Origin of the sequence: Sphingomonas sp. 179-I 2A4 NHS (assembly GCF_045369135.1) — a bacterium.
Classification (GTDB): domain Bacteria; phylum Pseudomonadota; class Alphaproteobacteria; order Sphingomonadales; family Sphingomonadaceae; genus Sphingomonas.
Genome location: NZ_JBIQFL010000015.1, coordinates 1 through 52,407 on the forward strand (window position 1 = coordinate 1; position 52,407 = coordinate 52,407).

At 65.0% G+C, this 52,407-nt stretch carries 52 protein-coding genes and 1 pseudogene; 24 read left to right on the top strand and 29 right to left on the bottom strand.

The annotated features are described in order from the left end of the window. Positions 1-339 precede the first annotated feature (339 nt). From ACH0CP_RS16945 to ACH0CP_RS16965, 5 genes are all read left to right on the top strand, one after another. Complete coding sequence (locus tag ACH0CP_RS16945; RefSeq protein ID WP_182926576.1) at positions 340-813, top strand: Dps family protein; 474 nt, start codon at positions 340-342, stop codon at positions 811-813. 149 nt (positions 814-962) lie between these two features. Then, positions 963-1,775 (top strand): universal stress protein, encoded by an 813-nt coding sequence (locus tag ACH0CP_RS16950; protein WP_182926578.1) that lies wholly within the window; start codon positions 963-965, stop codon positions 1,773-1,775. 17 nt (positions 1,776-1,792) lie between these two features. Next, the gene (locus tag ACH0CP_RS16955) at positions 1,793-2,125 is read left to right on the top strand and encodes a hypothetical protein (protein ID WP_406889292.1); all 333 of its coding nucleotides are present in this window, start codon (positions 1,793-1,795) and stop codon (positions 2,123-2,125) included. A 46-nt stretch (positions 2,126-2,171) separates the two neighbouring features. Next, positions 2,172-2,918, top strand: a complete 747-nt coding sequence (locus ACH0CP_RS16960; protein WP_406889291.1) for an HAD-IIB family hydrolase — start codon at positions 2,172-2,174, stop codon at positions 2,916-2,918. 153 nt (positions 2,919-3,071) lie between these two features. After that, positions 3,072-4,016 (top strand): DnaJ C-terminal domain-containing protein, encoded by a 945-nt coding sequence (locus tag ACH0CP_RS16965; protein WP_099230972.1) that lies wholly within the window; start codon positions 3,072-3,074, stop codon positions 4,014-4,016. 59 nt (positions 4,017-4,075) lie between these two features. On the opposite strand, the gene ACH0CP_RS16970 is transcribed toward ACH0CP_RS16965, so the two are convergent. Next, positions 4,076-4,459, bottom strand: a complete 384-nt coding sequence (locus tag ACH0CP_RS16970; RefSeq protein WP_272695384.1) for a helix-turn-helix domain-containing protein — start codon at positions 4,457-4,459, stop codon at positions 4,076-4,078. Positions 4,460-4,575: 116 nt separating this feature from the next. Here ACH0CP_RS16970 and ACH0CP_RS16975 point away from each other — a divergent pair, with 116 nt between their 5' ends. The 4 genes from ACH0CP_RS16975 (at position 4,576) to ACH0CP_RS16990 (ending at position 9,241) form a co-directional block, all read left to right on the top strand. Then, complete coding sequence (locus tag ACH0CP_RS16975) at positions 4,576-5,625, top strand: MBL fold metallo-hydrolase (protein ID WP_406889287.1); 1,050 nt, start codon at positions 4,576-4,578, stop codon at positions 5,623-5,625. Between the two features lie 168 nt (positions 5,626-5,793). Beyond that, the gene (gene dnaK, locus ACH0CP_RS16980; RefSeq protein ID WP_406889284.1) at positions 5,794-7,668 is read left to right on the top strand and encodes a molecular chaperone DnaK; all 1,875 of its coding nucleotides are present in this window, start codon (positions 5,794-5,796) and stop codon (positions 7,666-7,668) included. 72 nt (positions 7,669-7,740) lie between these two features. Further along, positions 7,741-8,280, top strand: a complete 540-nt coding sequence (locus ACH0CP_RS16985; RefSeq protein ID WP_406889282.1) for a nucleotide exchange factor GrpE — start codon at positions 7,741-7,743, stop codon at positions 8,278-8,280. Positions 8,281-9,001: 721 nt separating this feature from the next. Next, entirely contained in the window at positions 9,002-9,241 is a 240-nt protein-coding gene (locus ACH0CP_RS16990; RefSeq protein ID WP_406889279.1) for a hypothetical protein, read from the top strand. 221 nt (positions 9,242-9,462) lie between these two features. Here ACH0CP_RS16990 and ACH0CP_RS16995 read toward each other — a convergent pair whose 3' ends face one another. The 15 genes from ACH0CP_RS16995 to ACH0CP_RS17065 all read right to left on the bottom strand — a co-directional run bounded on the left by ACH0CP_RS16995 (position 9,463) and on the right by ACH0CP_RS17065 (position 23,951). After that, a complete protein-coding gene (locus ACH0CP_RS16995) occupies positions 9,463-10,806 on the bottom strand; it encodes a glycoside hydrolase family 130 protein (RefSeq protein ID WP_406889277.1) in 1,344 nt (447 codons plus the stop codon). Continuing rightward, positions 10,797-13,103 carry a glycosyltransferase family 4 protein gene (locus ACH0CP_RS17000; protein WP_406889274.1) on the bottom strand — a complete coding sequence of 769 codons (2,307 nt, stop codon included), beginning with the start codon at positions 13,101-13,103 and terminating at the stop codon, positions 10,797-10,799. The genes ACH0CP_RS16995 and ACH0CP_RS17000 overlap by 10 nt, the downstream gene beginning before the upstream one ends. Positions 13,104-13,158: 55 nt before the next feature. Beyond that, on the bottom strand, positions 13,159-13,848 hold the full coding sequence (locus ACH0CP_RS17005) for a mannose-1-phosphate guanylyltransferase (protein ID WP_406889272.1): 690 nt from the start codon (positions 13,846-13,848) through the stop codon (positions 13,159-13,161). After that, complete coding sequence (locus tag ACH0CP_RS17010; protein WP_406889271.1) at positions 13,848-14,261, bottom strand: sugar phosphate nucleotidyltransferase; 414 nt, start codon at positions 14,259-14,261, stop codon at positions 13,848-13,850. The genes ACH0CP_RS17005 and ACH0CP_RS17010 overlap by 1 nt, the downstream gene beginning before the upstream one ends. 207 nt (positions 14,262-14,468) lie before the next feature. Beyond that, complete coding sequence (locus ACH0CP_RS17015; RefSeq protein ID WP_406889270.1) at positions 14,469-15,245, bottom strand: hypothetical protein; 777 nt, start codon at positions 15,243-15,245, stop codon at positions 14,469-14,471. A 63-nt stretch (positions 15,246-15,308) separates the two neighbouring features. Further along, the gene (locus tag ACH0CP_RS17020; protein ID WP_406889268.1) at positions 15,309-15,794 is read right to left on the bottom strand and encodes an RES family NAD+ phosphorylase; all 486 of its coding nucleotides are present in this window, start codon (positions 15,792-15,794) and stop codon (positions 15,309-15,311) included. Beyond that, positions 15,791-16,183: an antitoxin Xre/MbcA/ParS toxin-binding domain-containing protein gene (locus tag ACH0CP_RS17025; protein ID WP_406893931.1), complete on the bottom strand. Its 393-nt coding sequence runs from the start codon at positions 16,181-16,183 to the stop codon at positions 15,791-15,793. Before ACH0CP_RS17025 ends, ACH0CP_RS17020 begins: the two co-directional genes overlap by 4 nt. Positions 16,184-16,416: 233 nt before the next feature. Further along, positions 16,417-17,394: a hypothetical protein gene (locus tag ACH0CP_RS17030; RefSeq protein ID WP_406889266.1), complete on the bottom strand. Its 978-nt coding sequence runs from the start codon at positions 17,392-17,394 to the stop codon at positions 16,417-16,419. Then, on the bottom strand, positions 17,391-18,212 hold the full coding sequence (locus ACH0CP_RS17035) for a hypothetical protein (RefSeq protein ID WP_406889265.1): 822 nt from the start codon (positions 18,210-18,212) through the stop codon (positions 17,391-17,393). The genes ACH0CP_RS17030 and ACH0CP_RS17035 overlap by 4 nt, the downstream gene beginning before the upstream one ends. Before the next feature lie 64 nt (positions 18,213-18,276). Continuing rightward, positions 18,277-19,674 carry a hypothetical protein gene (locus ACH0CP_RS17040; RefSeq protein ID WP_406889264.1) on the bottom strand — a complete coding sequence of 466 codons (1,398 nt, stop codon included), beginning with the start codon at positions 19,672-19,674 and terminating at the stop codon, positions 18,277-18,279. 151 nt (positions 19,675-19,825) lie between these two features. Further along, complete coding sequence (locus tag ACH0CP_RS17045; RefSeq protein ID WP_406889262.1) at positions 19,826-20,884, bottom strand: site-specific integrase; 1,059 nt, start codon at positions 20,882-20,884, stop codon at positions 19,826-19,828. 141 nt (positions 20,885-21,025) lie between these two features. Beyond that, positions 21,026-22,303: a three-Cys-motif partner protein TcmP gene (locus ACH0CP_RS17050; protein ID WP_406889260.1), complete on the bottom strand. Its 1,278-nt coding sequence runs from the start codon at positions 22,301-22,303 to the stop codon at positions 21,026-21,028. Next, positions 22,300-23,082 carry a DUF5131 family protein gene (locus tag ACH0CP_RS17055; RefSeq protein ID WP_085811331.1) on the bottom strand — a complete coding sequence of 261 codons (783 nt, stop codon included), beginning with the start codon at positions 23,080-23,082 and terminating at the stop codon, positions 22,300-22,302. Before ACH0CP_RS17055 ends, ACH0CP_RS17050 begins: the two co-directional genes overlap by 4 nt. Positions 23,083-23,311: 229 nt before the next feature. Next, positions 23,312-23,710 (bottom strand): type II toxin-antitoxin system VapC family toxin, encoded by a 399-nt coding sequence (locus tag ACH0CP_RS17060; protein WP_144037345.1) that lies wholly within the window; start codon positions 23,708-23,710, stop codon positions 23,312-23,314. Further along, the gene (locus ACH0CP_RS17065) at positions 23,703-23,951 is read right to left on the bottom strand and encodes an AbrB/MazE/SpoVT family DNA-binding domain-containing protein (protein WP_085811332.1); all 249 of its coding nucleotides are present in this window, start codon (positions 23,949-23,951) and stop codon (positions 23,703-23,705) included. The genes ACH0CP_RS17060 and ACH0CP_RS17065 overlap by 8 nt, the downstream gene beginning before the upstream one ends. A 233-nt stretch (positions 23,952-24,184) precedes the next feature. On the opposite strand from ACH0CP_RS17065, the gene ACH0CP_RS17070 reads away from it, so the two are divergent. Then, positions 24,185-24,841 carry a recombinase family protein gene (locus ACH0CP_RS17070; protein WP_046408804.1) on the top strand — a complete coding sequence of 219 codons (657 nt, stop codon included), beginning with the start codon at positions 24,185-24,187 and terminating at the stop codon, positions 24,839-24,841. Positions 24,842-24,952: 111 nt separating this feature from the next. On the opposite strand, the gene ACH0CP_RS17075 is transcribed toward ACH0CP_RS17070, so the two are convergent. Beyond that, complete coding sequence (locus tag ACH0CP_RS17075; RefSeq protein ID WP_052742496.1) at positions 24,953-26,443, bottom strand: DUF4403 family protein; 1,491 nt, start codon at positions 26,441-26,443, stop codon at positions 24,953-24,955. 226 nt (positions 26,444-26,669) lie between these two features. On the opposite strand from ACH0CP_RS17075, the gene ACH0CP_RS17080 reads away from it, so the two are divergent. Then, on the top strand, positions 26,670-27,239 hold the full coding sequence (locus ACH0CP_RS17080; RefSeq protein ID WP_046408753.1) for a DUF4142 domain-containing protein: 570 nt from the start codon (positions 26,670-26,672) through the stop codon (positions 27,237-27,239). 66 nt (positions 27,240-27,305) lie between these two features. Here ACH0CP_RS17080 and ACH0CP_RS17085 read toward each other — a convergent pair whose 3' ends face one another. The 7 genes from ACH0CP_RS17085 to ACH0CP_RS17115 all read right to left on the bottom strand — a co-directional run bounded on the left by ACH0CP_RS17085 (position 27,306) and on the right by ACH0CP_RS17115 (position 34,455). Continuing rightward, a complete protein-coding gene (locus ACH0CP_RS17085) occupies positions 27,306-27,800 on the bottom strand; it encodes a MarR family transcriptional regulator (RefSeq protein WP_046408752.1) in 495 nt (164 codons plus the stop codon). Between the two features lie 36 nt (positions 27,801-27,836). Then, the gene (locus ACH0CP_RS17090; protein WP_406889256.1) at positions 27,837-29,264 is read right to left on the bottom strand and encodes an efflux transporter outer membrane subunit; all 1,428 of its coding nucleotides are present in this window, start codon (positions 29,262-29,264) and stop codon (positions 27,837-27,839) included. Then, positions 29,264-30,790: a DHA2 family efflux MFS transporter permease subunit gene (locus ACH0CP_RS17095; protein WP_046408750.1), complete on the bottom strand. Its 1,527-nt coding sequence runs from the start codon at positions 30,788-30,790 to the stop codon at positions 29,264-29,266. The genes ACH0CP_RS17090 and ACH0CP_RS17095 overlap by 1 nt, the downstream gene beginning before the upstream one ends. Continuing rightward, entirely contained in the window at positions 30,790-31,926 is a 1,137-nt protein-coding gene (locus ACH0CP_RS17100) for an HlyD family secretion protein (protein WP_046408749.1), read from the bottom strand. Before ACH0CP_RS17100 ends, ACH0CP_RS17095 begins: the two co-directional genes overlap by 1 nt. A gap of 438 nt (positions 31,927-32,364) precedes the next feature. Next, positions 32,365-33,198: an NUDIX hydrolase gene (locus tag ACH0CP_RS17105; protein WP_406889254.1), complete on the bottom strand. Its 834-nt coding sequence runs from the start codon at positions 33,196-33,198 to the stop codon at positions 32,365-32,367. After that, on the bottom strand, positions 33,195-33,644 hold the full coding sequence (locus ACH0CP_RS17110; RefSeq protein ID WP_046408747.1) for a PaaI family thioesterase: 450 nt from the start codon (positions 33,642-33,644) through the stop codon (positions 33,195-33,197). The genes ACH0CP_RS17105 and ACH0CP_RS17110 overlap by 4 nt, the downstream gene beginning before the upstream one ends. A 1-nt stretch (position 33,645) precedes the next feature. Next, positions 33,646-34,455, bottom strand: coding sequence for an enoyl-CoA hydratase-related protein (locus ACH0CP_RS17115; protein WP_046408802.1), 810 nt, complete (start codon positions 34,453-34,455; stop codon positions 33,646-33,648). Positions 34,456-34,581: 126 nt separating this feature from the next. On the opposite strand from ACH0CP_RS17115, the gene ACH0CP_RS17120 reads away from it, so the two are divergent. The 9 genes from ACH0CP_RS17120 to ACH0CP_RS17160 are packed head-to-tail and all read left to right on the top strand — an operon-like array spanning position 34,582 to position 44,706. Next, positions 34,582-35,346 carry a FadR/GntR family transcriptional regulator gene (locus ACH0CP_RS17120; protein WP_046408746.1) on the top strand — a complete coding sequence of 255 codons (765 nt, stop codon included), beginning with the start codon at positions 34,582-34,584 and terminating at the stop codon, positions 35,344-35,346. Positions 35,347-35,392: 46 nt separating this feature from the next. Continuing rightward, on the top strand, positions 35,393-36,529 hold the full coding sequence (locus ACH0CP_RS17125) for a nitronate monooxygenase family protein (RefSeq protein ID WP_046408745.1): 1,137 nt from the start codon (positions 35,393-35,395) through the stop codon (positions 36,527-36,529). A gap of 29 nt (positions 36,530-36,558) precedes the next feature. Next, on the top strand, positions 36,559-37,731 hold the full coding sequence (locus ACH0CP_RS17130) for a thiolase C-terminal domain-containing protein (protein ID WP_046408744.1): 1,173 nt from the start codon (positions 36,559-36,561) through the stop codon (positions 37,729-37,731). Then, the gene (locus ACH0CP_RS17135) at positions 37,728-38,186 is read left to right on the top strand and encodes a Zn-ribbon domain-containing OB-fold protein (protein ID WP_046408743.1); all 459 of its coding nucleotides are present in this window, start codon (positions 37,728-37,730) and stop codon (positions 38,184-38,186) included. The genes ACH0CP_RS17130 and ACH0CP_RS17135 overlap by 4 nt, the downstream gene beginning before the upstream one ends. 4 nt (positions 38,187-38,190) lie before the next feature. After that, entirely contained in the window at positions 38,191-39,411 is a 1,221-nt protein-coding gene (locus ACH0CP_RS17140; RefSeq protein ID WP_066781967.1) for an acyl-CoA dehydrogenase family protein, read from the top strand. Then, positions 39,412-40,506 (top strand): acyl-CoA dehydrogenase family protein, encoded by a 1,095-nt coding sequence (locus tag ACH0CP_RS17145; protein WP_066781966.1) that lies wholly within the window; start codon positions 39,412-39,414, stop codon positions 40,504-40,506. A gap of 17 nt (positions 40,507-40,523) precedes the next feature. Continuing rightward, positions 40,524-42,137, top strand: coding sequence for an acyl-CoA synthetase (locus ACH0CP_RS17150; protein ID WP_046408739.1), 1,614 nt, complete (start codon positions 40,524-40,526; stop codon positions 42,135-42,137). Continuing rightward, on the top strand, positions 42,134-43,738 hold the full coding sequence (locus ACH0CP_RS17155; protein WP_046408738.1) for an NAD(P)/FAD-dependent oxidoreductase: 1,605 nt from the start codon (positions 42,134-42,136) through the stop codon (positions 43,736-43,738). The genes ACH0CP_RS17150 and ACH0CP_RS17155 overlap by 4 nt, the downstream gene beginning before the upstream one ends. After that, complete coding sequence (locus ACH0CP_RS17160) at positions 43,735-44,706, top strand: alpha/beta fold hydrolase (RefSeq protein WP_046408737.1); 972 nt, start codon at positions 43,735-43,737, stop codon at positions 44,704-44,706. The genes ACH0CP_RS17155 and ACH0CP_RS17160 overlap by 4 nt, the downstream gene beginning before the upstream one ends. Before the next feature lie 5 nt (positions 44,707-44,711). Here the strand turns inward: ACH0CP_RS17160 and ACH0CP_RS17165 are convergent, their stop codons facing one another. Both ACH0CP_RS17165 and ACH0CP_RS17170 read right to left on the bottom strand, forming a co-directional pair. Further along, complete coding sequence (locus ACH0CP_RS17165) at positions 44,712-45,143, bottom strand: PaaI family thioesterase (protein WP_052742494.1); 432 nt, start codon at positions 45,141-45,143, stop codon at positions 44,712-44,714. Then, on the bottom strand, positions 45,140-45,541 hold the full coding sequence (locus tag ACH0CP_RS17170) for a PaaI family thioesterase (RefSeq protein ID WP_210358935.1): 402 nt from the start codon (positions 45,539-45,541) through the stop codon (positions 45,140-45,142). Before ACH0CP_RS17170 ends, ACH0CP_RS17165 begins: the two co-directional genes overlap by 4 nt. A 125-nt stretch (positions 45,542-45,666) precedes the next feature. Between ACH0CP_RS17170 and ACH0CP_RS17175 the strand changes: the two genes are divergently transcribed. The 4 genes from ACH0CP_RS17175 to ACH0CP_RS17190 all read left to right on the top strand — a co-directional run bounded on the left by ACH0CP_RS17175 (position 45,667) and on the right by ACH0CP_RS17190 (position 49,863). Further along, the gene (locus ACH0CP_RS17175; protein WP_046408735.1) at positions 45,667-46,611 is read left to right on the top strand and encodes an MlaD family protein; all 945 of its coding nucleotides are present in this window, start codon (positions 45,667-45,669) and stop codon (positions 46,609-46,611) included. A gap of 124 nt (positions 46,612-46,735) precedes the next feature. Next, positions 46,736-47,413: a TetR/AcrR family transcriptional regulator gene (locus ACH0CP_RS17180; RefSeq protein ID WP_231023661.1), complete on the top strand. Its 678-nt coding sequence runs from the start codon at positions 46,736-46,738 to the stop codon at positions 47,411-47,413. Continuing rightward, a complete protein-coding gene (locus ACH0CP_RS17185; protein ID WP_085811333.1) occupies positions 47,413-49,008 on the top strand; it encodes an AarF/ABC1/UbiB kinase family protein in 1,596 nt (531 codons plus the stop codon). The genes ACH0CP_RS17180 and ACH0CP_RS17185 overlap by 1 nt, the downstream gene beginning before the upstream one ends. Positions 49,009-49,188: 180 nt before the next feature. Continuing rightward, on the top strand, positions 49,189-49,863 hold the full coding sequence (locus ACH0CP_RS17190) for a sigma-70 family RNA polymerase sigma factor (protein ID WP_231023664.1): 675 nt from the start codon (positions 49,189-49,191) through the stop codon (positions 49,861-49,863). Between the two features lie 371 nt (positions 49,864-50,234). Here the strand turns inward: ACH0CP_RS17190 and ACH0CP_RS17195 are convergent, their stop codons facing one another. From ACH0CP_RS17195 to ACH0CP_RS17205, 3 genes and pseudogenes are all read right to left on the bottom strand, one after another. Next, entirely contained in the window at positions 50,235-50,603 is a 369-nt protein-coding gene (locus tag ACH0CP_RS17195) for a response regulator (protein ID WP_066780660.1), read from the bottom strand. Next, positions 50,600-51,153: pseudogene (locus ACH0CP_RS17200) on the bottom strand (HWE histidine kinase domain-containing protein). Before ACH0CP_RS17200 ends, ACH0CP_RS17195 begins: the two are co-directional and overlap by 4 nt. Before the next feature lie 273 nt (positions 51,154-51,426). Then, the gene (locus ACH0CP_RS17205; RefSeq protein WP_286880781.1) at positions 51,427-52,047 is read right to left on the bottom strand and encodes a PAS domain-containing protein; all 621 of its coding nucleotides are present in this window, start codon (positions 52,045-52,047) and stop codon (positions 51,427-51,429) included. Between the last annotated feature and the right edge of the window lie 360 nt (positions 52,048-52,407).

Here is a 52,407-nt window from a genome sequence, read left to right on the forward strand (position 1 = left end):
TTCGTCACTACGACGAAGCCCCAACCCTCCTTAATTCACAACCTCAAATCTGTGCCATAGGTGCTGACGGCGGACACCCAGTTGGTACTCCGCCGCAGCTTCCCTATTCAGCGAGTCGCGCGTGCGTGCTGACTCATGTCAGCCGGCGATCGATTCTGCCCGAGCAGGGTTGGTCGTGATTTGCGGCCGTCCACATGATCATCTGATCTGGGTCAGTTTCACTCCGCAGTGCGGCGCTATCCTCCCGGGGACCTCAGCAAGCGCGCATGCGGCCGAGGCAGGCACGAACCGCGGCGGCATCGGCACCGCCGCCCGCGGCGCATTGGCAGGATGACGATAATGGCCATCGAAATCGGGATCGACGAGACCAAGAGGAAAGAGGTGGCGGGGGGATTGGCACGCCTCTTGGCCGACACCTACACACTTTATTTGACGACCCACAACTTCCACTGGAACGTCACAGGCCCAATGTTCAACAGCCTGCACGCGATGTTCATGGTGCAATATACCGAGCTGTGGAACGCGGTTGATCCGATCGCCGAAAGAATTCGCTCTCTTGGTGAGCCGGCGCCTGGGTCCTATGGGCAGTTCGCGAGCCTGAGCTCGCTCGCCGACGCCCCTGAAACTCCGCCCAAGGCCGAGGCCATGATCAAGATCCTGGTCGAGGGACACGAGGTCACCGCCAGAACGGCACGCAGCCTTTTTCCCGTAGCCGACGCCGCCGGCGATCAGGCAACCGCTGACCTGGTGACGCAGCGCGTCGCGGTTCATGAAAAGACAGCATGGATGCTTCGCGCGCTCCTCGACGCGTGAGCCGGCGCTGCTGGTTGCCGACGCAGGCGTGAGGAAGGCAGGGGATCTCCTCTGACCTATGTCAGCGTCCGCCTTGCTCAGGCTGCTTACCGTTTTCTTGCTGCGACCAGCGGCTGTCGGTCGCTTTATCAATCGAAAGGAGCAGGTTGATGAAAACAGGGTTGCTTCATGTGGCCGAGGACCGCGGCGGGGAAGCGCGGCTCGACGCCGCGATCCAGCTGGCCAAGGCGTTCGGCCTTCATCTGACCGGCACGCAGGCTGCGCCGCTCTCGGCCTATGCGATGGCGGATCCCTTTGGCGGGGTTTATCCGTCGCTGAAGCTCTTCACCGAGCATGAGAAGCGCCAGGATGCCACGCGGGCGTCGATCGAAGAGAGACTGCGTGACGACGGCGTTTCGTTCGGCTGGGTGCGCGGAGCAGGCTCTCCGGCGGTCGTATTGCTGGACCAGTCCAGGCTGAATGATCTGATCATCCTCAGCCATCTCGAGAGCGACGAAGGCGGCTGGGACGCCGAACTGGATCTTGTCGGCGACGTCGCAGTGCATTCCCGAGCTCCGATCCTGTCCGTGCCCTATGACAACGGGACGCTGAGCCTCGATGGCACCGCACTTGTGGCGTGGAATGCGTCATTCGAGGCAGCGCAGGCGCTGCGCTTCTCGGTCCCCTTCCTGAGCCGGGCAAGTCGTGTTCAGATCGTCACGATTGGAGACGACGCGCCTGAGTTCCCTGCCTCTGGCGCCGCTGCGTACCTGTCGCATCATGGCATCCAGTCCGAACTGCTTCCGGTGGCGCTAGGTGATCTCAGTGTCGGAGAGGAACTGCTGAACGTGGCGATCGACACGCAGTCGAACTTCGTTGTTCTTGGCGCTTACGGCCATTCGCGCATCCGCGAACGAATCCTGGGTGGCGTGACGCGCGAGATGCTTCTGCGGTGCCCGAAGCCGCTGTTACTTGCTCATTGAGAAGGGGAGAACGATCGATGCGAGGCATCATCGTGGCGGCGCTGTGCGTTGCTCTCGCTGGATGCGGAACGCAGAAGGCAGATCAGCCGGACGGTGGTCAGACTGCTCAGAGCGACTCAATCAACAACTACCAGCAGGCGGTGATCAATCTGAACGACGCGTCGAGGAGGGCCGTGCTCTTCCGCGCGATCCGAGATGCAGGTCTGGCGTGCCAGAACGTCATCCAGGCAGAGCGGCTGCCGGACGAGAAGGAGGGGCCGGTTTGGCGCGCGCAGTGCGAGGACAAGTCGTACCACCTCGTCATCGTTCGAGCCGACGGGACGGCCTATGTGGTCAGCCGAACTCGGTGACCCCATCTGATAACCCCTGTGTCGAACCAATTCCGACGGTGGCGGTGTGAAGCAGCTGATCGCGTTCGATCTCGACGGCACCCTGGCCGAAAGCAAAGCCCCGCTCGACGACGAGGTAGCCGGGCTTCTGGCCACGCTCCTCTCCTTTGCCCAGGTGGCGGTGATATCCGGGGGCGACTGGCCTCAGTTCAAGAAGCAGGTGGTCGATCGTCTGCCTGCCCAGTCCGATTTGAGTCGGCTCTGGATAGTGCCCACTGCCGGCGCGAAGCTGTTCCGCTTCACCCGAGACTGGGAGCAGGTCTATTCCGAGGCAATCACGCCTAGCGAAAAGGCCGATATCCTGGACGCTCTGGAACGGGCGATACAGGTGGCCGGGCTCAATCGCGAGCCGGCGTGGGGACCCCGGATCGAGGATCGCGGAACCCAGATCACCTATTCGGGTATCGGGCAGAAGGCGCCGCTGGAGGCGAAGGAGGCCTGGGATCCGGATCGCCGCAAGCGCCTGCAGCTGCAGGACATGCTCCGACAATCATTGCCTGACTGGTCGATCAATATCGGAGGGACCACCTCGATCGATATCACCCGGGCAGGGATCGACAAGGCGTTCGGGCTGCGCAAACTCGCGGAGGTTAGCGGCGTCGCGTTCAAGGACATGATCTTCCTCGGCGACTCGATATTTCCGGGAGGTAATGACTATCCCGCCGTCACAGTCGGCGTCGACACAGTTGCCGTTCGCGACGTCCAGGAGACGAAGAGCATCCTTCATGCTCTCACCCTGTGGCTTGAGGCATGATCTCGCCATTGGACCTGCCGCGAAGTTGCTTGCCGATGGCGGAAGCTTCGGATCGAGAACCAGGCGGGGTGTTTATGACAACAAGATTGGTCATCTCATCTTCAACCATACGCAACGGCAGTCGATGAGGGACCGACACAGGGACTGAACAGAATGGCCGATCCGTACCAGACCTTGAACGTGCCGCGCGATGCGGACGAGGCGGCGATCAAGAAGGCTTATCGAAAGCTCGCCAAGGAATATCACCCGGACCGCAACGCGGATAAGCCGGGAGCGGCGGAGCGCTTCTCCGCGATTACGGCCGCCTATGACCTGCTCACCGACAAGGAGAAGCGCGCGCGCTACGATCGCGGCGAGATCGATGAGGATGGCAATCCGAAGGCGCCCTACGGCTTCTCCGATTTCAACGGCGCCGGTCCTTTTGCGCGCCGCGGCGGCTTCCGCGCCGGGGCCGATGGAGGCACGACGACCTTCGAGTTCACCGGGGACGAAGCCGATTTCGCCAGCATCTTCGGCGACATGTTTGGCCGAGCAGAGGCCGCTGGAGGCGGCCGTCGACGGTCTTACCGTCCCCGGGGAGCGGACGTCGCCTACCGCCTGAACATTAGCTTCGAAGATGCAGCGGCGCTGCGTCCGCAGCACATCGAGCTCGGAAGGGGAAAGGCAGTCGACCTGAAGCTGCCCGCCGGCTTTGAGTCCGGGACTCAGGTGCGCCTGCGCGGTCAGGGGGAGGAGGGCCCCGGCGGAGCCGGTGACGCAATCGTGATACTCGAGATCGAGCCACACCGCTTCTTCACAAGGGAAGGAGACGATGTGCGAGTGGAGTTGCCGGTGCGCTGGGATGAAGCCGTGCTCGGCGCCAAGGTGCGGGTACCGACCGTTGATGGCCCAGTGCTGCTGACCGTCCCCAAAGGCTCGAGTTCGGGGCGCACGCTACGGATCAAGGGCAAGGGCTTTCATCGCGCGGACGGCAGCCGTGGCAACCAGCTGGTACGCCTGATGGTCCACTTGCCGTCCGGCGACGCCGAGCTCGAGGAGCTCGCACGCACCTGGGCAAAGCACCACGACGAGAACCCGCGCGCTTCGATGGGAGTGTAAGGGCTCGCGGTGCCGGGAGCTCCTGCGAGTGGCGACCCTGAAGCGGTGGCGCGGAAGGGTCAGTCAGTTGACGGCGGCGGCGCGGTCCAGTCCGCGATCTCCATAGCGTGGGCCTCAACCCAGCGATCAAGCTCACGCACGACACTGCTGAGCGAGAAGCCCAGCGGTGTGAGCGAATATTCCACGCGCGGCGGGACTTCCGGATAGCTCCGGCGCGCTACCAGGCCATGGGCCTCAAGCCGTCGAAGCGCCTGGATCAGCATCTTTTCTGAGACGCCGCCAATACGTCGGCGCAACTCGGCCGTGCGGTACGTGCGCTCGCTGAGCGCGTGGATGACGAGCAGCGTCCACTTCTCCGCAAGGATGCCCAGTACCTTCCTCGCCGGACAGTCGGCCAGGAAGACGTCACATTGCAGGTCTCGAAACGGATCAACTTTCTCCATTACTTACCCATGGGTGTGTACTTCCTATCGGGTAGTTAGAGCTGCATCTCAGGCCGCGCAAGGCGCCGGGCCGGGGAATCATGGCTCGGCGCAGCAAGATCAGAAAGGAGGTTGAGGTGAAGTCGGTATTATTGATCGGTGCCGTTCTTTTCGCGGCGCTCGCACCCGTGCAAGCCCCGGCACAGCAGGCGGCTGCAACCGCAATAAAGCCCCCGGCGGTGCAGGCGCCCGGTTACTATCGAGTAGCGCTCGGTGACTATAAGATCACCGTCCTTACCGACGGTACCACACCGGTTCCGTTCGGAGACCTGCTCCATGGCGCCTCCAGGGAAAGTCTGGCGGACGCCTTCCGCAAAGCGGGCGAGTCGCTTGATCGAGAGACGTCGATCAACAGCTTCCTGATTGACACCGGTGAGCGTCGCATCCTGATCGAGGCAGGGGCGGGGCGCCTCTTTGGTGACTGCTGCGGTCGTCTTCCGGCAACGCTAATGGCGGCCGGATATGCGCCAGAAACAATCGATGCCGTGCTGCTGACCCACGTGCATGGCGACCACTCGGGCGGTCTGACCGTGGACGGCCGCCGCGTCTTCCCGAATGCATACATCTATCTGGCGAAGCGGGAGCTTGATTACTGGCTGAACGATGAGGCCAGAGCACGCGCTAAACCCAGCCACCAGAAGATGTTCGAGGAGGGCCGGGCGGCACTTGCACCCTATCGCGCGGCGGGTCGCATCCGCACCTTCACCGCGCCATCGACGCTATTGCCAGGGATCCGTGTCATCGCCGCTCCGGGCCACACGCCCGGCCACAGCTTCTACGAGATCGAGAGCCGGGGACATCGGATGCGGGTAATCGGCGACATCATCCATGCAGCCGAGGTACAGCTACCCAGGCCCGACATTACGGTCGACTACGATGCCGACGAGGCTTTGGCGGCGAAGACGAGAGCGTCCGCGCTTGCGGAGCTCGCCAGGACGCATGAGCTGGTCGCCGCGCCCCACATCTCCTTCCCTGGGCTGGGGCATGTCGTTCGGAGCGGCACCGGCTATTTCTGGATGGCGATCCCATACTCCGCTGAAGTTCGACAGGTTGGACAATGGGGGAGCCTAAGCGTTCCTGCCGTGACCCCCTGGCTTTTCGACACCAAGGTCGGGGCGGGGGTTTGAACGTCGTTCAGCCCGCTCGATTGCTCGGGTAAGCTCGCCTCCGATCGCAATTGGTACACCGCTCTGTCGAGGGCAGGCCGCACTGCTGGTAGCACGACTGATCCAGGTCAGGACTCACCGGCCCGATACTCTCCATCGTCGGCGTTCGATTTTCTCATGGAGGCTGGCATGGCGAAAGCAATCGGCATCGATCTCGGCACCACCAATTCCTGCGTCGCCGTGATGGAGGGCAAGGAGCCCAAGGTTATCGAAAATGCCGAGGGGGCGCGGACAACCCCCTCGATGGTGGCCTTTCGCCCTGACGGAGAGGTGCTGGTCGGGGCCGCGGCGAAGCGCCAGGCCGTCACCAATCCGGAGCAGACGCTGTTCGCGATCAAGCGTTTGATCGGCCGCAGATACGACGATCCCATCGTCCAGAAGGACAAGGGCATGGTGCCCTACAAGATCGTCCCCGGCGCTAACGGTGACGCATGGGTCGAAGTGAACGGCAAGAAGTCCAGCCCTAGCGAGATTTCCGCCCACATCCTGCGCAAGATGAAGGAGACGGCCGAAAAATACCTGGGTGAGCCGGTCACCGAGGCCGTCATCACGGTGCCCGCCTATTTCAACGATGCGCAGCGCCAGGCGACCAAGGATGCAGGCACCATTGCCGGTCTCGAGGTTCTGCGCATCATCAACGAGCCGACCGCTGCGGCGCTGGCCTACGGCCTCGAGAAGAAGAAGACCGGCACGATCGCCGTCTATGATCTCGGCGGCGGCACCTTCGACGTCTCCGTTCTGGAGCTCGGCGACGGTGTTTTCGAGGTCAAGTCGACGAACGGAGACACGTTCCTCGGCGGCGAGGACTTCGACAAGAGGATAATCGACTTCCTCGCCGATGAGTTCAAGAAGGAGCAGGGGATCGACCTGCGTCAGGACCGGCTTGCCCTGCAGCGACTGAAGGAAGCCGCTGAGAAGGCGAAGATCGAACTCAGCTCGGCATCGCAGACGAGCGTGAACCTGCCGTTCATCACCGCCGACCAATCCGGCCCGAAGCATCTCGACATCCGTCTCACCCGCGCGAAGCTCGAAGCGCTGGTCGATGATCTCATCTCCCGGACTGTCGGCCCCTGCAAGGCTGCACTCGAGGATGCCGGCCTGAAGGCCGATCAGCTCGACGAAGTCGTGCTGGTCGGCGGCATGACGCGGATGCCGAAGGTCGTCGAGGCGGTGAAGTCCATCTTCGGACGGGAGCCACACCAAGGCGTCAATCCTGACGAGGTCGTGGCGCTGGGCGCAGCGATCCAGGCGGGCGTGCTGAAGGGGCAAGTCGAGGACGTGCTTTTGCTCGACGTCACGCCGCTGTCGTTAGGCATCGAGACGCTTGGCGGCGTGATGACCAAGCTGATCGATCGCAACACGACCATCCCCACCAAGAAGAGCCAGACCTTCTCGACAGCCGAGGACAACCAGCCCGCCGTGACCATCCGCGTCTTCCAGGGAGAGCGGGAGATGGCCGAGGACAACAAGCTGCTCGGCCAGTTTAACCTCGAGAACATCGCGCCGGCGCCGCGTGGCGAGCCGCAGATCGAGGTGACATTCGACATCGACGCGAATGGTATCGTGAACGTCTCTGCCACAGACAAGGGCACCGGGCGCGAACAGAAGATCACCATTCAGTCGTCGGGCGGCCTGAGCGACGAGGACATCAAGCGGGCGGTCAGAGACGCCGAGGAGCACGCCAGCGAGGACAGGAAGCGCCGCGAGCTGGCGGAGACGCGGAACCAGTCCGATGCGCTGATTTTCCTATCCGAGAAAACCCTGTCGGATGCCGGTGACCGGGTAGCCGCTGCCGATCGGGAGGCAGTGGAACAAGCCGTCTCGAAGCTGAAGACGGCCATGGAGGGTGAGCAGATCGAGGAGATCCGCAAGAGAAGTGAGGACCTGCAGGCCGCCACCCAGCAGGTCGTCAGTGCTCAGCGTGCTGAGAGCGGCAGCGCATCCGCTGCGGACGATGGAATCGTGGACGCCGAGTTCGAGGAGGCGGACGACACGAAGAAATGAGGGCCGCTGCGCGCTGGCCCCCATTGGTCAGAGGGGCGCCTGCCCCCCCCGGAAGCATGAAGGCTGGGCAAGATGAACCAAGACGACACTGCTGATGAAAGGGAGGCGGCGCCTTCCCAAGGCGCGAGCGGCGAGGACGCCGGGCCGGACCGCGCAGTTCCTGCATCGGAGGTCGAGGAACTGCGGGAGCGGCTCCTACGCGCACTGGCTGATGCCGAAAACGCCAGAAAGCGGGCCGATCGCGCACGCGCCGAGGGTCGAGAAACCGGCATCTCGGATCTAGCCGAGATGATCGTTCCAGCGCTCGATAGCCTTGATCTGGCGATCGAGGCGGCATCTCGAACGGAGGGGGCGCAACCAAGCCTCGATTCCCTGCTCGACGGGCTCAGGGCGACGAGCAGGGCGTTCGTGGATGGTTTGGCAAAGGCGGGGGTGGAACGGATCTCCCCACAGAAGGGGGAGGCGTTCGACCCGAACAGACATGATGCGATCGCCTCGCGATCCGAGACCGAGACCGCTGAGGGGCTGGTGCTTGAGACCCTGCAGCGGGGATATAAAGTCGGAAGCAGGCTCATCCGCCCCGCACGCGTCGTGATATCTTCAGCAGGCTGAGCGGGAGGGCGGATCCGATGCATCGGGACGCCATCGCCCCTCATTCTTCCGGTGCAGCGGAACCGGCCTGATATGCAGCGAGGGCAGGTATGGCCGGTCGGGTTGCTCTGGTGGCTTGCCGCGCTAGCGAGCGTGGCCGGCATCTCGGCCGGGCAGGCAAGGCCCTCGCCCGCGACAACCGACGCTCGGCTCCCGGTCTACGACGTTCGCGAGGTCGTGAGCGGAGATCAAACCGCCTTTGAAGTCGCGATCCTTGCCCCTCCTCGTTGGGGCGATCGCTCGGTGAGAAGCCGCCTGCTGCGGAAAGCCGCCCAGGTCGCAGCCGGCCGCGGAGCACACTGCTTTGCCATCGAACGTGCACAACTGAACCGCAATGTATCGTACGTGCCGCTTCGATCCGGTCACATGACGATCTCGACGAGTGGGAGCGCAGCGGAGTGGCGGCGCTACTGGCGGCTCTACAGGAATGTGCTCGCCTCGCCGGGTATCCATTTCGGCCTCGGCACAGTTTCGCGCATCGGGAACCGTGTCGTCGAGGGGCGCCTGTTGATCCGCCTCTGTCAACCGGGCGCCGAGACACCGCGACATGCTTTCGAAGTCCAGAAAATACTGTCGAGCATTCGAGCTTCCGAGCCGGCTGGAAGCCCTTGATGGCCTGATCCTCTCCTTGCGACCTGGCCAAGCGACGGGTCCCGCAGATCACGTCGGCGGAGGTAGACGAATGGCCGTAGTCGTTCTCATGATTGAGCATCTCGGCGAGGTGTTCTGGTCGACGCATCACAGCCACGCGACTGCCTGGTCCTTTCTCCTGTCTTACGTCAACGATGCCTGGACGCAGCAATTCCCCGACAAGCCTCCGCCACAGGATGAGGAGGAGCGGGTCGAGATGTTCTTTGCCGGGGATGGGAACGAGTATGTTATTGCTGAAGCTGGCGTCGAGCTGAAGCCCACTGTGCATTAGGTCGTAAGGTTATGAGCGGGGCCAACCCTTAAGCCCACCTGTCCGCCTTCGATCCTCGGCTGCCGCGTTGAGGCGGTGCCCCAAGCCGATGCCCACTCTCGGAAGAGGTCGACTTGATGAGATTGTGGCTTGGCCAGAGTTCGCTCTTGCCAGGTCCGAGCGGTGATACCGACCGATTGCGCGTCGAAGCCAGATCCGGCGCTTATGCTCGTTGCCGACGATCACGCATCCGTTCGATCCCGCACCTGCCCGAAATCACGGATCAGCGAGGAACGGGAAACGGCTGGCGGGCAAAGCATCGCCAGTAGTTCGGCCAGGTCGATCGATGCGAAGCTCACCGAACTGTCCGCGACCCCGTAGGGCATGATCAGCCGGCCGGCGTGCGCCAGTGCCCCGCAGGTATAGACGACGTTGGGAACATAGCCCTCCCGAGCTTCATCGGAAGGCGACAGTAGCGGCACCGCCGTTCGTCCGATGATGCAGGATGGGTCCTCTCGATCGAGCAACAGTGCGCCGATTGAATATTTGCGCATTGCGCCGACGCCGTGGGTAAGTACGAGCCAGCCCTCCTCGAGCTCGATGGGCGCCCCGCAGTTGCCGATTTGGATGAGTTCCCAGGCATATTCAGGACGGGCGAGAAGTTCACCGCGCTCCCATCGATACAGGTCTGGCGAACGCAGCAGGTAGAGGCTCTCGCCATCTTGCCGGCCGACCATCAGATAATCGCCATCGAACTTGCGTGGGAATAGGGCCATGCCCTTGTTGCGCGCGGCACTCCCTTGCAAAACCCGCAACTCGAAAGTCTCGAAGTCGCGGGTCAGCAGTATCTCCGAAGCGATCGCAGCGCCGCTGTAGGCGGTGTAGGTGCCGTAATAGGCGCGCTTCCCATCGTCATCCTCGAACCTGACGAGACGCAGATCCTCCAGGCCGTTGCGTTGGGCCGGCGTGAACGGGAACAGGACCATTTCGTCGAGACGGTTGCTGCAGTCATGCCGGCGAAAGACAACACTGCCGTCCGGCTGGCTCTCAGCCTTGGCGGCGACCGCAAGATCGGGCTCCGGATCAAGCTCGATAGTGCCGTCGGCACGAACGATCCCTTGTCGAAAGGTCACAGAGGAAATGTGCCCCTCGCCCACGGCCCGCAGCGACAGGATGAATCGAAGCGCCCCCTCGGTCAGCCCCATCTGGTCGGGGTGCGGAACGATGCTCGGGTTCATGACCGCCGCGGCGCCGAAGGAGTATTCGTGGCAAAAATAGGCGCCGATGAGTTGGCGCTGAGCGCGGTCCAATGGATCAGCCAGGCCGATCTCGGACGCCACCTGATCGTACCGCTCCTCGAACACCCGGCGTATCTCGCGATGGCGGCTTTCGAAATCCGCGAGCACAAGGGCGAGCTCGGCTTGGGTCGTGCGGCCGTCCATGGCGCGCACCGCGGCAATGATCCGCCGCACTCGATCATTATTGACCGGGTTGATGTCCCGCGGCTCCGGAGCGAGATGAAGGGGCCGTACGACGACCCGATCTGGGTTCGGCAGCAGCCGCAGGCTGGATTGGATCAGCGGCATGCAACGCCTCCGGAAGCAGCGGCTCGCGCCTTGCCTCTCTCTGAACCCTCGGCAGCGCTGCCGATACGCGCAATCGCTAGAGCCGCGAACTGATAGGCAAGGATGGACTCCGCACCCTGGTTCAGGTTCACGCGGTCTACCTGCAATCCGTCGTAGCAACCGCCATCGGGGCTGGCGATGCGCGCTCCCAGGTCATTGGTGCTCAGGTACCAGGCGAAAGCCGCTTCGGCATGCGCTCGCCAACGCTGGTCGCCGTCTTGCTCAAATGCGAGGGCGCACGCGTCGATTGTTGCCCAGGCTTCAAGTGGCTGCTGGTCGAAGGCGCGGGGGGCCTGGTACTCCGCCCCGAAGCTTTGGGTCCCTACGGGTCGGAAGTGACCTTCGGATGCGGTCTGCAGCCGTCGTAGCCAGTCGAGCGCCTCCAGCGCCTCGCGGCGCATGTCACCATCATCAAGAACATCGCTCGCCAGCAGCAACGCCTCGGGGAGGCGGGCATTGTCATAGGCGAGCACCGGTTCGAACCACGTCCAACCGCTTCTCCTTTCTGCGCGGAGCAGGCTGAGCAGCTCTCCCGCGAATGTCTCCAGCTGGAGCCTTGCGGGCCGAAGTCCGGGATAGACGCGAAGATGAGCGGCAAGGCCGAGTATGGCGAACGCTCGGGCTCGCGGGCTCGTGAGATAACCAGTGGCCGGGATCACCTTGTCGGCAAGCGCCGTAGCCCAAAGCTTGAGACCGTGATTGCGGGTTAGCTCCGCCGTGCGCCCGATCGCCCACAGCGCCCGGCCAAAGCTGTCCTGCGAGCCCTCGCGCTCGAGCCATTGCCGATCGAAGCCCATGAAGTTGCGGAACCGCTTGGAGTGCTCGTCCCAGGCGAGATCGACGAAGGAGGCGTAGGTAGATGCGAGCATGATAGCGCGTTTGCTGTCTATCCCCTCCGCCTCGAACATTGCGGCAAGCATCAGGGCTCGAGCGTTGTCGTCGAGGCAATAGCCATGTCGCCGGTCGGGCACCGTGGACCGGCTGTGCTGGAGCATGCCACAGCCATCGCTCATTCGGGCGACGGCATTGAGAGTGGACTTGGGCGACATTGCCTTGGAGGGGTTGAGCTGTACCAGATCCTGCTTGGAACTGGCTTCGACACGTGCCCGTTGGAAGAGGGTCGTGTAACGCTCCGCGACCACCGGCCAGATCATCTCCCGGCCGGCTTGGTAGGCGTTTCGACGCAGCTCGTCGCAGAGGCTCCGGTCGGAAAGGACGGCGCCGACCGCCTCGGCGAGCGGCTCGGGTGACGCGAACGGCACGAGCTGCCCGCGGCGGTCGGCGAGCAGCTCCTTCGCATGCCAGTAGGGCGTCGAAATTACCGCCTTGCCGAGGCCCACGGCGTAGGCCAGCGTGCCACTCGTAATCTGCGCCTCGGAAAGATAGGGCGTCACATAGATATCGCAGGCTGACAGCCACGCTTGTAGGGTTGGTGCGTCGACATACTCGTTCACGAACCGGACGTGGCTCGAAAGACCGAGACTCTGAACGCGAGCTTCCAACCGCTCGCGATAGCGTTCTCCTTCGCGGGCCACCAGATGAGGGTGCGTTGCCCCCAGGACGACGTAGACGAGATCGGGGTGGTCCTTAACGAGACGAGAGAGCCCATCGATCATGACCTCGATGCCCTTGTTCGGCGAGAGCAGGCCGAAGGTCAGGATGACCCGGTGGCCATCGAGGCCGAAGCGGTGCTTGTGGAACGCGGGGTCAAGGAATGGCACGTCAGGGATTCCGTGCGGGATCACGGAGATCTTGCTGTCCGCTACCCCCATGTCGCGCTCGAGGATGGTTCTTCCCATTTCTGTCATAGCGACAAGGCGCGACGACCGCTCGACGAGCGCTTGCATAACCCGTTGCTGAGCACGGTCTGGCCGCGTCAGGATCGTGTGGAGCGTTGTCACGATCGGCGCCCGAAGCTTCTCGAGCATCGGCAGGAGATAGCCGCCGGCATCCCCGCCGAAGATGCCAAACTCGTGTTGGACGCACACCACGTCGGGATTGAGCGCGTTGAGATGATCCGCCGCGGCCAGGTACGCAGCGGGATCGTCCTGCGCGATCTCGTAGCCGACCTCCGAGGGATAGAGGTGCCGCATGCCCGGATCGTTCATGGCGACCGTCAACAGACTGGCGTCAGGCGCGATTTGAACCAGCGCGCTGCGCAGGTCGGCCGTGAAGGTCGCGATGCCGCAGCGGCGCGGTGGGAAGTTGCCGATCAGGGCGATGTGGCGGACCGGCGGGGTCAGGGCATAGCCACTCATCAAGCTCTCCTTCTAAGACGTCTTCAGGGTCAGGGGGTGCCGCGTCGTCTCCAGGTCAGGAGGCGGGCGCTGCCGCCGACAGCGCCGCAGCCGGTGAGGGCGCTGGCGGCTCGGTCGCCTCAGCTGCCAAGCGTACTAGCCGGCGCACTTCCTGAGCACGCTCGCGGGGTATCACCAGGATCACGTCCTCCGTCGCAACGATGACAAGATCCGATATGCCCAAGGCCGCGACGCGGGGGCCATCGCTCCGGATCAGGCAGCCCTGGCTGTCGAGGGCGAGCACATCGCCGTGGAAGGCATTGTCGCTATCGTCCCGAGTTTCGACCTCGTGGAGCGCGTCCCAGCTCCCGATGTCGGACCAGCCCACATCGACAGGCACGACCGCCATGCGCGATGCGCGCTCCATGACCAGGTAATCGATCGATTGCGCTTCGATGGCGGCAAAGGTCGCACGATCGGGGATCACCCGACCTGCCTCGCGATGGCCAGTGGACAGCGCCTTGCGGACCGAACCCAAGAGCGTGGGGGCTTGGATCGAGAGCTCCTCGAGGAGGCGGTCGGAGCGCAGGAGAAATATTCCAGCGTTCCACAAATAACTGCCTTCGGCGAGCATGCGCTCGGCGCGGGCGGCTTCGGGCTTTTCGACGAACCGGTTCACCCGGCATATCGGGCCGGAGAGCGAGTCTCCCATGTGAATGTAGCCGTAGCCGATTGCCGGGCGGTCGGGCGTGATACCGAACGTCACTACCAGCCGTCTTCGGCTAATGAAAGCGCACGATGAACGGCCTTGCCGAACGCTTCAACGTTCCTGATCACATGATCGCTTGGCATGACCAGCAGCAGGGTGTCCTCCTCCACACTCTCGAGCGCAGCCATCGCAAGGGCGGGGGCGGTGTTGCGCCCAATGGGCTCGAGGAGCAGTCGCGAGGGAGCGCAGCCCACCGCACTCAACTCGGCGATAACGCGCCTCTCATGCTCCTGGCTTGCGACAATGATCGGAGCGGCTGCATGCCGGATGCTCCTGGCCCGAAGAACTGTTTGTTGCAGAAGGCTCTTTTCGCCGGCCAAGGGCAGAAACTGCTTAGGCGTCTGTTCGGTCGAAAGTGGCCACAGCCTTGTCCCAGAGCCACCGGACAGGATGACGGGGATCAACTGCATGGGATCTCGCCCCTCTTTCGCTAAGTCCCTGGGGAGAGCAGCGCTTTCCCAAGAGGGACATCGGTCCGAATCCTTTCGGCGGCGGGCGATCGAGATGGCCGCATCCGCTGCCAAGGCGACGTTACGATTAGAATCGGGGTGGTTGCCTCGCCCTGCGCTAGATCAGTCGGGGGAGGAGAGTGCGAGAAGCCAAAGCCTGGGGCCGGATCAGCCGTTTCTTACTTCGCCCGTTACGTGGCTCAGCCTTGTCGGCGCCCGCTGCCCCGCTCGATGCGCGGCGATCAGCTCCTGCTCTCGCTCCTGGATCCAGGGTGGAAGAACTGCTCCGCGGTCGAGGAACAAGCTCGCGCGTTCGAGCCACGGATGACCGGTATTGTGAAGCTCGTTCATCGAGTCCGCGCCGTGAAGCATGGGACCGAACCGCACAGCTTCGACACTTCCGCTCGCAAGCCTCTCGTCGAACGATTGATCGACGCGCTGCAGAAAACGAGCGAGATCCTCCATGTCGGCAGGATCCGGGAAAGCCGGCTCCACGGCGCGATCGGGCAAGTAGCGCAGTACCGGCGGCCACTGAGAGATGTCGTCCCACCAAAGCGGCGGCATCGGAATGCCATCCGATCGGGCGGAGCGGGGGTGCTTGGTCATTTCGCCAACCGGGAGGTCCACGAGCTCGTAGAACTCCGTCGTCGTCCAGGCATGATGGTCGTCACCCCAGAAGCCGCCCCATCCCGCAACGTTTGGGTTTTCGAAGACCTCCGCGGCGCAGAATGCTCCCAGCCACACCCGGGACGCGATCCCCAGGCGGCCGAGCAGCCGCTGAACCGCGATACTGGTCTGCACGCACTTGGTGGGGTAAGTCTCGGCGTAGTGGATCCGCGCAACTTCGTCGACGGTCCCGGCAACGAGCCGGCGCAGGAAGGGCGTCGTGCGTTTTCCCGCACGGGACTTGGCGACCTGCAATTCTATGAAGCGTTGCTTGATCATCTCAAGCTGGAGTGGTCGCGGAAACGCGAGCGTCATTCACGAGGACGTTTGGGGCGATCGGACTCAAGCTCTTTTGTCCATCCTCGGATCGTAGATCCATTTGCGCACCTTTCGGGCCGCAATCCTTCCGGCATCGCGATGCCCCGGATTGATCAGGACGTTCAGCTCTTCCGGGATGACCACCGAAGGGACCATCAGAAGCGCAGATCGGCCACTATTGGCCCAGTCGGTCCCGAAGGTCGTGCTCACCAGGCCCGCCGGCTCCGCATCCCAGCCTACGGGCAGCGACGAAGCCGCCGTGCTCTCTGCGGCCGCCCATAGATCGTCCGGAACCTCGATTTCGACAAGATACCGATTGAGCGGCAAACCGCCAGCATTCAGATGGACGAGAGTTTCGAGGCAGGCGAGGGCACGCGTGGGGGAGGAATAGACGACAGCGACCCCCACATCATTCCAGCGGCCGCCGGTAAGCTTGGCGCCCGTGCCCGTCATGTCGTCGGCCGTGTAGGTCTTGGTATCCGTGGCAATCCGAAACAGCCGCTGGCTCACGCATAGGCTCCGCTCTGGATCTGAGCGAGCGCACGCGACACGAGAGCTTGGCCCTCCATCGTATCCAGAAAATCGATCGGCTTGGCGCCTTTGAGCGCAGGCAGCGGCTCGCGCAGCCAGCGGGATAGCCAGGTGGGCGCATCGAAATCCTCACCCGCTCCGGACTCTTCGACCATTGCTTCCAGCTGGCCGACGAGCTTCGCGAGACCCACGACGCGCTCGCTCTCCTCGACGGACAGAACCTCGTCTCGAGCGGCCTTTCGGTTGACGGTCGCGGTCTTGAGGCTGAGCGCATCGAACATGACGTTCTGGTCCAGGTGGAGCTCGGTGATGAGAATCTTGACCTTGCGCGCAGAAACGCCGGCCTTGATGAACTCGATGCGCTCCACGGGTGCGGCCCGAAAGAGGTCGACATAGGGAAATGAGGGCGGGAACGCCGGGTCGGCTTTCCTCTGAGCGGCGGATGCGTGGGCCACGGAAATGCTCCTTTGAGCAGTTATATGGCTCATCTGAGCAGAGCTTGCAAGGTGGGTTGGTCGATCGCACCCAACCTTATTTACGCTGCTGGACACGCTTGATCGGCAGCGAGGCGGTGCTTGCGCGGCCGCAGGCGTGGGCCGAGTTATCCCGAGGCGAGCATCGCCCGCAGTTTGAACAGGCGCTCCTCCAGCTCGAGCCACGATCGCCCCGGGACACGCGCTCCGCTCAGGAACTCCTCCAGCAGCGCGATCTCGCGGTCACGATCATGATGCGTGCGACAAAGCCGTGCGGCCACCAGCCAGTCCCAGGGCGCGCGGTCGCGCCGCGCTTTCGCCAGTAGCGGCGCCAGTTCGTCCTCCGGAACGGTGCCGGTCTTTTGGGCGCGAGGTTTGCCGACCGGGATCTTCGGCGCCTTCCGTTCGCCTGCCAGGATAGCGCCAGCCTCCGCGCGCCGCCTGAGCACGGGATGGTTCGGCGTTACGCTATCGGGGTAGCGGCCGAAATACTCGTCGACACTCTCTACGATCTCTCCGAAGCGGCCAAGCTTGCGCAGGACCAGCGTCAAACGATCCAGAGCTGCGATGTCACCTTGAGCAGAGACACCAATCTCACGTCTCAAGTCAGCGACAAGGCCTGTCTCGTAGGTGATCGCGCTGTATTCGTGCATCTGCGCGATTGCCTCGCGATACCGCGCGACCGCCCGTTCCGGATCGCTGATCTCCAGCGGCCGCGTTGCCGAGATGAAGCTGGTTGTCGCATCCCGCAGCTTGTGAAAGCGGTCGAGCGCCGCATAGTCGAATTGACGTCCCGGGTTGACCCAATTGATAAGGGTCTTGCCGTGGCGTACGATCAGTTCGCCTTCGAGTTCGAGGGCGTACCCCTCGTCCATATCCTCGGCGACGATCACGACTTCGTACGCACAGCCACACCGGCTCCGGACGAAGTGGTGCCATTGCGCATCGCGGTCCGTCGACCAGGCCCGAGAGCCTGATCCCTTGCCGATATAGAAGGGGATCCGGTCGGGCCCGAGATGCGCATAGACGTAGCAGCGCTTCGGTGTGCGGCGGTCGCCGAGCACGCGGAATGGTTGCAGTTCAACCTGTTCGAAGCGCTCGCTCATGGTCGGCCGCCGGCAAGTAGATGCTTCGCCAGGTGCAGCAAGATGTCGGCGGTGGCCGCGGCGGCTCCTGCCGCCTGAGCCCAGGTCACGGCGCGAATGGAATTCTTGATGACCTCGTCGACGGCGAGGTCCGCCTTCTTGCCGAGCCACACCATGATCTTGGCTCCCCATCGCTCGAAGCGGCGGCCGAGCGTCGCAAGCTCGAGTGCATCGGGCGCAGGATCAGCAAGCGCCGCCCGTGCCTCGACGATCGTCGCCCTGACGGTCTCCCGATCCTCATCGGAGTAGGGTGGAATGCCCACCTCGTCGGGGGGAGCATTGTGCCCGAGCTGTGCTGGAACCCTGGGAAGTTCGGCGATGATGGCTTCCAGTGCGTCCAGCCGTTCGAGCGCGGACGCCGTGAGCTGCGCCGCGTTGGCGTCGCTAAGCCCGCCATCCTCATCCTCGGGATGCTCGTAATAGTCGCCCGAGGAGGAGGGGGCCCACTCCGTGGTGCCATCGCTTTCGATCGCCTTGACGGCGGACAGGATCAGCTCCTCATCGTGCTCCTCTTGGAAGGCGCCGTACAGCACGTCACTTGCCTCGAACGGTCCGCCCCACGGATAGATGTAGCTGTCGGTCTCGTTGTCGCGCGGGGTTTGCACCTGCGGGTCTTCGAACTGCTCGTGGAACCAGGCGACCATCGTTTCGACGGCTGCTTCCCGGGCCGCCTTTCGCTCCTCTTCCTCGCGGCGTTTCTCCTCGACGGTGGCCCAATAATGAGCCTCCTCCTCCTCGTCAGCGCGTCGCCGCTCCTCGTCTGTCCACTCGCGAGCCATGGCAAATGGATAGCGGGCCCGCCTGCGTCCGTCCAAGCTTCTAAGCTCTCGCGTCGGGACGGCGCTACGCATCACCCATTTGCTGGCGGTCCTGCTTGGCGATGGCGATCAAGCGGATCCCTTCCGAGACGAGCCACTCGAACCGCTCGCGCGCAGTGCCCGGAGCGAGATCGAAACGCTCCTCGTGCCGGGCAAGAGCGAGCTCTTTGGCCCTTGGCATAGGAAATTGGCGGGCGAAGATCGTCACCGAAGCCTGCGCGTCCGAGGCCTCGTTGAAGTGCGCCCAATAATCTTTGGCCGCACTCCGCCACGTAGCGCTCGCCGCCACTGCTTCAGCGAGCGCCGCACGGTCGACCTGGTGGCGGGCGTGGGGCGTGGGTTCGCCGATCAGGGCTCGCAAGTCGGCGGGGCGCAACGCGTCTTCGCCAATCCCCGGCACGACCTTGCCCGCTTCCACGACGACCGATCGGCAGTCCTGGCACACTGAATAGGACCGATGTGCGTCGAAGATCAGGGGTATGTCATGGGCTCGCCGGCGCCACGCCAGGTTATCGGGGTTCGCCTCGACGCAGAAGTCCCGCAGCTGCTGGATCCGGGCACCGAACTTGCCGGTGTTGCCCCGCCTGGTGACCTCGAACTTGCTCCGCTCGCAGATGCCACAGATCCAATCCTCCCCGGCGCCCAGCCACGGGCGAGAGGTCGCATTGGCGGCGCAAACGGCGGCGAAGTCGGCGGCACTCGGCGCCACCACCCGCCGGTTCTGCCCCTTGCTCTTGGCCACGGAATGCCCGTCACTGGCGCGCGATCGGGCCCAGAGCGCTTCCTCCATCTCGGAGAGCCCGGAGCGGGGACTGCTCCTTTCCGAGGCCATGCGATATAGCATGGTGGCATTTGTGGAGGAATCCACCTGACCGGTGCCGTGGGCCTCACGATCGTGCCGACCGGCGTTCACGCGCTCGGCGAACATCCGCGCGAAGGAAGCCCGGTCGCGAAAAACGGGTTCGGCTGCTTGCCAGGCACTGCTTGCGGCGTTGGCGTCGAGTTCGTGCCGCTCGTTGGCGCGCACTCGGATGAAGCGGCTGATCTCGTCGGGCGAGAAGCTGAACCATCTGTCGATATCCGGCGCGAGCGCCGCCTTCATGTCCGCGTCGGCGTTGTTGCAATCCTCGCAGACCAGCGTGGCCGCAAACCGCTCGACCAACGGAAAGACGAGGGTATGCGCCACCTGTCGCCTAGCCCGCTCGTCGTCGCTGCCGTCCAGTTCCTTGACCGGGCGCAGCAGCGTCTTGGCGAAATCTCCGAGGTGATCATGATGCCACACGAGCTTGCACAGGAGGACCCCATCGGCGGTCACCCGCGCGATAGACGCTTTCGCACGCTGACAGCACGGACATTCCCACCCCTGCCATGTCGACGCCCAGTGGCTGTTCAGATCGAGCTTTGACGCCTGCAGCTTCTGCATCAAAGACCGCGTGAGGTGGCTCCAACGCCCGTCCACCACACGCGTAAGGATGTGTCCAGCGACCTGATCGTCATCCATGGCGGCGAAGTTCGGGATGTCGATCGTGATACGCTCTTGCACGGCCCAGCAGCTCCTTCTTCCTCAGCCGTTCCTAGAGGAACCGGTCGCCAGCGTGGTCGCGAAACCGATCGGCCGAGCGGACATATTCGGAGAGGATCTGGACCGTCTTGTGCCGGCTCACTTCCTGCATCTTGAAGATGGTCGCGCCCTGGCTGGCTGCCTCGGTCAGGAACCCCGCGCGCAGTGAATGACCCGAAAACTTACTTGCGTCATAGCCGGCGGCGGCGGCGCAGTGCTTGACGAGCCGGGCGACCGCCTTGTCAGACATCGGGAACGTGGTGAGCTGGTCGCCGCGGGTCAGCCGCCGAAACAGCGGCATGGCGGCTCCCTCAGTCGGGGTCCTCTGGACGTCGACCTCAAGGGCACGCACCGCAGCGATCCAGTCGAGCAACAAGGCTTTCGGGCGGATCCGCGAGCCTTCCGGGACCGCGATCGTCGCGCCTTCTCCTGCCTGGTCGGTCTTCGTCGCGCCTAGATACAGCTCCAGGCCGCGTTCGAGGACGCCGACGCTGTCCATCGTCAGCGCTACCAGCTCGGAGCGTCGCAGCGCCGCGGCCATGCCGAGCGCGAGGAGCGCGCGGTCGCGGGTGGCGCGCAGGCCATCGCCCTTGATCTCGGCTAGCATGTTGCGCAGCGCGGAGGCGTCGGCGGCGTCCTTCCTGGTCTTCCTGACCTTCTTGTCATTGCGAATGCCGGCGAGCGCCTCGCGCAAGCCCCCGGCTTCGGGGTGCGCGCCGGGCGCCGGATAGTTGCTTGCGCGGTGATAGTGGCCGATGGCTGCAACCCGCCGCTCGACGGTGCTCGCCTTGGCGCCGGCATGGGCCTGGTTGGCGACGAACGCGGCGATCTGCTCGGGGTGGGCCGGCATCGGCTGGAGCCCGCGCGAGCTGCACCATGCTTGGTAGATCTTCCAGTCGGACGCATAGGCGCGGTGCGTCGCCGCGGCGCGCGCCGCTTTCTTATAGGCAGCCGCGCGCTCTAGGTCCTCATGCAGGACCGCGAGCATGCCGCTGGCGGCGACGAGCGCGGGAAGCGCGGGGGTCGACCCGGCTTCATCGCTCATTTCGCCGTTCTCCTCGTCCGCCACCATGCCCTCAACCACGCTGCGGAGTCGTTCTGCCACTGTAGGTTTTCCTGAAACGGTGGACGGAACTGCCTGTGCATGGCGCGCCCTAAAGCAGTAGACGTTTGCCTGAAACAGTGGACGATCAGCTTCCCGGTTAGGCCGATCCTAGTTTCCCCCCGCGTTGAGAAACATCGGAAAGAAGCTTTTCTGGCGTTTGAGCTTCAGCACGTCTCCGACACCGATAGCGTTCGCGCTGCGGCGCTCGCCGCCCCCAGGCGTAATGACCTGGACATCAGGGTTCTCGATTATCGCCTGATGCACATCATCGGTGTGGGCTGGCGTCGCGTGGTATATGCCCTCGTAGAAATCCCCCACTTCGATGACATCGCCGGACTCTGAGATCAGGCGCGGAATATCGACGAGCAGCTGGTTGCGGGCCTCTTCGCGACCGGAGAGATCGAAGAGGTACAGCGCGCCACCATCGTGGCTCGGATCGTAGGACAGCATGTTGAGCCCAGACCGACCGAAGTGCGCTTGGGTGGTGCTGTTCTGATGGAGCACATTGTTATATACTTTTCGGGCGCGGTAGATGTTCGCGAAGTGGATCAGCCAATAGCGCCATCCACCCGGATTATTGATGGAGAATGGACTTACGAACGGCGCGCAGGTCCGGAACGTCTCAAACACAAGCCGCTCCGCGGCGCCAAGCCACAGGTTCTTGCTCATCGCCCCTTCGAGCTGCTCGAGATCGGTAGCTTCGATCCCGAACGGACGAAGTTGGGCGGCAAGCTGCACCGGGTCCGATTTCTGCAGGAAGGAGAGCAGCGCTTCGATAGCGAACGTGTAGAAGATCTCGACAGAAGGATTCGACCGCATGATGTCGAGAAGGGTGGTACGCTCGACGTGGCTATGGCCGCATTGGTCGAGGTTGAAGATAAGGTTGCGATAGCGTCCCTGTGCGAGCAGCTTCTTGATCGTGGGGTATGCCGTCTCGAAGCTCTCGGTCAGATATTCGACGCGGAGATGAAGCCGGGGCACGTTGTCTGCGATCTCGGCCTGAAGCGGCGCAACGTTGGCGCGCAGGCTGTCGATCGCTGCCGGGCTCTGGTCGTTGAGCACGAGCAAGCACTCCATTGACACAAGGCCGAAGCCCTGTGCCGCGCGCATCGTGTTGATGGTGTCGATTGCACGCTGCGACTCCTCAATGAAGATGAGCGGCGAACCTGGCGTGCCGCAGGTGTACCGGCCACCGCCCGCGAAACCATCGACGATCGCCAGCCGGAATTGGGTCTGCTGAGGGAGCTGACAGCGAACGCCAAGATACTGCGCGAAATACTCGCGGAGGATCTTATGCTTGCGTCGGGAGTGTTCCTCGAGCGCTGCCCCGCTCGCCCAACTATAGGTTTCTCGGCCATGCAATCCTGTCGCTTTCGGGCTGATCATAAAGCGGTTATGAAACCGCTGGGCATTTCATCCCAAGTCTGACCACGGTACTCGCGCCCGTTCGCCTTCTTTGACCGCTTCTTGTTGTCCTTGCCCCAAGTACCCCATTGTTTGAAGAAGAAGGCTGTCTCGTAGGCGATGCACTGATCATGGATCTCATCCACCCAAGCCTCGCGGATCGGTCGCGCTGAACGGCCACTTTCACCGCCCACGATCGCCCAATCGATCCCTGTCAGATCGATCGCGCCGACCGGCCCGATCAGCGGCTCGAACGAGATGAAGCGGATGGCTGCCGGCACCGCGCGAAGGTGGTCGACGCGCTCCACAACCTCGGCATCCTCGATACTGGTGCCCAGCCAGACATTGGGCAGCACCTCACCGATCAGTCGGCTGACCACCGCTGCCATGCGCTCAGGGCGCTTGGTGAGAATCTGATAGTGATGGCGGGGCGTCTCGCGCATGACGTGCCATACCGCCTGGATAAAGGCGTCGCTGACCTCTTCATGGAACAGGTCGCTCATTGAATTGACGAAGATCTTACGCGGTTTTCTCCAACGGTATGGGATCGCCAGGGCGGCCTGATCTTCGCGCACGACACCCTGCCATATAGTTCGCCGGCCGCTGCGCCGTGTGAGTCCGGCGTATTTACCGACGCCCATCGCTTCAAGACGCCGTGCCATGTCCATCGCATAGCAATGACTGCAGCCGGCGCTCACGATCGAGCAGCCGGCGACCGGGTTCCAAGTCGCGTCAGTCCATTCAATCTCGGTTTCAGCCATGCTCCACCGGTCCTACGCGCGTCGCAGCTGGTGTACTATATCGAGAACGGACAGAGAACAGGAAGGATGGGCGGAGCCGATGCAGCCTTGGCAACCGTGCTATCTCATCTGAATCGTGAACCACACCAACTTCGTGTCGGTTGAGGCGCATTAGCGCGTGCTGTTCGATCACATACGCCCCTTCTGCATCGCCATCGACCGGACCGTACCCAGAAGCACGAATGTGCAACTACTCCGCAAGCGGCCGCACATTGGTGATGGTGATGCCAACGTCCGCGCTCGCCAGCGGGCCATCGGTCGTGAACATCTCCGCCTGCAGGTCGATCGCCAAGGCAAGGCACGCTCGGTCACCAAGCGAGAGGCCAAGCGCCTTCGTCGACGGCCGGAGGTCGCCTACTATCAGTGCCTGGGCAGGAGAGAGCGGCCGGACGTCGAGGTGAAGCCCGCCAAGCGCCTCACGCACCTCGTCGAGCGGCAATCCTCGGTCTCGAAGCTTGGAGACGACCTCGGCGAGGTTGGTCGTTCCGATGATGCTACGGGTCAGGACGTCCGCTACCCGATCCGCCCCGGGCTCGTCATTCAGCAGGCAGAGCAGGGCGGGGGCGTCGAGGACGACCTTGCTACTCACGCTCCGCCTCGCGCCGGCGCTCCGCAATCAGCTCGTCAGCCAAGCCGACGCCTTCGGGCACATACCTGCGCAGGATCGCGCGAGCACGTTCAAGCGCTCTAGGTACTGATCGTACCCGCAACTCGCCATCGTCCACATCGACGAGAACGGTGTCACCCGTGGCGATCCCGAGCTCCCGGCGCATAGCCGCCGGGATAACGAGCTTACCACCATCCACGATCTTGACCCTCTGTGCTTCCATCTGCACTGAACTCGCTTGGCTGACCCGATCACCAAAATGTACCGCATGACGTCGCTGATGCATAGCACGAAGGAGGGCACTCCTACGCTCTTGGTGATCAGTGCTCGTTCATGTCCGTGCCCAGTAGCTACTTAGGCCTGGTTTGTTGAGCTAGGCTCGACAGGATCGGCGCTTGCTATTCCGAGCCGGTTGCCGCAGCACTGGCTCACATGGGTGTACCCAACGGAGCCAACATGAGTACGACAGTCCGCGCTGCTCGCGTGTACCTGCGCGTCAGCACCGACGAGCAGGATCTTGAACGACAAGAGGCGATGGTCGTGTCCTCGCGTGCCGCGGGGTATTATGTCGCAGCTGTTTATCGCGAGAAGGCTTCCGGCGCGCGTCCTGACAGGCCCGAGTTGCTTCGCATGATAGCCGACCTGCAAATGGGCGAAGTGGTTATCGCCGAAAAGATCGATCGGATCAGTCGCCTGCCGCTGGCTGAGGCGGAGAGGCTCGTCACCGCTATCCGCGACAAGGGAGCGAGGCTAGCCGTACCAGGAATCGTGGATCTTACCGATCTTGCCGAGGACAATGGCGGGGTGACGCGCATCGTCCTAGAGGCAATTCAAGACATGTTACTGAGGGTTGCGCTTCAGACCGCTCGCGATGATTACGAACTGCGCCGCGAGCGGCAGCGGGAAGGCATAGCGATCGCCAAGCGGGAGGGACGCTACACCGGTCGAAAACCAGACTTGGCCCATCATCGCCGCATCGTCTCACTTCGTGAGGCTGGGATGAGCATAGCGAAAACGGCGGCGCTGGCGGGTTGCAGCATCGCACAAGTCAAGCGCGTCACAGCCCTCCACCGGGCGACCAAGCAGAGCGATGCGCGTCCGACGATACCGTGAGACAGAGCCGGATGATTTGATTTGACCTTTGAATAGTTCTGCCAAGATCGAAAGAGGCTGCAGCGTTGCCGCTGGGACGATCAAGCAGGCGTCAAGGCTGCAGCAGAGATCTCAATTTCCGGCCCGCCGTGGCGCAAGGCCGATCGTGGCCGTGCCGCGCCCCCATACCGGCAGGTAGACGCCTTGCCCCGCCGCCTTCAGCTGGCCCGTCCGCACGTCCGTGATGCGGGCGCGCACGATCAGGTCGCCGATACGCTTCTCGTCGATCGCACGGGTGATCTTGCCGAACAGCTTGTCGAAATCCTTTTCGAAATTCTGGGTCAGCGCGGCTGACACAGTGCCAGATATGCCGGGAGTGTTGGCAAGCTTCAGCAGCAGGCTTGTCCGGACCGAGTCGGTCACACTGGCGACGGTGAGATCGTCGAACGCGACACGGCGATCGTTGACGGCGTTGCGCGGCGTGGCGGTAAGCCAGATCGTGCCCCGCGAAGGCTCCCCGCCTTCGGCTGCCGCGCTGAAGCGAAGCCCGACTGCGATCTTGCCGCCCGTCGTGCCGTAGATGGTCACTTGGTGGAACTGCGCGCGCACGGCCCCGACACCGGGCACTTCGAAGGGGCGGCGCGACCGCTTCACCAATGCCTTGGCGAGGACCGGCTCCAGCTGACGATAGTCGGCGATGACGGGTATGGCGAACAGGATGCGGCCGGGTCCGGGCTGCGTGCGCGTCATGTCGGGGAGCGGCCGGCGCTGCGGATCAGGTGGCCGGTCGCCGACGAACGTCTCCGTAACTGCCGTCAGCCCTAGAGCCAGGTTCACCCGGTTGCGCGAGATGGTGTAGCCTCCGTAGCTCAACTGCCGGGGCGTGATCCGCATCCACACCGGCGGGTTCGCCCGGTTCAGTTGGACGGAGGTGAACGCCGACCCCCAGACCTGCGCGACCTGCTCGCGCAGCTGCAATCTGCCGAGTTCCTGCGGCAGCGAACGCTCCAGGCGCGCGACGACGCCGGCGAGCTTGGCGTCAGCCTTGCTGGTGAACTCGATGCGCTGGCCAAGGAAGTCGACGTGGGGCTCGTCGGTCCAGTCGTAGGCGATCGACACCGTGCCGCGCGGCGACCAGTCGCGGGCGATGTCGAGCCTGATCACAGCCCGGACGCGGGCGTCCGCCTCGGCCGTTTCCCGGCTGAGTACGCCTCCCACGTCGCGCGCGCTGATCGCGGCGTGAAGCGGCATGGTGACAATGATCGTTTTTCCCGAGCCCTCCAGCACCAGCGGCCCTCGGACGACGGTGCCGGTGATGCGGCACTGGATGGCGGGCGTCTTTATCTTCGCGAAGAGGATCTTGACCTTCTTCGGCGGAAGGCAGGTCTGCCCCGGCTTGTCGATCGACCAGAGGCGACGTGGAATCGCCTGTTCGAGGCTTCGGGCCAGCTTGTCCAGGTCCGCGACGATCGGCACATCGACGGTGGACGTCTGCGGTGGCACGTTGATCGTGTCCGTCGCTCGCGGCGGCGCCTGGCGAGGCGTTCGGTCGCAGCCAGCGAGGCAGGCGACGCAGAGCAGGACGGATGCGATCGAGGCACTCGAGACTTCGCTCCTGCGCAAGAAGGACCCGGCAGTCCGGCCTGGCGCTTCAGCTTTTGACGCTGCCGGCGCGGGAACGGTCCCCCTGGCCGTCGTGTTCTTCATCGCCGCGCACCTCCAGCCGTCCGAGCGGCCATCCATCCAGTGGGTTCACCAAACGAGTTTAGAGAAAGGGAACCGTTCCGTTTCCTTATCGTTCAGCTCGTTGATTTCGGTCAACGCCTCACAACACCAATGGAGGATCTCAATGAAGACTGCGATAGTGGCTGCGTTGCTCACCCTGGCGCCGATACCAGTGTTGGCGCAGGCCGTTTCGCCCGCCACTTCGGGAACGATGACCAGCGCCGACGTCGGCGTTTCGCCGATCGCGAGCCAGAGCGGACCCAATTACGTGCTCGCGGCGGCCGACGCCAACCTTTACCAGATCAAGGCCGCGCAGCTCGCCGCGACACGCGCGCAGCGGGATGACGTCAAGGCCTATGCCAAGCGCGTGCTGGCGGAAACGCAGAGCAGCCACCAGGCGCTACTTGCGGCGCTGAAGAACGATCAGCGCACGATAAAGGCGCCGCCCTCGAGCCTGTCCGCCGACCGAGCCGCCCTGCTCAAGCTGCTCCAGAAGGCGCCCAAAAGCGCGTTCGACAATCTGTATCTGACCCAGTCCGCGCAGGTCCAGCAGGCCGCATGGGCCGTGCACAAGGGTTACGCGCAGGATGGAACCGATCCGGCGCTGCAGCAGGTCGCCGGCACTGCGGTCCCGGTGCTGGAGAACGAGCTCACCACTGGCAAGTCCCTTACCCCCTCCGGGCTTGCAGGATAGGTGAAACCGGCCGGGCCAGGTCGATGAAGCCCCCCTTCGACCTGGTCCGGCATCTGTTTGCGGCGATCACTGTCTGGAGTGCAGCCGGCGGAATTGCTCCCGTGCTTCGGCGCGCATGAGCTGCTGCATAACAATCCAGTAGCCCGTGACGGCTGTTTCTCCTGCCGCTTGGTAAGCGTTCGCCATGTTGCTCCTGAGATGCTCGAAAAGCGCGTTTTCTAGCGCTCGTCCCTTATCGGTCAAAGAAAGCAGCTTCTGACGACGATCGCGCTCCCCGACCCGTCCGGAGACGAGCCCGCGATCCATGAGGTCCCTCATGACCCTGCCAAGCGATTGCTTGGTGACGCTTAGAACGTCCAGGAGTTCGCTGACGGAAATTTCGGGATGCCTCCCCAAGAAATAAAGAACGCGGTGGTGTGCCCGCCCGAGGTTCTGCTTAGCCAGCTCGGTATCGACATGAGCCAGATGGGATCGGTGAGCAAAGAACATCAGGTCCATCCCTCCCCTGATCGCGTCATCACGCAGATACTGGGCAGGTGGCGGCAGAAGCGGCGCCGTCACGCGGTCAGGCCCCTCCCTGGCATGGCTGCAAGACCGTCACTGCTGGCTCCATCCCAGTCCTATCGCCTTCTGCAAGGCGATGAATGCACGATCAAGTTCACCCGTCGCTTCCAGGACCGACTGATCAGCAGCCAGCGCCGCGCGTTCGGCCTCGATGGATGTGGTCAGCGGGATCGCCCCCTGCTCGTATCGCTGCTTGGCGTAGGTCGCCGACTGCCTGGAACCATCCCGGCTCGCGATGCTCGAAAACAGGTTACGTCGCTGATTGCCGAAGCGGGTCAGGCTGGTTTCCGCATCGGACAGCGCGCCGAGAACAGCCTTCCGATATTGTGCTTCAGCCTCGTCACGGTCGGCCCGCGCCTGTTCGACCCGGGCACGATTGCGGCCGAAGTCAAGGAAGCTCCAGCTGATCCGCGGCAGCAGCAGACCCGCTACGCTGTCAGGATCGACCGCATCGGCAATATTGGGACCACCCAGGCCGATGATGCCCATGATACTGACCGAAGGGAACTGCCGGGCAATGTTGACGCCAATCTTTGCGTTCGATGCCGCCAGCTGCCGCTCGGCCGCGCGAATGTCTGGGCGGCGCCGAAGCATGGCGGCGGGATCGCCGATCGCGACAGTCCCGGGGATCATCGGAATCGGAGCGGGCGCGGAGAGCGCCGCGTCGTGCGCACCGGGCTCGTCGCCGGTGAGCAGGGCAAGCTGGTCCAGCGTGGTCGCGATCTGTCCCTCAAGCGGCAACAGTCCCGCCTCCGTGCGAGTCAGCTCGGTCTTCAGACGCACCACCTCGTCGCGCGATGAGGCGCCGCGCTGCTCGCGCTGTTGCAGCAGGGCGAGTGATCGCTGCTGAAGCTGCGCGGAGCGGCGCGCCAGGATCAGGCGCTGCTGGAGTTCGCGCAAGGTCACATAGTTCTGGGCCACCTCCGCCGAGAGACGAACTTGCGCATCAGCTCTATTGGCTTCGGCCGCCTGAGCCTGGGCCTCGGCACCTTCGGCCGCGCGGCGCCGTCCGCCGAAGAGATCGATCTCCCACGACGCATCAAGGCCGGCATTGTAGAATTCGGCCCTGATACGATCGGATTGCTCGCCCTGCGTCGGCAGCGCGAGCGAGCCTGCGGGAAGATCGGCGACGATCGCAGTGCCCGACGCCGAGACGGTGGGCAGCTGGTTCGCGCGCTGTTCGCGCAAGCTGGCGCGCGCCTTGCGGATGCGCGCCTCCGCGATCGCCACGTCGGGATTTGAGGCAAGCGCGCGGTTGATCAGCGTCGTGAGCTGCAGATCGCCCATGCCTTCCCACCAGCGCGCAACAGGGGCTTGCGGTGACGTGACTACCTGATCTGCGCGGCGAAATGTCGTTCCGGGACGCTCGCCGCTCGCGACGCCCGGCGGGCCTCCATAATTGGATCCGACGACGCAGCCGGTCAGGAGGGCGGGCAGAATGGCCCAGCTAAGTCGCTTCATCAGTGCATCGCCATCTGCGTGTCGGAGGAGATCGGGCGGAGGAACAGCGCCAGCGGGGTAGTGATCGCAATCGCGACGCCGAGCGCGAAAAACAGATCGTTATAGGCCATGACGGTAGCTTGCTCGAGGAGCTGCCCGGCAAGCTGCCTATAGGCGCCCGCTTCGCCGGACGGCATGGACATGGCCTTCGCGAACCACTCCTGCGTGGTCGCCGCGTTGGCCGACACCGTCTCCCCTAGCCGATTGAAATGCAGGAAAGTCTGCCGGTCCTGGAGGGTCGCCATCAGGGCGAGGCCGATCGATCCGCCAAGGTTCCGTCCCGCGTTGAACAGCGCGGACGCGTCGCCGGCATCCTCGGGCGCCACGGCGCTGATCGCGGCCTGGTTAAGGAACATCATGGCGAAGATCTGCCCGAAGCCGCGGACGAGCTGGGAATCCCTCAGATCGCCCCCCGCCGATTGTGCGGTGAGGTGCCAATCCATGGCGCAACTGACGCCGATCAGCGTCATCCCGACGAAGACAGCCAGCCGGACATCGAGATATTTGAACGCGAGCGGCAGGAACGGCATCAGCATCAGGGCAGGGATGCCGGAGACGAAGACCACCTTGCCCGATTGCAGGGCGCTGTAATCCGCCATCGACGAGAGGAATTGCGGGATCAGGAAGGTCACGCCGTAGAGCACGACGCCGATGACAAGGCTGAGGACGAAGACGCTGCCGAACGACCGGCTGAAGATCAGCGACAGCTTGAGAACCGGATGCGCGGAGCGGACCTGTCCGATCGTGATGAGCGCAAAGCCGAACACCGTTGCGATCGCGAGCTTCACGATCATCGCGGACTCGAACCACATCTCGCGCTGTCCCTCCTCCAGCATGACGGTGAGCGCTCCCAAGCCGATCGCGAGCCCCGCGATCCCGAACCAGTCGGCATGGCGCAGCTGGTCGAGCCGCAGCTTCTCGTGCTTGAGCCCGAACAGCAGGAGCAGGACGAGCCCGGCACAGACCGGCACGTTGAGGAAGAAGGCATAATGCCAGCTGTAATTGTCGGTGAGCCAACCACCGATGATCGGCCCGAGCACCGGGCCGAGGATCGCGGTGCCGCCGAACGCGGCGGTGCCGATCGGCTGCTGTGACGGGGGCAGCCGCGTCGCGATGATGGTCATGGCAGTCGGAATCAGCGCACCACCGGTAAAGCCCTGGCCCACACGGCCAGCGATCATCATCGGCAGCGTCGTCGAGATGCCGCACACGACGGAAAAGCCGGTGAAGCTGATCGCCGCGCCCAGCAGGAAGTTGCGCAGACCGAACAGGCGCACCAGGAAGGGGCTTAGCGGGATCATGACGATCTCCGCCACGAGATAGGAGGTCGCGACCCAGGTGCCCTCGGTGCCGCTCGCGCCGATTTCGCCCTGGATTGTGGGCAGGGCCGCATTGACGATCGAGATGTCGAGAAGCGCCATGAACGACCCGATCGTGCCTGCAGCGACGGCAAGCCAGTCGCGCAGGCCGGCGCGTTCCGCCGCCATCAGCGCGCGCCCTGCGTCTCGCCGCGCTTCAGCCGCTCGGTTTCCTGCTTGATTCGTTCCCGGCTTCCCTTGGCGCCGATCGTGTCGACCGTCACCTCCACCGACAGTCCGGGACGCAGCACCCGCCGCGCCTCCGGACCCGCCTCGATGCTGATCCGCACGGGCACGCGCTGGACAATCTTGGTGAAGTTCCCGGTCGCGTTCTCGGGCGGGATGAGTGAAAACTGCGCGCCCGTCCCCGGAGAAAAACTGGCGACCCGGCCTCGCAGTTCGGCACCGTCCAGTGCATCCACCTTGATGGTCACGGGCTGCCCGACGCGCATCAGCGCGACCTGAGTTTCCTTGAAGTTCGCCTCGATGTAGAGTTGATCGACTGGCACCACCGACATCAGCCGGGTCGCCGGCTGGACATATTGCCCAGCCCGGACGGCCTTGTCGGCGACAACGCCGTCGATGCTGCTGCGGATCTCGACGGCCCCGAGGTCCGTCGAGGCGCGCGCAAGCTGCGCCTGCGCGGTGCCACGCTGCGCCTCCGCCTGACCGATGCGAGCCGCTTGGGTTGCAACACTGCGACGGGCGGCGAGGTAGGCCGCTCGCTGCGCGCGCAGCTCCGCGGCAGCCCGGTCACGCTGAAGCACCAGGCTTGCCAGCCGCTCACGCGATTCCGCCCCTGTCCGGGTGAGCGGTTCGTAGCGTCTTACCTCGTTCTCTGCCGCTGCGGCGGCAGCCTCGGCGCTCGCGACCTGGGCGGCCGCCTGGGCGACCGTGGCCTGTTGCTCATCAAGTGTCCGGCGCGCAGTGGTGATGTTGGCGCCGGCTGCGGCGATCTGGGCTTGCGCCTCTTCGACATTGGCGCGGTAGTCGCGAGGATCGAGCACGGCGAGCAGCTGACCGCGACGGACAGGCTGGTTGTCGGCGACGAGAACACGCTCGACATAGCCGCCCACCTTCGGCGAGACGGTCACGAAGTCCGCGCGCACATAGGCGTTGTTGGTCGACTGCAGGAACTGGCCGCTCGCGCGGTAATTCATGTACCAAACGATAGCCGCGATGATGCCGGCGACAAGCGCGGCGATGAGGACGTAGCGAATGATGGGGTAGCGCTCGAGAAGCGACGGCTTCTTTTCGCCATTCATCTCCTCGGAACCGTCCTCCGACCTGGATTCTGGGTGAAAATTCGCGTCCGGGTCGTCATGTCTCACTTTGTTTTCGTGGTTCTCAGCCCGATCGTCAGCCACCCTGCCGTCCCGTCAAATGTAAACCGAACCGTAGCATAGTCGGAGCTCGAGAGTAACGCTACAGACATTCCGGGCGTCGCACATATGACGCCCGAATGAGTCGCGTCGGGAAGCTAATCCGACGCTGGCCAAACCACGTTCGAATTGTGTCTCGCCGCCACCCAAGATGTGACGGTCGGTATGTGCAGATCCTGATCTCGATCTGGCCGGGCGCCAGCCGACGCGAAACGTCGGCCTTCGGCAACTTCCAGGTGTCAGGCCAAAGTCCCAAGAAAAGGCCGCTCTGTTTTGCCAGAGCGGCATGGGGAGGTTCTGCAATAGTCGGAACCTGGGATGTCAGGCCCTGAGCTCAGTCAAACTCTGTGTGACTTCACCATAGCCAGCATCGAGCGGAATGGTCAGAACGCGCTCTCCGTCCCGTGTCTCGATCTGCGGGAGCACGGTGACCAGCGGACGTGCCTCCGCTCGGGCGAGGCAATCCGCTGCGCTCTCGGCCTCGGCCAGCAGCTTCACGTTCATCAAGGTGGGGAAGATCACGGTTCGGGCGCCGCTTCGGGCGAGGTCCAGGACCGACTCTGGCGCGATCCACTCGGCATCGACCGTTTCATGTCCGTCGCAGATCGCGACCTGGTCGGCCGGAGCGGGGGCAGCGTAGAACCAGGTGTCGAACCGCTTCGGCATCATTTCTGGAGTGATCCAGCGGGCGAAAACGGTCAGGGCGGTCAGCGAGAGCTTCACCCCCAATCCGGCGACGACATCGAGGAAGGCGAGTTCCCCGGTATCGACCTTCCGGCGGGCCTCGGCGTCGCATACACTGGAGAAGCCGCGGCCGTCGGGATAGTTGGCCAGCAGGATCCCCGCTTCCTCGAACGCCTCGCGGATGGCGCCGATGCGCAGCGCGCGCTGGGTCGCGTCGATTTCGTCCCACCCGGTTACGTGATCGCGCCAGCGCGGATCGTCGTCACCGGGGTGCATCTTGCCTCCCGGGAACACCAGCGCTCCCGAGGCGAAATCGATCTGGTGGTGTCGTCGCACCATGAGCACCTGATATTCGGGCACATCCCGCAGCAGCAGGATGGTGCCGGCCGGTCGCGGCTCGGCCGGAGTGCGCCTGGCGTCCGCCGACGCGGTCTCGATGCTCATGATCTCTCCTATTCTCTGCACGGTCATGTCGCGATGCCGCCGTCCCGCATGAGATACGAACCGCGACCGCTGGCGAGCAGCACGTCGTCGGGCGAGCGCACCTCGCTGTCCGCGACCGACAGCGTCCGTCCTATCTTCACGACGCGCGCGTGGATGTGAAGCGGGCCGCCGCTTGCCGGACGGTGATAATCGACGTGGAGCGACGCGGTGGCGCTGACCGCACGCGTCCTCGTCAGCAGGACATACATGCCGGCGAGATCGATCAGGCTGGCGAGCACGCCGCCATGCACGGACGGGATCCGCGGATTCGATACGATCTCGTCGCGCCACGGCATGCTGAGGTGAAGGACACCGTCTGTCACGTCCTCGACGCGAAGCCCGAGCCAGGCGTGGAACGGCGCGATCGAGAGCGCGCCTTGCAATGCGGCGCCCGCCAGCCCGTTCGCGATACCCGAGGATGCCTCGTCAACCATCTCAACGTCCCTTGAAAACGGGTGTACGCTTTTCCATGAAGGCGCGCGGACCTTCGCGCGCGTCTTCAGTTCGGAACACCGGCGCGGCGAAGCCCGACTCGAGGTTCATGCCTTCGCTCTCCGGCCGCCCGATACAGGCGCGCGCCGACGCGCGGATCGCCTGCACCGCGATCGGGCCGTTGGCGGCGATCCGTCGCGCGAAGTCGAGCGCCGCAGGCAGCACCTCCTCCGGCGCAACGACGCGGTTGAGGAAGCCATAGTCGAGCGCGGTTCCGGCATCGATCAGATCGCCGGTGAGCAGCAATTCCATCGCGCGCGCAAAGGGAAGCTGGCGCGGCAGTCGCACCGTCGATCCCCCGCCCGGGAAGATCGCCCATTTGACCTCCTGCACGCCGAAGCGCGCGGCGCTCGATGCGATCCTGAGATCTGTACCCTGGACCAGTTCCATGCCGCCTGCGATCGCATGCCCGTTGATGGCGGCGATCACCGGCTTGACGACGTCAAATGTGCGCAGCAGCGCGGTGCCGAGAATATCGCGGTCAGCGAGCACGCGGCGATCCCACTCGTCCTCCGGCGGTCGCCCGCCGCTGACGAGCGGGATAAGGCGGCCGAGGTCGGCACCCGAGCAGAAGGCGTCGCCGGTGCCGGTCACGACCGCGACGCGGATCTCGGCGGCGTCGCGCACCCTGCTCCAGCAGTCGGCCAGTTCCACCAGCATCTGCGGATCAAGCGCGTTGCGCGCCGCGGGTCGGTTGAGATGGATGATGGCGATATATCCATCGGTTTCCATCCAGGCTGCGTTGTCGGTCATCAATTCCCCTCCCGCGCTTTAACATTATACCCTTTTAATAGCCTTGCAAGCCGGCGACGGCAGCAATTTGCCGCTGGACAAAGATAAAGCAGTGGAGCAACATAAAACCATGATAAGGATTCATTGATGCCGGACGTGGATGAGCAGGGCGAGGCGCTCTCGTTCGCAAGGGGCAAGCGCGCGCTTCGCGTGGCGCAGGCGATCGTGCACGACATCGAGGCCGACGCACGCCAGGTCGGCGACCGGCTGCCTCCGGAGCACGACATGCTCGCGCGGTACGAAGTCGCCCGCGCCACATTGCGTGAGGCGCTGCGTTTTCTGGAACTGCAGGGCGTGCTCCACCTGCAGCCCGGTCGAGGCGGCGGGCCGGTGGTCGCGCGGCCGCAGATTGGCGATTTCACGAGTTCGCTTGCGCTCGTACTGCACTTCGTCGGCACCGACCTGCGCGCGCTGATCGAGCTGCGCGAGGCGCTGGCCCCGCGGGCGGCCTCTCACGCTGCCCGGCGCGCAACGGCGGCGGATCTGATGGCGCTGGCAAGCTGCTTCGCCGATCTCGAGCAGCAGGTGGAATCGATGCTGTTCGAGGAAACCAACCGGCGCTTCCACGACCTTCTGGCATGGGCGAGCGGCAATCCGCTGTTCGGGTTGCTCACGTCCGCGCTGCATCTGCTGACCCGCGACCTTTCGCGCCAGCTCGGCTATTCCGAGCACGAGCGCGAGAACCAGGTTCGTCGCCTCGCGCGCGTCGTCCATGCGGTGCGGCTGCGCGACGCGGTCACGGCGCGGCGCGAGATGGAACGGCTCGTCGAGGGATCGGCGGAGTATCTCGGGCGGCGCAGCCCCGACCTGATGGATCAGAAGGTGCGCTGGACCCAGGCGTTCGAGGCGTAGCCGCCGGAGTAGATCAGCAACGAGAACGATGTGGGAGAGACGGACAATGGCCCTGAACAGCCGAATCTGCGGGATGCTCGGCATCGACTATCCGATCGTCCTGGCCGGCATGGGCGGGGCAAGCGTCCCGCGACTGGCGGCGGCGGTGTCCAACGCGGGCGGGCTGGGCGTGCTCGGCGCGGCAGCGTGCTCACCCGAGCAGCTCCGCGCGTGGATCCGCGAAACGCGCGCGCTGACCGACAAGCCGTTCGGCGTCGACACGCTCCTGCCCGCCTCGGTGCGGCGCGGCTCGGCGCCGCAAACCGGGGCCGCGCCGGCGGACCCGCGCGCGGTGCTCGCCGACTATCAGGCGTTCACGCGCGACTTCATGGAGCGCGAGGGGCTGGAGATCGTCGCGCGTGATTCCGGCCGCGCCGTCACGGAGGGTGCGGCAAACGGCGGCGCGGCGCTGTTCTCCAAGGAGTTCTTCGAGGCCCAGATGGAGGTCGTCGTCGAGGAGAAGGTGCCCGTCTACGCGGCGGGGCTCGGCAATCCGGGGCCGTGGATGGATCGACTCCACGCCAACGGCACGGTCGTCATGGCGGTCGTCGGCAAGGTGAAGCACGCGCTGCAGGTGGTGGAGTCGGGCATCGACGTGATCGTGGCGCAGGGGCACGACGGCGGCGGGCATAATTCGCCGATCGGCACCATCTCGCTCATCCCGCAGGTCGTCGATGCCGTGGGGGACCGGGTGCCGGTGCTCGGCGCTGGCGGCATCTCCGACGGGCGCGGTGTGGCCGCGGCCTTCATGCTGGGCGCCGAGGGCGCCTGGGTCGGCACCGCGTTCCTTGCGACGGAGGAGGCAGGGATCGAGGACTTCCAGAAGGAAGCGATCGTCGACAGCGGCGATGCCGATACCGTGGTAAGCCGCTCGATCACGGGCAAGCCTGCCCGCATGATCCGCAGCAAGTGGGCCGACGCCTGGGTGGCGGCGGGCAAGGAGCCGCTGCCGATGCCATACCAGTCGATGATCGCCGGTCCGGTGATGGCGTCGGGCATCCGTGCGAAGCGCAAGGACATCATCCCGGGCTTCGCCGGGCAGGGCATGGGGCTGATCCACGCCGTGCGCCCCGCCGCCGAGGTGATGCGCGACCTCGTCGCCGATGCCGAGCGCGCGCTCGGCCGCGCGGCGGGCCTCCGCTGAGGGTCGCGGCTGGTACAGGAGGGACAGATATGACCTTCTCGGACAAGGCGGCGATCACCGGCGTCGGGGAAACCGATTACGTCAAGGGCACCGAGCGCACCGCGGTGGACATGATGCTGGAGGCGTCGCGGCGCGCGATCGCGGACGCGGGGCTGCGCCCGTCCGACATCGACGGCATGGTGCCGCCGCCCATCTACACCACGTCGGAGGAACTGGCGGCGAACCTCGGCAACGACGTGCTGCGCTACGCCGCGACCGTCCACATGGGCGGCGCGAGTCCGACGACCGCGCTCCAGCATGCGGCGATCGCGATCGCGGCGGGGCTGTGCGACCACGTGCTCGTCACGCTCGGCTGGAACGGCTTCTCCGCGCTGCGGCCCAAGCCGGGCGCTCCGCCCACGCGGCCGATGAACATGAACACGCTGACCAACACGATCCGCGGGTATTACATGCCCTATGGCGTGTTCCTGCCGGTGCAGATGTATGCCTGGCTGGCGACCCGGCATTCGCAGCTCCACGGCGTCGGTCCGGAAGCCATGGGGGCGGTGGCGATGGCGTGCCGACGGCATGCGCAACTCAATCCGAAGGCGTTCACCTACGGCCGGCCGCTCGACTGGGAAACCTACCACGACGCCCGGATGGTGTCGGAGCCGTTCCGGCTCTACGACTGCTGCCTCGAGACCGACGGCGCGTGCGCGGTCGTCGTCTCGCGCACCGACCGCGCGCGCGACATGCCGCATGTGCCCGTCACAATCGCAGGCGCCGCCGAGGGGCATCCCTATCCCGCGGACGATATCCCCTCGCGCCCGGATCCGTTCAAGATCGGGCTGAGCTACGCCGCGCCCAAGGCCTTCGAAATGGCCGGTGTGCGCCGCGAGGAGATGGATTTCCTCCAGGTCTACGACTGCTTCACCTACGTCGTGCTGCTCCAGCTGGAGGCGATGGGCTATTGCGAGCCGGGCGGCGCGCTCGACTTCGTGCGTGACGGGCAGATCGAGCTCGGCGGGCGCTTTCCGCTCAACACCCATGGCGGGCTGCTGAGCGAGGCGCACGTGTGGGGGCTCAACCACGTCGTCGAGGCCGTGCGCCAGCTGCGGCACGACTGCGGCGAGCGCCAGGTGCCGGGAGCACAGACGGGGCTCGTCACCGGCTGGGGCGACCTGGGCGACGGCAGCATCGCCATCCTGCGGAGGTTCGCATGAACGACGACGACATTGCGCCCAAGCTGCGGGCACCCGCCGTCTCGCCGCCCAAGCCGTTGCCGCACCCGCAGGATCCGGTAGAGCAGGAGTTCTGGCAGCGCTGCCAGGGCGGCACGCTCCATTTCCAACGGTGCGGCGAGTGCCGGACGTGGCGCCACCTGCCCCGCTACATGTGCGCGCGCTGCGGCTCGCCGTCGTTCGCCTGGGAGCCGAGCAGCGGGCGCGGGCGGCTGTTTTCCTGGACGGTGACGCACCAGGCGCTTCACCCCGCCTTCGCGGCCGACGTGCCGTATGTAGCGGCGGTGGTCGAGCTGGACGAGGGCGTCCGCATGGCGACCCGGCTGACCGGCGCCGACCCTGCCACGCTCGCGCTCGACATGCCGGTGGCGCTGGCCTTCGAAACGATCGGCGACGGGTTTCGGCTGCCCGTCTTCACACCAGCTGCAGGAGCGTGAACCGATGGACCTGAGTTACGGCCCGGAATACGAGGCGTTCCGCGATGAGCTGCGCGCGTTCATCGCCGAGAACCGCCACCGTGCCCCGGCCGCGCCCGGCGCGGCGCAGCGCGCCGGGGCGGACGCGGTCGCGTGGCAGCAGCTGCTGCTCGAACACGGCTACACCGCGCGCACCATTCCGCGCGAATATGGCGGCTTCGGCGCCGAACCCGACATCCTCACCTCGCGCATCATCGCCGAGGAGTTCGCCGCGGCGGGCGTGCCGGGCGGGCTGTCGAACCAGGGCATCTCGATGCTCGTTCCGACGCTGCTCGAGCTCGGCACGGAGGAGCAGAAGCGCCGCTGGATCGCGCCGACGCTGCGCGGCGAGATCGTCTGGTGCCAGGGGTATTCGGAACCGGGCGCGGGCTCTGATCTGGCGGCGCTGCGCACCAGCGCGCGCGAGGAGAACGGCGAGTTCGTCATCAACGGGCAGAAGATCTGGACCAGCACCGCGCATCAGGCGGACATGATCTTCTGCCTCGTGCGGACGGAAGCGGACGCGCCCAAGCATGCGGGGATCAGCTACCTCATCTTCTCCATGAAAACACCCGGGATCGAGGTGCGCCCGCTGCGCACGATGACGGGCCACGCCGAGTTCAACGAAACCTTCTTCACCGACGTGCGCGTGCCCGTGGACCAGATCGTCGGCCAGCGCGGGCAGGGCTGGATGGTGGCCAACGCCACGCTCGGTTACGAGCGTGGCATGCTGGGCGACCCGGCGGCGCTGGAGAATCGCCTCGCCGCGCTCGTGCAGCTGATGCACGATGAACGGATCGACGGCGTGCGCGCGATCGACAACGCGGCATTGTGCGACCGGCTGGTGGCGCTGCAGGCCGAAGTCGCGGCGATGAAGTTCAACGGCCTGCGGCTGCTGTCCAATTCGCTGAAGGGCGAACCCGGCGGCCTCGCCAAGCTGATCGTCAAGCTCCAGTCGTGCGAACTGGCGCACCAGATCTCGGCGCTGGCGATCGACGCCATGGGGGAGCTCGGCCTGCTGTACGGCGGCAGCCGGCGCGAGCGGGCGGGCGGAAGCTGGCAGTGGAACTACATGTTCCAGCTCGGCCTCATCATCGGCGGCGGCACCGCGCAGATCCAGAAGAACATCATCGCCGAGCGGGGGCTCGGCATGCCGCGCGAGCCGAAGCTGGAGCACGCGCGCGCACCCAAGGCGGGGGCGGCATAGATGGATTTCGGTCTTTCCCCCGAGCAGCGGATGCTGCGCGACGCGGTCGATCGGCTGCTGCGCGAACATTGCCCGCTCGATCACGTCCGCGAGGTCGCGGAGGGCGGCCATGCCGTCAGTGCGGCGGTGGTGGCGGCGCTGTCCGAGCTTGGCCTTTCCGGCATCATGGTGCCCGAGGAGCACGGCGGCCTCGGCCTGGGCCTGCTCGATGCCTTAGTAGTGGCGGAGGCGCTCGGCGCAGCGGTGGCGCCGGTGCCGTTCGTGGCGCGCTGCGTCCTCGCCCCGCTTGCGCTGCGGCTTGCCGGCACGCCGGCGCAGCAGGCGCGCTGGCTGCCGCGCATTGCCGACGGCAGCGCGCGCTTCGGCGTCGGGCTGACCGAGGTCGTCAACCGTCGCGACGGCGGCGGCGTCACGGCCGCGGACGGCACGCTCAGCGGCTCCGCGCTGTTCGTGCTCGACAGCGCCGACGCCGATGCCTTTGTCATCGCCGACCAGGGCGGCCAATTGCATCTGGTCGCCGGCGAGGCGGACGGGCTCGAACGCCTTCCGCTGTCCACGATCGACCTCACGCGGTCGGTGGGAGAGTTGCGGCTCGACGGCGTCGCGGCCGAGCCGCTCGGCGAGGACGACGGCGGGACCGCCAACCGGCTTGTCGCCGCGGGCCGCGTGCTGCTCGCGGCGGACAGCGTGGGCGCGGGCGACGTGATGATCGCGCGGGCGGTCGATTATGCCGGGGAGCGCGAGCAGTTCGGGCGCGTCATCGGCAGCTTCCAGGCGGTCAAGCACATGTGCGCCGAGATGGCGGCGCGGCTGGAGCCGTGCCGATCGCTCGTCTGGTACGCGGCGCATGCGTTCGACGCGGTCCCGGATGAGGCTTTGCTGATGGCATGTCATGCCAAGTCTCACACCGGGGAGGTGGGCCGATTCGTCGCGCGTACCGCCACGGAGGTCCACGGCGGGATGGGGTTCACCGACCTGCTCGGCCTCCATTACTGGTTCAAGCGCATCGGCTTCGACCGGCAGTTGCTCGGCGGGCCGGAGATCGTGCGCGCGGAGGCGGCCGCGCTGCAGGGCTGGGGCAAACGCGCCGCCTGAGACGAGGAGCAGCAGGCATGACGCAGTGGAACCTGGGCGACATCCTCGACGCGATCGAGCCCGTAATGCCCCACGACGCCCCCGCGCTGATCCACGGCGACCGGGTCATCACCTGGCCCGAGATGGCGCGCCGTTCAAACAACATCGCGCGGGCGCTGCGTGCGCGGGGCGCGGGACCGGGCGCCAAGGTCGCCTTCTATATGCGCAACCGGCCCGAATACGGCGAGCTGATGGCGGCGTGCTTCAAGGGACGCCTGACCCACGTCAACATCAACTACCGCTATCGGCCCGACGAGGTGTTCTACATCTTCGACGACAGCGACAGCGAGGTCGTGGTCTACAGCGCCGAGTTCCGCGCCTGCATCGAGGAGCTGCACGGCCGGCTCGGCAAGGTGCATACCTTCGTGGAGATCGGTCCTGAGGCGGAGCGCGCCTCGTTCGCGCTGCCCTACGAGGCGCTCGCGCGGGAGGGCGACGGCGCGCCGCTCGGCATCGCGCGCTCGCCCGACGACGAGTTGTTCATCTACACCGGCGGCACGACGGGGATGCCGAAGGGCGTGATGTGGCGGCACACCGACATGCGCGAGGCGCAACTCGACGCGCAGCGGCTGATGGGGCCGACGCCCGCCGACCTTGCAGAAACCGCGGCGCTGACCGCGCGCGACGGACCGGGCCGGCGTACGATGCCCGCCTGCCCGATGATGCACGGCACCGGCTTCATCACGTCCATCGGCACGCTGATGAGCGGCGGCTGCATCGTGACGCTCGGCGGTGAATCGTTCGATGCCGACGAGCTGTGGCGGTCGGTCGATCGCGACCGCGTCGAATCGATCGCGATCGTCGGCGACGCCTTCGCCAAGCCGATGCTGGCCGCGCTGGATGCCGCGCCCGGGCGCTACGACACGTCCAGCCTCGTCACGATCGTTTCATCCGGGGTGATGTGGAGCCGCGAGGTGAAGGCTGGGTTGATCCGGCACATCCCGCAAGTCGTGCTGATGGACAGCTTCGGCGCGTCGGAAGGGCTGGGGTTCGGCCTGTCGGTCACCAGCGCGGCGGGCGAGACGGCGACCGCACGCTTCACCATCGGCGGGCTGTGCGACGTGTTCGACGAGCATGACCGGCCGGTCGTGCCGGGCAGCGGCACGCCCGGTTTCATCGCGCGTAAGGGCGCGATCCCGATCGGCTACTACAAGGATCCGGAGAAAAGCGCGAAGACGTTCCGCACCATCAACGGCGTCCGTTACTCGATGCCTGGCGACTGGTGCACCGTCGCCGCGGACGGGACGCTGACGCTGCTCGGGCGCGGCAGCGTGTGCATCAACACGGCGGGTGAGAAGGTCTATCCGGAAGAGGTGGAGGAGGTGCTGAAGACGCATCCAGCGGTCGCGGACGCGCTTGTGGTCGGCGTGCCCGACGAGAAATGGGGCCAGGCGGTGACGGCGGTGGTCCATGCCGCACCGGGGGCGACAGTAGACGAGGCGGCGGTGCGCGCTCACGTGCGCGCCGCGCTCGCCGGCTACAAGACGCCCAAAGCGATCGTCGTCACGGACCGACCGCTGCGCGCGCCGAACGGCAAGGCGGATTACAAGGCGGCGACCGACATCGCCGTCGCGGCAGTCGCTGCGCGATGACGGGCGTGCCCGACATCGACGCGCTGGTGATCGGCGCGGGCTTCAGCGGGATCTACCTGCTCGGGAAGTTGCGCGAGAACGGCTTCAACGTTCGGCTGGTGGATGCGGCGGCGGAGCCGGGCGGCATCTGGTACTGGAACTGCTACCCTGGCGCGCGAGTCGATTCGCATGTTCCGATCTACGAGTTCTCGGACGAGCGGGTGTGGCGCGACTGGACCTGGTCGGAACGCTTCCCAGGCTGGCGCGAGTTGCGTCGCTATTTCCGACATGCCTGCGACGTTCTCGACCTCTGGCCTGCAATGACGCTCGGCGTCAGGATGCGCTCCGCCGTGTTCGACGAACATGCCGGCTTCTGGCGAGTGGAACTCGCCGATGGAGAGCGGCTGACCACCCGCTATCTGCTACCGTGTACCGGCTTTGCGGCCAAGGCGTACATCCCGTCACTTTCGGGACTCGACAGCTTTGCCGGCCCGGCCCACCACACCGCCCACTGGCCGCAGGAGGGCATCGACTTTGGCGGCAAGCGCGTCGCGATCATCGGGACCGGCGCGAGCGGTGTGCAGGTCGCTCAGGAGGCGGCACGCGAGGCTGCGCAGCTGACGATCTACCAGCGCACACCTATACTGGCTCTGCCGATGCGCCAGCGCCCATTGACCGCGGCTGAGCAGGAGCAGGCCAAGCCCGGTTACCCCGAGATCTTCCGTCAACGCCGACTGAGCAGCGGCGGGTTCGAGATCCTGCGGCTCGACCAGTCCGCGCTCGAGGTGTCAAGCGAGGAGCGCACCGCGGCGTTCGAGCGGCTGTGGGCGGCGGGCGGCTTCCACTATTGGGTCGGCAACTACGCCGACATCCTGGTGGACGAGCGCGCCAACCGGCTGGCCTACGATTTCTGGCGAGACAAGGTGCGCGAGCGGATCACCGACCCAGCGTTGCAGGAGAAGCTCGCACCCAGCGACCCGCCGCATCCGTTCGGGGTCAAGCGGCCGTCGCTCGAGCAGACTTATTACGACATCTTCAACCAGCCGAACGTCGAACTCGTCGACCTGCGGGAAGAGCCGATCGAACGGATCCTGCCCGACGGCATAGCCACGAGCGTCGGTGAGCGCCGACACGACGTCCTGGTGCTCGCGACCGGTTTCGACGCAGTGACGGGAGGGCTGATGCAGATGGACATTCGCGGGCGCGGCGGGGCGACGCTGGCGCACGCGTGGGGCGAAGGCGCACGCACGCATCTCGGCTACGCGGTTTCGGGCTTCCCTAACATGGTGTTCCTCTACGGCCCGCAGAGCCCGTCCGGCTTCTCCAATGGTCCGACTGCCGCGGAGGTGCAGGGTGACTGGGTCGTCCGGTTCCTCGAGCATCTGCGCACGGGCGGGTGGTCCCGCTTCGAGGCCGAGCCGGACGCGCACGCGGCATGGGCGCGCCACATCGACGAGATCGCCGCCATGACGCTCTTTCCCAGGGCCGATTCCTGGTACATGGGAGCGAACATCCCAGGCAAACCGCGTCAGCTACTCAACTATCCGTCTGTGGTCGGCTATGCCGAGATCTGCGATGCGGTCGCCGAGGCGGGCTATAGCGGTTTCCGGCTGTCGGCATGAGCGCCGCCGAGGCTACCGGATCGTCGGACATCGACCCGATATGGGCCGAGGACGGGTCGCACCTGCCGGACTGGTTCGTCGATGCGCTGGCCGTTCCGCGGGAAGAAGGCTTCGTCACCGTAGAGGGCGCGCAGATCCACTACCTGCGCTGGGGCGACCGCGCAAAGCCGGGCGTGCTCATGGCGCACGGCTTTCTTGCCCATGCGCGCTGCTGGGCGTTTATCGCGCCGTTGCTCGCCGCGGACTACCATGTGGTCGCCTATGATCTTGCGGGCATGGGCGACAGCGACGCGCGCGTGGGGATCGATGGTGACGGCCGCGGGCGCGAGATGATCGCGGTGGCGGAGGCGACCGGGCTGTTCGACGGTGCTGCGCCGCCCGTGATCATCGGCCACAGCTTCGGCGCGGGGGTCGCGGTGACCGCGATGACGATCGCGGCCGAACGGTTCGCGGGCGCGATCATCTGCGACCTGATGATCATGCGGCCGGAGGCGCTTGCCGCCTACTGGCGTGGCGGACGCGGCAGCCCCGGCTCGGGCGACCCGAACAAGCCCGCCAGCCGGTATCCCGATTACCCGACCGCACGCGCGCGCTACGTGCTCGCGCCGCCACAGCCCGCGGGTGAGCCGTTCCTGATGGACTACATGGCCTATCATTCGCTCCGGCGGGACGGGGACGCGTGGACGTGGAAGTTCTCGCCCGCGGTGTTCGCGCGCGGCAACTCGGCGGACGAATGGATGACGATGGGTCGCCGTGTCGCCGCGGCGCCCGGTCGGCTGGCAATCATCTACGGCGAGCACAGCGCGCTCTTCGGCAGGGATTCCGCGGCATATCTGCGCGAACTGGGAGCCGGCGCGATCCCGATCGTCGCGGTGCCCAACGCGCGCCATCACCTGATGCTGGATGAGCCGCTCGCCTTCGCGACGGCGCTCAGAAGCATCCTTGCTCTCTGGAGATCGGCCCGCTGAACCAATCAGGAATGTCGGGTGTGATCCTCGTCTCCGGAGGATTGTCCGACGGCGAATTCCAGCTGCGCAAGGCACAGTTTTCCGGTTCCGTTTCGCTCGACGCCTTCGGCATGCACCACTGCGACACGACGCCCTACGCGCACCAGCGTCGGCGTCGTGCTGACTGCGCCCAGTCTGACCGGGGCGAGAAATTGAAGGTTCATGCTGATCAGCCGGCAGGACTGCCCTGGCGAGAGTGTGCGGGAGAGAGCAAGCTGTGCGGCCAGCTCAAGAAAGGACGCGATCGCGCCTCCATGCAAGGCGGGCAGAATGGGATTCCCGACAAGCTCCTCCGTGGGGATCAGCGTGAACGTTTCACCGCTTTGCGTCATCATGGTACCGAGTAGCTTCGCAAAGCCGTTCCGCCCGGTACTGGCCCCGATCGCGCCTTCGTTCATGGGGCGACAGCCCGATTGATCGAAAAGACGCCTTGGGCAGTCGCGATCAGGTGAGACGGATCTGTATCCCAGACTTCGGCGCGTACGAACGCACGGTGCTCGGTCGCGTCGTAGCAGTGAGCCCACGCCGTCGCGGGGCATCTCGCCTCGGCGGATCGCACATGGTCCACCTTCAGGTTAAGGGTGGAGATCGCCAGCCGTCTGCCCAATCGAGACATCACGGCAACGCCGCAGGCCTGATCGATGAGGCTCGTCAACACACCGGTCGCGAGCGCCTCCTCCTCGTCCGCCAGCTCCGCGTGCCAATCGACCCGGAGCGAACTGAGCCCGTCGCCGATCGAAACGAGCTCAAGGCCCAGCCGATTGCCCCACGGTATGTCGCCCGGTCGCAAGCTCAAGTCTCCAACCATAAAACCCCTCCCTGCCCAGACGATTCCTGTTCCCCGCCGCGTCCACAAGCCAAGCACAGGAAAACGGTACGGTTTACTTACAAACTTCTTCGCCTTAACGTCTGCATCCTGCGATGGAAACGCGATCCAACAAATTCCTTGTGCTCGCGGTCACCGGCCTTCTGCTGAGCACGCTTCTCGTCTTCACCCTTTGGCTTTTCGATGCGCGAAGTGGAGACGGAAACCCGTATCTCATCCGTTTCACCGGGAGCGTCGCCGGCCTGGAAAAGGGATCACCAGTGACGTTCTCGGGCGTCCCGGCGGGCCATGTCACGTCCATACGGTTTGACGGAGCTGATCCCTCAGCGGTTCTCGTCACCATCAGCCTCGAACCGGGAACCCCCATCGTCACAGGTGTCAAGGCAACGATCGCGCGATCCGCACTGGCAGGGACGGCCAACATCAGTCTCGACGGCGCAAAGTCCGGTGCATCCCCGATCGTCGCGACGAGGGTCGGTGAGCTTCCCATCATCCCCGCCAAGGAGGGTGGGCTTCTTGGCGGGGGAGGGGATCCAGTCGCGCTCGTGGACAAGATCAGCCGGACAGTCGACTCCGTGTCGCGCAACCTCGATGCCGCCCAACAGCAGCGGGCCAGCGATCGGCTGGCGGCGCTCGCGGAGAGTTCCGCAGGCTGGGCAGACAAGGCTGGAGCGGCATCTGACGCGCTTACCGGCGCCCGCGGGCGTGTCGTGGCCCTGGGGGACGCCTTGCAGCGATCCGGCGAAAGCGCCGAACGGTTGGGGAGCGCTGTGGTAGAAAGCCGCGCAACCGTCCTCGCCAGGGCGAACCGTGCGTTGCTGAATGCCCGTGGCGGAGCCGTGCGTCTCACGGCTCGCGTCGAGGCTGTTCGACCCACGATCCGCAGCGCGACCGTGAAAGAGGCCCAACTGCGTGAAACCGTTCGTTCAGCAAGGAAGAAGGCAGGCGCTGTCAGAGATACGGCCGTTCGCCTCGATCAGGAAGGGCTGGGTGTGGGTGCACCGTCCCTCCCGACCTACAAGCCGGGGTCGCGGCAGTGATCGACCGCGACACGATAGGACAACTCTGGTCGGAGAGCGGGCTGGCAGGCGAGGAACCGACCGTCCCGGCGTGATCCTCGTCAACGGGTCCGGATCGCGCTACCCTCGCTCCAGGAGAACGAGATTGAGCGATGACGAGAAGAAGAGCCGGCGCCCAGGGAAGATGGGCAGACCGACGACCGAGGACGCGCTCCGACTGACTTCGCATATCCTCAAGAGCGCCCGCGAGCTGTTTTTCCAGCACGGTTTCGACGGCGCCAGTGCCGACATGATCGCCGAACAGGCGCGCATCTCCAAGCGAACCCTGTACGCGCGGTTCGGCAGCAAGGCTCGCGTGTTCGAGGCTGTCATCCTGGACGAGATCGATACGCAGCTGCGCGCGCTCGAACCCTCCGGCAGCGACGAACCCGACATTGCATCGCGCCTTCGCGTCATCGCCGATCGCCTGCTCGAGTGGCTCCTGACGCCTCGGATCGCCTCGATGGAACGCGTCGTCATTGCCCAAGCGGTGCGTTTTCCTGCGCTCGCGGCGAACATCCACGACTTCGGCTATCAGCGGGCTGTCCAATGGGTGGCCTCCATCCTCGCCCATGCCGATGCCAAGGGCGAGCTGTCGCTGGCGGACCCGGTGTTCGCTGCCGAGCAGTTCGTCACGCTCGTCGTCGTCGCGCCCATGCGCCGCGCGGCGCTCGGGCTGTCTCCTCCCGCGTACGACGATGCAGCTCGCGAACGTATCTTGCGCGTGATTGATCTGTTTCTCGACGGCTGCCGTCCGCGGCACGTCGACAAAGGGACCATGTGATGCTCGTCAACGACGACGAGCCTCAACTCGGTGAGCGCGCGCGCCTTGCCGAACTCATCCAGATCATGGGCCGCCACGGGCTGAACGGCTTGGCCGCTCGCCTGGGTCTGCTGCCAGGTCGCTCGGAGCAGCCGGCAGACGTCTGTACGCCCGAGCGGGTCGTCGCGCTGCTGCGGGACCTTGGACCTGTCGCGGTGAAGCTGGGGCAGGTGCTCGCGACCCGTGAAGACCTGCTAGGGCCGGAATGGGTGCGTGCGCTGGCAACGCTGCAGGATCGCGTGACACCGCTGCCGTTCGAGGCGCTGGAGCCGACGATCCTGGCCGCGCTCGGCTCCCCGATCGAGGACGTGTTTGCGAGCTTCGGCCGCGACCCGATCGCCGCGGCGTCGATCGCGCAGGTTCATGCCGCCACCCTTCGCGACGGAACCGAAGTCGTAGTCAAGATACGCCGGCCGGGGATCGCGGAACGAGTCGATGCCGACCTTCGGCTGCTCCGCCGCATCGCGCGGCTTGCCGCGAGGCACTCGCCGGAGATACGGCGCCTCAAACCTGACGACCTGCTCCGGTTTTTCGCGGAGAGTCTGTCGCAGGAAATGGACCTCAGTGCCGAAGCGGCAGCCTGCGAGAGCATCGGGGCCTTCCTGCAGCCGCTCGGCGTCCGCACGCCCGCCTTCTACTGGGATCAGGTCGGGCGCCGGATCAACGTGCAGGAGCGGCTCAACGGCGTGCCAGTCCGCGAGATTATCGACGGGGCGCAGGAGGGGGGCGTGGAGGTCGCCGGCCGCTACGCGGATGCCGTGCTGCGGATGATCATCTTCAACGGCCGGTTCCACGCGGACCCCCATCCCGGCAACGTCTTTGTCCTTGCCGATCGCTCGCTCGCGTTCATCGACTTCGGCGCGGTCGGCGTGCTCAGCCCCGCCCGGAGGAACGAGGTCGTCACGCTCATCCTTGCGATCGCAAGCGAGGATACGCGGTCGGTCACGGACGTGCTGCTGCAATGGTCCGGCGAAACCGATGTCGATCGTCAGGCGCTGGCCCGCGACCTCGACGCGCTCACTGGGCGATTCCGCGGGGCGGTACTCCAGCAGATCGAGCTAGCCGACATCTTCGGCCGTGTATTCGCGCTGCTGCGAACCTACCGGCTGGCGCTGCCGCCCGATCTCGCCCTGCTGCTGCGCACCCTGTTGATCGCCGAAGGGTTCGTGCGACGGCTCGATCCCGGCTTCGACATCGCCGCGCGCGCCGCGCCGATCGCGCGCGAACTTCTGCGCGAGCGGATCGGCCCGGCCGGACTCAAGCGGGGCGGACGGCGGCTGGCGACAAGCCTTGGCCGGCTGGCCGCGGTATCCCCCGATTTGGTGACCTTCGCGGAGCGTGTCGCACGGTCGGGCGCGCTGCCGATCGAGTTGCACAAACGCGCAGTCTCACCCCCGGCCTCGCTCCGGCGCGCCGATCCCAACGTCCTGTCTGCCGGAATGCTGGTCGCCGGCGCGATCCTTCAGCGTGACCATGATGTTGTCGGCACGATATTGATGGCGTCAGCGGTATTGCCCGCAAGCTGGGCCTGGTTCGCGAGCAGGCGGAGGCGCTGACCTGCCATCGCCCGATGTGACGGATTCACGGTTTCTGCCTTCCGTCTAGCGCGCGCTGAGACCGCCCCTCGAGCTTCATCTGTGAACGACGGAACAATCCAGGGGGAGGGGGTGTTCTCTATAAGTAAACCGGCTGGTGTATAAACCGCACCCTGGTTAGATCGAACGAGGGCCTTGCGTGTGGAACAGCCGGACTACGAACAACATCCACTTGCCGAGGACTGGGCTGATTTCGGCGCTGCATTGAGCAACCTGATGCCCATGCTGGCAAGCTATGCACGATCGCTAGCCAGAAATCCTGATGCTGCACAGGATCTTGTTCAGGAAACCGTGCTGAAGGCGTGGCGCAGCCGCGCATCATTTGAAGCCGGTACGAACATGAAGGCGTGGACCTTCCGTATTCTTCGCAATTCGTTTCTGTCGCATGTACGTCGTCGACGCACGGTACAAGTGGGCGAGACTGCCGAACTCAACGACGTTCCGGTGGCGTCAAACCAGGAGTCGGTCGTGACGTTGAGCGATGTTCGCCGCCTGTGGCCACGCCTGACGCCCGAGCAGCAGCGGTGCATTCAATTCGTTGGAATCGAGGGCTTGAGCTACGAAGAAGCGGCCACGATCGAGCAGGTTCCTGTCGGCACAATCAAGAGCCGCGTGGTAAGGGGGCGGCAGATGCTGCGCGCACTCATGGATCACGCGAGCCGCGATGAGGCTTCCGGATCAGAACCTCAGATCATTGCGGACGATGCGATCTGTCAGGCCGAGCCGCCATCTATCGACGAGGTGCACACGAGACAGATCGAACTGCTGCAAAGCTGGCGGACGAAGCGCGCGGCCGATCGCTGTCTGGCAGCCTGAAGCGGTCGGCTCGCTCGATCCCAATGCGTACCCCAATCTTGGCACATTGGCCGGAGATCGTCGTGGAGTTGGCAATATCGAGCAAACAGTGGCCAGGCGCCTTGACCCGCAGCATCGAGAGCATCTTTCAACGAGCAGGGATGACCCGATAGCGCAGGAAGGCACCTGCGGGTTCAGCTTGGTGTGCAAGCGCCATTTCCTCCAAACTACCAAAATACGCCTGTGAAGCTGCTCGCCGGAAACGAGCCGCAGAAACGCATCATTCTCGGAGAACCACCGCCGCTTGGTTGGTGTCATAACCGAATGGATGCGCCAGGAATATCCACGGACGCTGTCGCCATGGAGGCAGCAGCAAGCCCCTTCACTTTCCATTACGCCGCTAAACGGTCGATCGTGCGTAGGATCGATCGTAAATCGAAAGGCTTGGGAATGAACGCCGCCCGCGTCGGCAGCTCGGACGGGTGCACCTTCACGATGCCGGACACCACCACCAGCAATGTCGGGGGATAGCGGTCGCGGACATAGTGGCCGAGCTTCATGCCATCCATCGATCCGGGCATGGCAACGTCGGTTAGCACGATCCAGATCGTGGCGTTCGCTTCCAGCAGCGCAATCGCCTGGTCGGCATTCTCGGCCTCGAAGCCGCGATCCTCGAAGAAGTCCACAAGGTCGTAGCGGATGAACGCCTCGTCCTCCATGATCAGGATGGCTCGCGCCCGCTCGGCTTGCTCGATGGTCATGCGCCGATCGCCTCGCCGGCACCTGCCAGCGGCGCTTCGATCCGGAACTCGGCGCTAGATACCGGGTAGCTCAACGTGGTATCGCCCCGGAAATAGCCACGTAGCGAGCGTTCGATCATGCGGGAGCCGAACCCCCGGCGGGTCGGCGCCGACACCGGCGGACCGCCCTGCTCCTGCCAGAGGAAGGAGAAGTGGGGGCCACCTTCCTCATCCCTCACTTGCCACTGGATCATCACCGTGCCCGTCTCGTTGCTCAACGCTCCATACTTGGTGGCGTTGGTCGCCAATTCATGCAGGGCCAAGGTCAACGCCAGAGCGGCTTGGGAGTTCAACCGGATGCGCGGGCCTTCCATCTTTATCCGGTCGCGTTGCCCGGCGACCGCCGTCAGGCCGGCATCCAGCACCTCGTGCAGCCCAGCCTCCTGCCATGACGATGCGGTCAGCACGTCGGTCGCACGCCCCAAGGAGGCGAGGCGGGAGCGAAGTCGGCCGATGCCTCCTCCGGCGAGGGCGCGTCGCGCATCGTCTGGCTGGCGATCGACTGCACCATTGTCAGGATGTTCTTGATGCGGTGCGCCAGCTCGCCATTGAGGAGCTGCTGCTGCTGGCGCACCTGCTCCAGGGCGGTGTGGTCGCGCGACACCGACAGGATGCGGGCGGTCTCCCCATCCAGCCCGGGAATGGGCGATACCGAGATGGACCAATGCTTGGCGGTGCCGAGGTAGGTATCGGCCGGCGCCTCGAAGTGCGTGGTTTCGCCCCGCTTGGCTGCCTCGATCGCCTCCTTCGCGTAGGCGGGTCCGCCTTCCTTGAGGAAGTTCGGTCAGGGGCATCCGGCGACGGCGTTGAAGTCGCTGACCTCCATCGTCTTCATGCCGCCTTCGCTCATGAAGGAGAGCGTGCCGTCCAGCTCCACGACCTTGATGCAGTCGGTCGAGGCGGCCAGCACGCTGCGCATGAACACCGCCGCTTCCTGCGCCTCGGCGGTCGCGGCGTCGCGCTCGCGCTTCGCCTTCACGCGCGCGGTGCTGTCGGAGGTGATGTTCATCAGGCCCGCGACCTCGCCTTCGTCGTCCCAGACGGGCGAGTAGGCGAAGTCGTACCACGTCTCCTCCGTGAACCCGTTGCGGGTCATGGTGAGCGGCTGATCCCGGAAGGCGACGCTTTCGCCCCGGAACACCCCCTCGATCAGCGGCTCCAGGTCAGGCCATAGTTCGGGCCATACCTCCGCGGTCGGGTAACCAAGCGCGTCGGGGTGCCGGCTGCCCAGGATGGGGGCATAACCGTCGTTGTAGAGCAGGATGCGCTCCGACCCCCAGATCAGGCACATGGGATGGAGCGAGGCAAGCATGGCATCGACCGAGATGCGAAGGGCCGCCGGCCAAGTGCTGCGCGGACCCAGGGGCGTGCGGTCCCATGCGAACGCCCGGGTGCGCTCGGCCATGTTCAACTCGGGCATGCTGATGGCGAGAGAGGCGTTCATTCGGGATGGCTCGTCCGGTGATCTCAACGGGCTAACCACTGCACGGCCTGCTTCCAGTTTAGGCGAACCCAAAACTTGAGGGAAGCGCCGGAACCAAATCATAGTTAAAGCGTGAACGCGCGCCGATGCATCCGTTCTTGTCCGCGATGCAGACAGAGCCAGGATATAGCGGAGTGTGAGGTAACGCATCCTCATTCAGAGGGATCGGGAACAAAGAAAGCCTCAGGAAAATTCCCTCGACTTTACATAATGTATATTATCAGACTGGCGGATTTCTGTTCCGCTGCGGGCACTTACCTGCCCTCGCCGCGGTCGCGATCA

Bases quoted from the DNA above. Each gene is read 5' to 3' on its own strand.
- ACH0CP_RS16945 (WP_182926576.1), top strand. From the start codon at position 340: ATGGCCATCGAAATCGGGATCGACGAGACCAAGAGGAAAGAGGTGGCG.
- ACH0CP_RS16950 (WP_182926578.1), top strand. From the start codon at position 963: ATGAAAACAGGGTTGCTTCATGTGGCCGAGGACCGCGGCGGGGAAGCG.
- ACH0CP_RS16955 (WP_406889292.1), top strand. From the start codon at position 1,793: ATGCGAGGCATCATCGTGGCGGCGCTGTGCGTTGCTCTCGCTGGATGC.
- ACH0CP_RS16965 (WP_099230972.1), top strand. From the start codon at position 3,072: ATGGCCGATCCGTACCAGACCTTGAACGTGCCGCGCGATGCGGACGAG.
- ACH0CP_RS16970 (WP_272695384.1), bottom strand. From the start codon at position 4,459: ATGGAGAAAGTTGATCCGTTTCGAGACCTGCAATGTGACGTCTTCCTG.
- dnaK (WP_406889284.1), top strand. From the start codon at position 5,794: ATGGCGAAAGCAATCGGCATCGATCTCGGCACCACCAATTCCTGCGTC.
- ACH0CP_RS16985 (WP_406889282.1), top strand. From the start codon at position 7,741: ATGAACCAAGACGACACTGCTGATGAAAGGGAGGCGGCGCCTTCCCAA.
- ACH0CP_RS16990 (WP_406889279.1), top strand. From the start codon at position 9,002: ATGGCCGTAGTCGTTCTCATGATTGAGCATCTCGGCGAGGTGTTCTGG.
- ACH0CP_RS16995 (WP_406889277.1), bottom strand. From the start codon at position 10,806: ATGCCGCTGATCCAATCCAGCCTGCGGCTGCTGCCGAACCCAGATCGG.
- ACH0CP_RS17000 (WP_406889274.1), bottom strand. From the start codon at position 13,103: ATGAGTGGCTATGCCCTGACCCCGCCGGTCCGCCACATCGCCCTGATC.
- ACH0CP_RS17010 (WP_406889271.1), bottom strand. From the start codon at position 14,261: ATGCAGTTGATCCCCGTCATCCTGTCCGGTGGCTCTGGGACAAGGCTG.
- ACH0CP_RS17015 (WP_406889270.1), bottom strand. From the start codon at position 15,245: ATGATCAAGCAACGCTTCATAGAATTGCAGGTCGCCAAGTCCCGTGCG.
- ACH0CP_RS17030 (WP_406889266.1), bottom strand. From the start codon at position 17,394: ATGAGCGAGCGCTTCGAACAGGTTGAACTGCAACCATTCCGCGTGCTC.
- ACH0CP_RS17035 (WP_406889265.1), bottom strand. From the start codon at position 18,212: ATGGCTCGCGAGTGGACAGACGAGGAGCGGCGACGCGCTGACGAGGAG.
- ACH0CP_RS17040 (WP_406889264.1), bottom strand. From the start codon at position 19,674: ATGCAGAAGCTGCAGGCGTCAAAGCTCGATCTGAACAGCCACTGGGCG.
- ACH0CP_RS17045 (WP_406889262.1), bottom strand. From the start codon at position 20,884: ATGGTGGCGGACGAGGAGAACGGCGAAATGAGCGATGAAGCCGGGTCG.
- ACH0CP_RS17050 (WP_406889260.1), bottom strand. From the start codon at position 22,303: ATGATCAGCCCGAAAGCGACAGGATTGCATGGCCGAGAAACCTATAGT.
- ACH0CP_RS17055 (WP_085811331.1), bottom strand. From the start codon at position 23,082: ATGGCTGAAACCGAGATTGAATGGACTGACGCGACTTGGAACCCGGTC.
- ACH0CP_RS17065 (WP_085811332.1), bottom strand. From the start codon at position 23,951: ATGGAAGCACAGAGGGTCAAGATCGTGGATGGTGGTAAGCTCGTTATC.
- ACH0CP_RS17070 (WP_046408804.1), top strand. From the start codon at position 24,185: ATGAGTACGACAGTCCGCGCTGCTCGCGTGTACCTGCGCGTCAGCACC.
- ACH0CP_RS17080 (WP_046408753.1), top strand. From the start codon at position 26,670: ATGAAGACTGCGATAGTGGCTGCGTTGCTCACCCTGGCGCCGATACCA.
- ACH0CP_RS17090 (WP_406889256.1), bottom strand. From the start codon at position 29,264: ATGAAGCGACTTAGCTGGGCCATTCTGCCCGCCCTCCTGACCGGCTGC.
- ACH0CP_RS17095 (WP_046408750.1), bottom strand. From the start codon at position 30,790: ATGGCGGCGGAACGCGCCGGCCTGCGCGACTGGCTTGCCGTCGCTGCA.
- ACH0CP_RS17100 (WP_046408749.1), bottom strand. From the start codon at position 31,926: ATGAATGGCGAAAAGAAGCCGTCGCTTCTCGAGCGCTACCCCATCATT.
- ACH0CP_RS17105 (WP_406889254.1), bottom strand. From the start codon at position 33,198: ATGACCGTGCAGAGAATAGGAGAGATCATGAGCATCGAGACCGCGTCG.
- ACH0CP_RS17110 (WP_046408747.1), bottom strand. From the start codon at position 33,644: ATGGTTGACGAGGCATCCTCGGGTATCGCGAACGGGCTGGCGGGCGCC.
- ACH0CP_RS17115 (WP_046408802.1), bottom strand. From the start codon at position 34,455: ATGACCGACAACGCAGCCTGGATGGAAACCGATGGATATATCGCCATC.
- ACH0CP_RS17120 (WP_046408746.1), top strand. From the start codon at position 34,582: ATGCCGGACGTGGATGAGCAGGGCGAGGCGCTCTCGTTCGCAAGGGGC.
- ACH0CP_RS17125 (WP_046408745.1), top strand. From the start codon at position 35,393: ATGGCCCTGAACAGCCGAATCTGCGGGATGCTCGGCATCGACTATCCG.
- ACH0CP_RS17130 (WP_046408744.1), top strand. From the start codon at position 36,559: ATGACCTTCTCGGACAAGGCGGCGATCACCGGCGTCGGGGAAACCGAT.
- ACH0CP_RS17135 (WP_046408743.1), top strand. From the start codon at position 37,728: ATGAACGACGACGACATTGCGCCCAAGCTGCGGGCACCCGCCGTCTCG.
- ACH0CP_RS17140 (WP_066781967.1), top strand. From the start codon at position 38,191: ATGGACCTGAGTTACGGCCCGGAATACGAGGCGTTCCGCGATGAGCTG.
- ACH0CP_RS17145 (WP_066781966.1), top strand. From the start codon at position 39,412: ATGGATTTCGGTCTTTCCCCCGAGCAGCGGATGCTGCGCGACGCGGTC.
- ACH0CP_RS17150 (WP_046408739.1), top strand. From the start codon at position 40,524: ATGACGCAGTGGAACCTGGGCGACATCCTCGACGCGATCGAGCCCGTA.
- ACH0CP_RS17155 (WP_046408738.1), top strand. From the start codon at position 42,134: ATGACGGGCGTGCCCGACATCGACGCGCTGGTGATCGGCGCGGGCTTC.
- ACH0CP_RS17160 (WP_046408737.1), top strand. From the start codon at position 43,735: ATGAGCGCCGCCGAGGCTACCGGATCGTCGGACATCGACCCGATATGG.
- ACH0CP_RS17165 (WP_052742494.1), bottom strand. From the start codon at position 45,143: ATGAACGAAGGCGCGATCGGGGCCAGTACCGGGCGGAACGGCTTTGCG.
- ACH0CP_RS17175 (WP_046408735.1), top strand. From the start codon at position 45,667: ATGGAAACGCGATCCAACAAATTCCTTGTGCTCGCGGTCACCGGCCTT.
- ACH0CP_RS17185 (WP_085811333.1), top strand. From the start codon at position 47,413: ATGCTCGTCAACGACGACGAGCCTCAACTCGGTGAGCGCGCGCGCCTT.
- ACH0CP_RS17195 (WP_066780660.1), bottom strand. From the start codon at position 50,603: ATGACCATCGAGCAAGCCGAGCGGGCGCGAGCCATCCTGATCATGGAG.
- ACH0CP_RS17205 (WP_286880781.1), bottom strand. From the start codon at position 52,047: ATGGCCGAGCGCACCCGGGCGTTCGCATGGGACCGCACGCCCCTGGGT.